Origin of the sequence: Bradyrhizobium sp. CCBAU 11357, from assembly GCF_028128865.1 — a bacterium.
Lineage (GTDB): Bacteria > Pseudomonadota > Alphaproteobacteria > Rhizobiales > Xanthobacteraceae > Bradyrhizobium.
Genome location: NZ_LBJW01000113.1, coordinates 113,896 through 171,566, shown reverse-complemented (window position 1 = coordinate 171,566; position 57,671 = coordinate 113,896). Strand labels below are relative to the sequence as shown.

The following is a 57,671-nucleotide window of genomic DNA, read 5'->3' as shown; positions in this document are numbered from 1 at the left end:
CGCCAGCCCCGTCAGCTTTTCCGGCCGGGCGGCATTGGGGCCATGCGGGAAGTAGTGCTGCCCGATCGCTTCGGCGAGGCTGAGCAGATCCTGCTCCAACGCGAACAGCGTCTTGACCTCGAGCTTCTCGGCCTCCGCGGTCGCGAGCATCGCCTGCATCGCCACTGCGAGACGCTGTGGCTTCTCGATCAGGCCGTGCTCCTTCAGGCTCGGCAGCGCGGCAATGTGCTCGTTCAGCGTCGTCACCTGAAACGCCACCGAACGCGGATTGTAGCCGTCGAGCACCGCGAGGTCGCGCACCGGGGCCAGGATCGGCGCCAGCAGATAGCGCGAGCGGTAGGTGATCTGGCAATCCACCAGAGTCAGCAGGATGTCGAGATCCTCGTCGCCAGCCTCGTCATAGGCGAACTGGCGGGTGAAGCGCGTGGTGTTGATGGCGCGCTCGACGCGGCGGCCGATGTCGAGGAATCGCCAGCCGGCGGCGCGGTTCATGTTCTCCTGCGCAAGGCCTGCGAAGCTCGCCAGCTCCTGCAAGGTCAGCTCGGCCGCGCTCAGCACGCTGTCGTCGTCCTCCACCTCGATGGCGAGGCGCTCGGCCATCTCGGTGATCACCTGCCAGGCATCGGGCGACAGCCGCTCGCGCAAGGAAGTCGCGGTGCGCTGCGCCGCGCGCACCAGCGACAGGGCCGAGCCGAAACGCTCCGCGCTCTGCAGCGCTTCGGCGACGATGCGCCCCGCGGCCGTCCGCGAGGTTTGCGAGACCGCGCCCCAGGCCACCAGCAGGCGCTGGATGCGTTCGGCCGATTGCGCCGAGGCCGCCGTGCCCTTGTTGGGCCCGCTCGGCGAACCAAGCGCGCGCACCAGGCGCAGCGTTGCCTCGGCGCGCTCGAGATAGCGCCCGAGCCAGAACAGATTGTCGGCGGCGCGGCTCGGCAGCACGCCGGCGATGCGGCGGATGCGCACCTTGTCGGTCGCGGGCAGAAGCGTCGCGGTCGCGACCTGCTTGTTGGAGACGACCCAGACGTCGGCGGCGCGCGCGCCGTCGCCCATCGACACCGCGCGCGCGTCCGGCTGCTCGGCGATCCGGCAGAAGCCGCCGGGCATGATGGCCCAGCCGTCGGGCGTGGCGGCGGCAAACACGCGCAGCACGAAGGGGCGCGGCGTGATCTGGCCCTGCTCCCACACCGGCATGGTGGAGAGCCGCACCACCTCCTGGCCGACATAATCCATGCCGCGCGCGCTGATCGCATCGATCAGGCGCTGCCGTCCGCCCGCGTCGAGCTCACTCGCGAGCACCGGGCCGAGCGAGTCGAAGCCGGGAACGCCGCGGCGATAGGCGCCTTCGATCGCGACTTCGTCGAGCCGCGCCAGCACCTCGTCGCGCGCCAAGCGCTGGCCGCACCACCAGGTCGCGATGTGCGGCATCTTCAGGTCTTCGCCGAGCAGGCGGCGGCTCAGCGCCGGCAGGAAGCCGAGCAGCGCCCGCGCCTCCAAGACGCCCGAGCCCGGCATGTTGGCGACGACGACGCCGTCCTTGCGCAAGACGTCGATCAGGCCGGGCACCCCGAGCCGCGAGGAGGCATCGAGCTCGAGCGGATCGAGCGAGTTGGAATCGACCCGGCGCAAGAGCACATCCAGCCGCTTCAGGCCGGCCACGGTGCGGATGTGGACGCGGCTGTCGCTGACGGCGAGGTCGTCGCCCTCGACCAGCAGGAAACCGAGATAGCGCGCCAGCGTCGCGTGCTCGAAATAGGTCTCGCTGAAGCTGCCGGGGGTGAGCACGCCGATGCGCGGCTCGTCGCGATCGGCGCGCGCGCGAAGACTGTCGCGGAACGCCTCGAAGAACGGCGCGACACGTGGCACGTTCATCGACTTGTAGAGATCGGAGAAGGCGCGCGAGAGCACCAGGCGGTTCTCCAGCGCGTAGCCCGCGCCCGACGGCGCCTGGGTGCGGTCGCCGAGCACCCACCAGCGGCCGTCGGGCCCGCGGCCGACATCGGCGGCATAGATCGAGAGATAGCGTCCGCCCGGCGGTGGCACGCCGCAGACCGGACGGAGATATTCGGGACTGCCGGCGATCGCCGCGGCCGGCAGCGCGCCTTCCGCCACGAGGCGCCCCTCGCCATAGATGTCGCGCAGCACACGCTCGAGCAGCTCGGCGCGCTGGGTGATGCCGGCGCAAAGCTGCTGCCAGTCGGCTTCATCGATCAAAAGCGGCAGATGGCTGAGCGACCAGGGCCGGTCGGCGCTGTCGCCGGGCGCGCGGTAGGTGACGCCGGCCTCGCGCAAGTGACGGTCGGCCATGCCGAAGCGCCGCTCGATCTCGTCGGGCGCCAGCGCGCCGAAGGCGTCGAAGAAGCGGCTCCAGACCGCGCGCGGGGTGCCGTCCGGGCTCAAGAACTCGTCGGGGATACCCGGCAGCCGGCTATAGTCGCGGACCCATTGCGCGAGGCGGCGCTGGCCTTCACGTTGACCTTGCGCCTTTCCCGCCTTGTCGTCCTGCTCGGCTGCGCCCTCGGCCATGCGCCTCTCCCTGCCCCACCATCATACTCATTGCAGGAGCGGGGTTCGCAAGTCGAGGGTCAGCGGAAACTCATTTGTGCGTTCCTCGGGCGGCGGCTGCATCGGACCCGGGGTGTGGCCGTGGTCCTGGAAGCGCGCCAGCCGCCGCGCCTCGGCCTCGTAGGTGTTGACCGGCTTGGTGTCGTAATTGCGCCCACCGGGATGGGCGACGTGGTAGACGCAGCCGCCGAGCGAGCGGCCGTTCCAGGTGTCGATCAGGTCAAAGGTCAGCGGCGCGTGGACGGGGATGGTCGGGTGCAGGCCGGACGCCGGCTGCCAGGCCTTGAAGCGGACGGCGGCCACAGCCTCGCCGGAGCGGCCGGTCGGGGTCATCGGCAGGCGGCGCCCGTTGCAGGTGACGACGTGGCGGCCCTCGACGAAGCCTTCGGCCTTGACCTGGAGCCGCTCGACCGAGGAGTCGACATAGCGCACGGTGCCGCCGGCCGAGCCCTCCTCGCCGAGCACGTGCCAGGGCTCCAGCGCCTGGCGCAGCTCCAGCGTCACGCCGCCATGATGGATGCGGCCGAAAGCGGGGAAGCGGAATTCGAGCTGGGCCAGATACCATTCCGGCTCGAACGGATAGCCCGATTGCTTGAGCTCGCCGAGCACGTCGAGAAAATCTTCCCAGATGAAATGCGGCAGCATGAAGCGGTCGTGCAGCGCGGTGCCCCAGCGCACGAACTTGCCGCTCAGCGGCTCGCGCCAGAGCTTTGCGATCAGCGCGCGGATCAGGAGCTGCTGAGCCAGCGACATGCGCGGATCCGGCGGCATTTCGAGCGCGCGGAATTCGACGAGGCCGAGCCGCCCCGTGGGCCCCTCCGGCGAATAGAGCTTGTCGATGCAGATCTCGGCGCGGTGGGTGTTGCCGGTGATGTCGACCAAGAGGTGCCGGAACAGCCGGTCCACCAGCCACAGCGGCGTCTGATAGCCGGGCGGCGGCACGTGCGAGAGCGCGATCTCGAGCTCGTAGATGCTGTCGTGGCGGGCCTCGTCGATGCGCGGCGCCTGGCTGGTCGGGCCGATGAAGAGACCGGAGAAGAAGTACGACAGCGACGGATGCCGCTGCCAGTACAAGACCAGACTCTTCAGCAGATCCGGCCGGCGCAGGAACGGCGAATCCTGCGGAGAGGAGCCGCCGACCACGACGTGATTGCCGCCACCGGTGCCGGTGTGGCGGCCGTCGACCAGGAAGCGGTTGGCGCCGAGCCGCACCTTGGCCGCATCCTCGTAGAGGCCGGTGGTGATCTCGACCGCATCGCGCCAGCTCTGCGCCGGCTGGATGTTGATCTCGATGACTCCGGGATCGGGCGTCACCTTGATCACCTCGATGCGCGGATCGAACGGCGGCGGATAGCCCTCGACATGGACCTGGAGCTGCATCTCCTCCGCGGTGGCTTCGAGCGCAGCAACCAGTTCGAGATAGTCCTCGATGCGCTCGACTGGCGGCATGAAGGCGCAGATCACGCCGTCGCGGATCTCGATCGACATCGCGGTGCGGACCGGGATCGCGGTGTTGAGCTTCTCGGGCGCTTCCCGGGGCGGCGATTTCGGGCGCGCCGGCGGCGTGAACACCGGTAGCTTGGCGCGCGCCTCCATCGGGTCCTGCTCGACGATGTAAGGATATTGATTTGGCGGCACGTAGCTGAGCGAGCCGATCGGCAGGCGCAGGCCGAGCGGTGAATCGCCAGGCATCAGGAACAGATGACTGCGCCGCAGCGGCCAGCGCTCGCTGCGCCAGCGTGGCGGCGCATTCCAGCGCTGGATCGGCAGCACGAAACCGCGTGGCGTGTTCAGGCCCTCGTCGAACACGCGCGCCATGCGGGCGCGCGCCTCGGCGTCGGACAGCTTGGAATCGGAGGGATCGACGTTGATCGGAAGCTCGGCTTCCTTCATCAGCCAATAAGCGGTGTCCTCATAGGCCGGCATGATGTAGCCGAGGTCGACGCCGAGCCGTGCCGCGGTGCCTTCCATGAAGGCCTCGGCGTCCTTGACCACGGGCTTGCGCGGATTTTCGATCTTGGCAATGAGGTCCGCATTCTTCCAGATCGGCACCCCGTCCTTGCGCCAGTACAGGCCGAAGGCCCAGCGCGGCAGGCTCTCGCCGGGATACCATTTGCCCTGGCCGTAATGCAGCAGTCCGCCCGGCGCGAAGCGCGTGCGCAGGCGGCGGATCAGATCGTCGCCGAGCGCGCGCTTGGTCGGGCCGACGGCTTCCGTGTTCCACTCGCCCGCCTCGAGATCGTCGACCGAGACGAAGGTCGGCTCGCCGCCCATGGTGAGCCGCACGTCCTCAGCGGCGAGATCGCCGTCGACCTGCTCGCCGAGGTCGTTGAGCCGCGCCCAGGATTCGTCGGAGAACGGTTTTGTGATGCGCGGCGCCTCGCGGATGCGCTTCACGCTCATGTCGAAGGAGAACTCGACCTCGGCAAAGCCGGCCCCGCCCGAGATCGGCGCCGCCGAACGGTAATGCGGCGTGGCTGCGACCGGGATGTGTCCCTCGCCTGCGAGCATGCCCGAGGTCGCGTCGAATCCGATCCAGCCTGCGCCGGGCAGATAGACCTCGGCCCAGGCGTGCAGATCGGTGAAATCGTTCTCGACTTCCGGCGGTCCCTCGATCGGATCGATGTCGGGACGGATCTGGACCAGATAGCCGGAGACGAAGCGGGCGGCGAGACCGAGATGGCGCACGGTCTGTATCAGCAACCACGCGGAATCGCGGCATGAGCCTGCGCCGGAGACAAGCGTCTCCTCCGGCGTCTGCACGCCCGGCTCCATGCGGATGATGTAGCGGACCTTCTTCTGGATTTCGCGATTGAGGTCGACCAGGAAGTTGACGGTATTCGGGGCCTCGTGCGGGATCGAATCGAGGAACTTGCCGAACAGGCGATCGGGCTTGATGGTCTCGAGATAAGGCGCGAGCTCCGTCTTCAGATCCTTGGGATAGTCGAACGGAAAGCTGTCGGCATAGGGCTCGACGAAGAAGTCGAACGGGTTGACCACGGTCATCTGCGCGGTAAAGTCGACCTCGAATTTCAGCTCGGTGGTCTTCTCCGGAAAGACGTAGCGCGCCAGCCAGTTGCCCTGCGGGTCCTGCTGCCAGTTCACGAAATGATTGGAAGGCGTGACCTTGAGCGAATAGCTCAGGATCGGCGTGCGCGTATGCGGCGCCGGCCGCAGCCGGATGGTCTGCGGGCCAAGGTCGATCGGGCGGTCGTATTTGTAGTGCGTGACGTGGTGTAGCGCGACGTAGATCGACACGGGGTGCGGTGCTCCAGCAGCTTTTTTGAGCAGAACACCTGAGGTCAGCGCGATCAAGCACTAACAACGGGCACTGGGTGCCTAGGAAGTATCCCGGCTACGCGGGCAGTATCGTAGGGTGGGCAAAGGCGCGCTCTTGCGCGCCGTGCCCACGACTTCTGTTGCGTGGGCACGGCGCAAGTGCACCTTTGCCCACCCTACGATTCTGAAGCCTCCATGGCGTCATGCCGTGCGCGGCGCGCGCCGAGCGCGACTACATCGTCGCGCCCAGCACCCAGGGCGCGAACTCGGCCCCGCCGAAATCAAAGCTCTCGCTCTTGGTCGGCTGGCCCGAGGCGGTCTTGAGGATGAGCTCGAAGATGCGCTGGCCGCATTGTTCGACGCTCTCCTCGCCTTCGAGGATGGTGCCGCAATTGACGTCCATGTCCTCTTCCATGCGCTTGTACATGGGCGTGTTGGTGGCGAGCTTGATCGACGGCGCCGGCTTGCAGCCGAATACGCTGCCGCGGCCTGTGGTGAAGCAGACGAGGTTGGCGCCGCCGGCGACCTGGCCGGTCGCCGCGACCGGGTCGTAGCCGGGCGTGTCCATGAACACGAACCCCTTCTTGGTGACGGGCTCGGCATAGCGCAGCACCTCGACGAGGTTGGTGGTGCCGGCCTTCGCCATCGCGCCGAGCGACTTCTCCAGAATGGTGGTGAGGCCGCCGGCCTTGTTGCCGGGGCTGGGATTGGCGTTCATCTCGGCGCCTTCGCGCGTCGTGTATTCGTCCCACCAGCGCATCAGATCGACCAGCTTCTCGCCGACCTCGCGGCTGACGGCGCGGCGCGTCAGCAGATGCTCGGCGCCGTAGGTCTCCGGCGTCTCCGACAGGATCACGGTGCCGCCGTGACGCACGATGAGATCGCTGGCAGCGCCAAGCGCGGGATTGGCCGACACGCCGGAATAGCCGTCCGAGCCGCCGCATTGCAGCGCCACGGTGAGCTCGCTCGCCGGCACCGTCTCGCGCTTGACCTTGTTGGCGTCAGTCAGCGCCTCGCGCACGAAGGCGATCCCGGCTTCGACCGTCTTGCGGGTGCCGCCGACCTCCTGGATGTCCATCGCGCGCAGGCGTCCGGCGAGCTTCTGCTCTTCCATCAAGCCGCCGATCTGGTTCACCTCGCAGCCGAGGCCGAGCACGATGACGTGGGAGAAATTGACGTGCCGCGCATAGCCGCCGAGCGTGCGGCGGAGCAATGCCAGCGGCTCGTTCTGCGTCATGCCGCAGCCGGTTTTGTGGGTCAGCGCGACCACGCCGTCGACGTTGGGGAAGTCGGCGAGCGGATTGTCGCCGGTAAAGGGATTCTTCTTGAAGACGTCGGCGACGAGGCTGGCGACATGCGCGCTGCAATTCACCGAGGTGAGGATGCCGATATAGTTGCGCGTGGCGACGCGGCCGTCCGGACGGCGGATGCCTTCGAAGGTCGCCGGCAGGTCGAAATTCGGCGTCGGCTTGACGTCGACGCAATAGGCATAGTCCTTCGAGAAATCACCCATGCCGCAATTCTGCACGTGCACGTGCTGGCCCGGCGCGATCGCTTGCGTGGCAAAGCCGATGATCTGACCGTAGCGCCTGATCGGCTCTCCTACCGCGATCGGCTTGATCGCGACCTTGTGGCCGGAGGGAATGCGATCGACCGTGGTCACGCCGTCGGCGACCAATGTTCCCGGCGGCAGGCTCGCGCGCGCGATCACCACGCCATCATCGGGATGCAGGCGGATGACGGGGCTGATGGTCATGGGAGTCTCCTGTATCGAAACGATCGTGCCCCGGACGCAGCGCAGCGTGAAACGGTGCGCTGCTGAGCCGGGGCCTAGTGTTGCGTCAAGTGCTTCTGGGTCCCGGCTCTGCGAAGCGGTGCTACGCACCGCATCGCGTCCGGGACACGCAAGCTTAGGCCTTGCCGCCCGAATCCTTGCGGGTCGCGTTCACCTGCATCTTGGCGTAGGTCGTCATCAGGCCGACTTCGTTGGACAACGTCACCAGCTTGAAGCCCATGTTGATGGCGCGCGCCGCGCCTTCGGCGCCGCTGCAATGGATGCCCGGGTTGAGGCCGCGCTTGCTGCATTCCTTGATAATCTTCTCGTAGATCGCGAGGATCTCGGGCTCGCTGCGGTCGAGCTTGGGCTCGAGGCCGTAGGAGAAGCCGAGATCGGACGGGCCGATATAGACGCCGTCGATGCCTTCGACGTCGAGGATCGCTTCCATGTTCTCCACCGCGGTCCGCGTCTCCATCATCGGCAGCAGCACGATCTCGTCGTTGGCCGTCTTCTGGTACGAACCCGCGGTGCCGTACATGCCGGCGCGGATCGGGCCGTTGGAGCGCACGCCCTTGGGCGGATATTTCGAATAGGAGACCAGGTTCCGGGCTTCCTGCGGCGTGTTGACCATCGGGCAAATCACGCCATAGGCGCCGCCGTCGAGCACCTTGCCGATGATGCCGGGCTCGTTCCAGGGCACGCGCACCATCGGGGTGATCGGATGCTTGTCCATGGCCTGGAAGCACTGCACCATCGAGAGATAGTCCTGCACGCCGTGCTGCATGTCGACCGTGACGCTGTCGAAGCCGCATTGCGCGATCATCTCGGCCGAGAAGCCGGAGGGTATGGCAAGCCACGCGTTGACGACGGCCTTGCCCGACTTCCAGATCTCTTTGACTTTATTCGCCACGTTGCCTTTCCTTCCCTGTTGCTCTCACTCGCCGCGGATCGGGTTGGGCCGCACTTTGAGCGAAAAAAAGCGTGAATGTCCATGGCTCTCGCCGCGCACGCACGCATATCTGGTTTCACTCCTCGGCTATTGTCTCGTCCGCGCCTCCGAGCCCCGCAAGGCTCCGTTCGAGCTCGCCGAGCATCTCCTGCAATTCGGCGAGCTTGCGTGCGCCAAAGCGCCGCGTGATCTCGGCATAGATCGCCTCCGACGTCGGCGCGACCGACGCCATCAGCTTCAGCCCTTCCTTCGAGATCGAGACCATGCTGCGGCGCTGATCGGCTTTCGCCGTCTTGCGCTCGATCAGGTTGCGGGCCTCGAGATCGCGCAGGATGCGCGACAGGCTCGGCCCGAGCAGGAACGCGGTGCGCGCGAGTTCCGTGACCTCGACCGCCTCGATCGCCGCCAGCGCCCGCAGGATGCGCCATTGCTGCTCGGTCAGGCCGTGCTCGCGCAGCGAGGGACGAAACTGCCGCATCACCGCTTCCCGGGCCCGCAGCAACGACATCGGCAGCGAACGCGAGAAATCGCGCATCGGCACCTGGCGCGCGGCCGGCGGGTGACCGTTGGCGGGATCGGCGGATTTCTTGGTCATGACGCCCTTTCAAGCCGCAAAACGTTTGCAGTGCAGCAAGTCGAATTTGTGTTTGACGCATTCACTTAACATGTTAAGTATCTCGCCGCACCACGATTTGTCAGATCACCAATGGCGCTTTCCAACGACGATATCCAGGCTTGCGCGAGGCGTCTGCACCAGGCGGAGAAAACCCGCACGCAGATCCGGCAGCTCTCGCAGGACTTCCCGGACATCAGCATCGCGGATGCCTACGCGATTCAGAAGGCCTGGATCGACGTCAAGATCGCCGAGGGGCGCGTGGTCAAAGGCCACAAGGTCGGCCTCACCTCGAAGGCGATGCAGAGCGCGCTTGGCATTGACGAGCCGGATTCCGGCGTGCTGCTCGACGATATGTTCTTCGCCGATGGCGGACTGGTGCCGACCGAGCGCTTCATCGCGACGCGCGTCGAGGCCGAGCTCGCCTTCGTCATGAGCAAGCGCCTTTCAGGTCCCGACTGCACGCTATTCGACGTGCTCAACGCCACCGACTTCGTGGTGCCGGCGCTGGAGATTTTGGATACGCGCATCGAGCGCGTCGATCCCAAGACCAAAGCGACGCGAAAGATTTTCGACACCATCGCAGACAATGCAGCGAATGCCGGCATCGTGCTCGGGGGGCGGCCGATCCGCCCGCTGGATGCGGACCTGCGCTGGATCGGTGCGCTCTGCTTCAGGAACGGCCAGCTGGAAGAGACCGGCCTTGCCGCCGGTGTGCTCAATCATCCCGCGACCGCCGTGGCGTGGCTTGCGAACAAGATCGCGCCGCTGGGGCTTGCGCTTGAGCCCGGCCAGGTCGTGCTCGCCGGATCCTTCATCCGTCCGATCGAGACCCGCAAGGGCGACACAATTCAAGCCGACTATGGCGCCTACGGCTCGGTGAGTTGCTACTTCGCTTAGACGAACAAGAAGACAGGGAGTGAAACCGCGATGCCGCATTTCACGATCGAATATTCGGCCAATCTCGATGGCCGCCTCGACATCGACACTGTGTGCGAGGTCGTGCGCAAGGCAGCCGTCGAGACCGGCATCTTCCCGCTCGGCGGCATTCGTGTCCGCGCGATCAGATGCGAGCATTATGCGATCGCGGATGCGCGCCAGGATTACGGCTTTCTCGACATGGTGCTACGCATCGGCGAGGGCCGCGACCTTCCCACGCGCCAGAAGGCCGGCGAGCATGTCTTCCAGGCGCTGTCGAAACATCTCGATCCGGTCTTCGCCGCCAGCAAGTTCGCTTTGTCGTTCGACATGCAGATCAACGACAAGGACACCAGCTGGAAGCGCAACAACATCCACGACGCCCTGAAGGCGGAGGCCGCCCATGGATAAGCCGACCCCGAAAGCCGATCTGTTCCAGGCCAACCGCGACCGCGTCGCGCCGCTCTTGAAGACGCTGCGTGCCGACGGCATCGGTCACATGATCGACGGCAAGACCGTCGCCTCGATCTCCGGCGAGACGTTCGAGACCAAATCGCCGGTCGACGGCGCCGTGCTCGCCAGCGTCGCGCGCGGCAATGCGGAGGATATCGACGCGGCGGCGACCGCGGCGGCGCTCGCGTTCAAGTCCTGGCGCGACATCGGGCCGGCGATGCGGAAGAAGCTGCTGCATCGGGTGGCCGACGCGATCGAGGACAATGCCGACGACATCGCCGTGCTCGAATGCATCGACACCGGACAGGCCTATCGCTTCATGGCCAAGGCCGCGATCCGCGCCGCCGAGAATTTCCGCTTCTTCGCCGACAAGTGTGCGGAGGCGCGCGACGGCCTCAACACGCCGAGCGACGAGCACTGGAACGTCTCCACGCGCGTGCCGATCGGTCCCGTCGGCGTGATCACGCCGTGGAACACGCCGTTCATGCTCTCGACCTGGAAGATCGCCCCTGCCCTCGCCGCCGGCTGCACCGTCGTGCACAAGCCGGCCGAATGGTCGCCGGTGACGGCCTCTATTCTGGCCAAGCTCGTCAAGGACGCCGGCGTTCCCGACGGCGTGCTCAACACGGTGCACGGCTTCGGCGAGGAAGCGGGCAAGGCGCTGACCGAGCATCCCGCCATCAAGGCGATCGGCTTCGTCGGCGAGAGCGCGACCGGGTCGGCGATCATGATGCAGGGCGCGCCGACCTTGAAGCGCGTGCATTTCGAGCTCGGCGGCAAGAACCCGGTGATCGTGTTCGACGACGCCGATCTAGACCGCGCGCTCGACGCCGTCGTGTTCATGATCTACTCGCTCAACGGCGAGCGTTGCACGTCATCCAGCCGGCTGCTGATCCAGCAGAGCATCGCGGACAAATTCGTGGAGAAGCTGACCGCGCGGGTGAAGGCGCTGAGGGTCGGCCATCCCCTCGATCCCGCCACCGAGATCGGGCCGCTGATCCACGAGCGGCATCTGGCCAAGGTGTGCTCCTATTTCGACGTCGCGCGCCAGGACGGCGCCACGATCGCGGTCGGCGGCAAGGCCTATGACGGGCCGGGCGGCGGACATTATGTAGAGCCCACCTTGGTCACCGGCGCGCACGGCAAGATGCGCGTGGCGCAGGAGGAGGTGTTCGGGCCGTTCCTCACCGTGCTGTCCTTCAAGGACGAGAAGGACGCCGTGGAGATCGCCAACGACATCCGCTATGGCCTGACAGGCTATGTCTGGACCAACGACATGGGACGCGCACTGCGCGTTGCCGACGCGCTGGAGGCCGGCATGATCTGGCTGAACTCGGAAAACGTCCGCCATCTGCCGACGCCGTTCGGCGGCATGAAGGCCTCAGGCATCGGCCGTGACGGCGGCGATTACTCGTTCGACTTCTACATGGAAACCAAGCACGTCTCGCTGGCGCGGGGCACGCACAAGATTCAGAAGCTGGGGATTTGATTGTCATTCCGGGGCGCGCGGAGCGCGAACCCGGAATCCATTCATCCACCAACTCTGCTGCGCGATGGATTCCGGGCTCGGCTCTGCGAGCCGCCCCGGAATGACAGGACCTAGGGGAAACGCCAATGCCCATACCGCAACACATCTTCGAGCCGCCGTTCAACATCATCCGCTCCAGTCACGTCGTGCTCGACGTCACCGATTTGAAGCTGAGCCGCGAGTTCTACGAGACCATTGTCGGCCTCCACGTCGAGGACGCCGACGATAACGCCGTCTACCTGCGCGCGGCCGAGGAGCACCAGCATCACTCGCTGGTGCTGCGCAAGGCAGCCGTGCCGGCTTGCGCCCGGCTCGGCTTCAAGGTCGGCAATGACAAGGATCTGAACAAGGCCGCCGCGTTCCTGTCCGAGAACGGCCTCGCCTACGCCTTCGTCGATCAGCCGTTCCAGGGCCGCACCCTGCAATTCACCGACCCCTTCGGCTTCCAGATCGAGCTCTACGCGGCGATGGAGCGGCGGCCGCATCTCCTGCGCCGCTACGACCTCTACCGAGGCTGCCACCCGCAGCGGCTCGACCATTTCAACGTCTTCGCGGCCGAGGTGCAGGACACGATGGAATTCTACGCGCGGCTCGGCTTTCGCCTCACCGAATATGCCGAGGAGGACGGTCCGAACGGGCGCATTGCCGCGGCCTGGATGCACCGCAAGGGCAACGTCCACGATTTTGCGATCACCAACGGCAAGGGTCCGCGGCTGCACCACTTCGCCTATTGGACGCCGACGGCGATGAACATCATCCATCTCTGCGACGTCATGGCCTCGCAAGGTTTTGTGAAGAACATCGAGCGTGGCCCGGGGCGTCACGGCATCTCGAATGCGTTCTTCCTCTATGTCCGCGATCCCGACGGACACCGCCTCGAGCTCTACACCAGCGATTATTTCACCGGGGATCACGACCACGAGCCGCTGCGCTGGTCGCTGCGCGATCCGCGCCGTCAGACGCTGTGGGGCGCCCCTGCCCCGCGTTCCTGGTTCGAGAAGGGCTCGCCTTTTACGGGCCAGGCCGTGCGCGAGCCGAAATTCGTGGCCGATGTGCTGGTGGCGGACTGATGAAGCTGCCTCGTCTCGCCACCTATTCCGTCAAGGGTGATGTCAGCTATGGCGCCGTCCTGGAGGGCGGCATCGTCGATCTCTCCGCACGCTATGCCAAGACCTATCCGACGCTGCGCGAGGTGATCGCCGCGGGCAAGCTCATCAGCTTTGCCGAAGAGGCCGCAGGCCGCACGCCGGTTCACGCGCTCACTGAGATCACCTGGCTGCCGCCGGTACCGGCGCCAGAGAAGATCATCTGCATCGGCGTCAACTATCCCGACCGCAACGCCGAGTACAAGGACGGGCAAGAGGCGCCGAAATATCCGAGCATGTTCATGCGCTCGCCCCGCTCCTTCGTCGGCCACGACACGCCGCTGGTGCGCCCGCGTGCCTCCGCGCAGCTCGACTATGAAGGCGAGATCGTGCTGGTGATCGGCAAGCAGGGCCGGCACATTCCGGAAAGCGCCGCGCTCGACCACATCGCCGCGCTCACGCTCTGCAACGAGGGCTCGGTGCGCGACTGGCTGCGCCACGCCAAGTTCAACGTCACGCAGGGCAAGAATTTCGATTCCAGCGGCAGCCTCGGGCCGTGGCTGCTGCCCTACACGCGGGAATCGCAGATCGCCGACATCCGCCTCACCACGCATGTCAACGGTGAGCTCAGGCAGGACGACCGTACCAGCCGGCTGATGTTTTCGTTCCGCTACCTCATCAGCTATATCTCGACCTTCGCAACGCTCGTTCCCGGCGACATGATCGTCACGGGGACGCCGACCGGCGCGGGCGCGCGGTTCGATCCGCCGCGCTATCTGAAGCCCGGCGACGTCGTCGAGGTCGAGGCCGAGGGGATCGGACGCTTGCGCAACGGCGTCGTCGACGAGGCCTGACCAACAACCGAAATGGAAGTGCCAAAATGACCACCCTCACCGGCGGCGAAGCGATCGTAAGCGGGCTTGTCGCCCACGGCGTCGACACCGTGTTCGGCCTGCCCGGCGCGCAGGTCTACGGCCTGTTCGACGCCTTCCATCAGGCGCAGCTCAAGGTGATCGGCGCACGGCACGAGCAGGCCTGCGGCTACATGGCGTTCGGCTATGCGCGCGCCAGCGGCCGGCCCGGCGTGTTCAGCGTCGTGCCCGGCCCGGGCGTGCTCAATGCCAGCGCGGCGCTGCTCACTGCCTATGGCTGCAACGAGCCGGTGCTGTGCGTCACCGGCCAGGTGCCGACGCAATTCCTCGGCAAGGGCCGCGGCCATCTCCATGAGATGCCGGACCAGCTCGCGACCTTGCGCACCTATGTGAAATGGGCCGACCGCATCGAATATCCCGGCAACGCGCCGACAATCGTGGCGCGCGCGTTCCAGGAGATGATGTCTGGGCGGCGCGGTCCCGCCTCGGTCGAGATGCCCTGGGACGTCTTCACCCAGCGCGCGGCAACAATGCCTGCGCAGGTGCTGGAGCCGCTGCCGGCGCCGCAGCCCGACCCTGATATGATCAAGCAGGCGGCAGCGCTGATCAAGGCGAGCAAGGCGCCGATGATCTTCGTCGGCAGCGGCGCGATCGAAGCGGGTGAGGAGATCCTCGAACTCGCCGAGATGATCGATGCGCCCGTGGTCGCCTTCCGCAGTGGCCGCGGCATCGTCTCCAATGCGCACGAGCTCGGGCTCACCATGGCCGCCGCCTACAGGCTGTGGCCGAACACCGATCTCATGATCGGCATTGGCACGCGGCTGGAGCTGCCGACCATGTCGCGCTGGCCATATCGGCCCGCTGGCCTGAAGAGCATCCGCATCGACATCGATCCGGTCGAGATGCGGCGGTTCTCGTCCGACACCGCGATCGTCGCCGATGCCAAGGCCGCCACCCGCGAGCTCGCCGCCGCCGTGCGCAAGGCCGGCTACAGCAAGACCTCCGGACGGCGCGGCGCGATCCGCGAGGCCACCGCGGCAGCGCAAGCCGAGATCCAGCGCATCCAGCCGCAGATGGCCTATCTCAAGATCCTGCGCGAGGTGCTGCCGGCGGACGCGATCGTCACCGACGAACTGTCGCAAGTCGGCTTCGCCTCCTGGTACGGCTTTCCGATCTACCAGCCGCGCACCTTCATCACCTCGGGCTACCAGGGCACGCTCGGCTCGGGCTTTCCGACTGCGCTCGGCGCCAAGGTCGCCAATCCCGACAAACCGGTCGTCGCCATCACCGGGGACGGCGGCTTCATGTTCGGCGTGCAGGAGCTTGCCACCGCCGTGCAGTTCAACATCGGCGTGGTGACGCTGGTGTTCAACAACAACGCCTATGGCAATGTCCGCCGCGACCAGCGCGAACGCTTCGACGGCCGCGTCGTGGCCTCCGACCTCGCCAATCCGGATTTCGTCAAGCTCGCGGAGTCCTTTGGCGTCGCCGCCGCGCGCGTCACCGCGCCGGAGCAGTTCAAGGCGGCGATGGAGAAAGCGCTCGGCCACGGCGGGCCGGTGCTGATTTCCGTCGAGGTGCCCAGGGATTCCGAAGTCAGCCCCTGGGCCTTCATTCACCCGCCGAAGCCGTAGACTGTCATTCCGGGGCGCGTGTAGCGCGAGCCCGGAATCCATAACCACGATCGGGAGTATGGATTCCGGGCCTGCGCCTTACGGCGCATCCCGGAATGACAAGGTCAGCGCGTCCTGCGAAAAGTCAGATTGATCCGCTTCCTTCCCAGCAGCGGATGCTCGCCGTCGGCGAGCGGCGCGACGCCGTGGTAGGCGAGCCTGCTGGCCCCGCCCCAGACCACCGCGTCGCCATGGACGAGCCGGAAGCGGCGCGGCTTGTCGCTGCGCGCGAGGCCGCCGAACAGGAAGGTCGCGGGCAGGCCGAGCGAGACCGAGACGATCGGTGCGGAATAATCCAGCTCGTCCTTGTCCTGATGCAGCGACAGCCGCGTGCCCGGCTCGTAGCAATTGACGAGGCAGGCATCGGGGCCAAAACGTTCAAAGCCGCCCTGCTCCGCGGCGCGGCGGGCGAGATCGGCGAACAGCGGCGGCATCGCCGGCCATGGGGCAGCGGTGCGCGGATCGATGGGGTCGTAGCGATAGCCGGTGTGATCGGTGATCCAGCCGCGCTCGCCGCAATTGGTCATCGCCACCGACATCTGATGGCCGCCGGGCGTCGTCATCCGTCGGAACGGCGACTGCGCCACGATGGCGCGCACGGCGTCGATCAGCCCGCTCTCGATCGGCTTGACGAAGCCGCGCAGCAGCACGGCGCCGTCGGCGATCGCCTCGCGCGGCGGCTGCGCCTCGGCGACGCTGTCGAACAAATCACCCGTCAATCCAGCGCTCATTTGGCCTCGTGGAAGATCACACCCAGCGTGTGGCGCTGGCCGGACCTGATCCGGCTGACGCCGTGGCGGAGATTAACGCGGTAGGTGCCGCGTGTCCCCTGCACCGGGCGATGATGCACAGCGAAGGCGACCGCATCGCCCTGCGCCAGCGGCACCACTTCGGCCCGCGACTGCATGCGTGGGCGCTGCTCGGTCAGCACGAACTCGCCGCCGGTGAAATCGCGTCCGGGCTCGGAGAGCAGAATCGCGACCTGGAGCGGGAACACGTGCTCGCCATAGAGGTCCTGGTGCAGACAATTGTAGTCGCCGGCCTCATATTGCAGCAGCAGCGGCGTCGGCCGCGCCTGCCCGGCGTCGTGGCAGCGTTTCAGGAACGCCGCATGCGAGGCGGGATAACGGATGTCGATCCCCATCGCCCCGTTCCAGCGATTGGCGACGGCTTGGAGATGCGCGTAGAGCGCGGGGCGGAGCTGCGCGATCAGATCGGGCAGCGGATAGGAAAAGTACTTGTACTCGCCGCGGCCAAAGCCGTGGCGGCCCATGACGATGCGGCTGCGGAAGTGCGCATCGTCCGGGTAGAGCGCGGCGATGGCGCGGCATTGGTCCGGCGTCAGCAGGTTCTTCAGGACGGCGCAGCCCTGGGAATCGAGCTCGGCGGTGATTTGGGGCCAGTCGAGGGCATCGACGTGGGCGACGAGGTCGGCGGATGGCTTCTGGGGCGATTTGCGTGCTGTTGCTGTCATGGCTGCGACCTTCGCAAAGCAGACTCGCCCTCCGCCACCCGATTTCCGATGACTATCTCCCCGTCATTGCGAGCGAAGCGAAGCAATCCAGAATCTCTACGCGGAGACAGTCTGGATTGCTTCGTCGCAAGGGCTCCTCGCAATGACGGAGGAGAGAGTCGCGCTCGCAATGACGGTGAGGAGAGAACTCAGCCCCGCACCGGCAGCGTCGTCACGTCATACCCGTGCCGGATCGTCCGCTTCAGCACGGGATCCTCCAGCTCGAAGTCGAAACGGTCGGCGGGGCGGATGCCGCCCTTGGCGGCGAAGGTGCCGCCGAACATGGCGCTGCCGTCGGGGAACTTGCCACCGCCAAAGCCGCGCGCGATGAGGTCAGCGACCGGCAGCATCGCATCCAGCGTGCCCTCCTGGTAGAGTACACGCTCGCCCTTGATGGTGGCGTAGGAACGCAGGATCATCTTGTCCCAATGGCCGATCACGTCCTCGAGCTCCCAGAGCGTCGAGGCGATCGGCTTGTCGCACATCTGCTTGGAGACCGTGACGCTGTAGGCCTCGACCTTGCGGTCGGTGTGATCGGAGCCGCAGCCGACGAAGATGCGGCCCTGCCAGCCGATCAGCACGAACTCGACCTCGCCGGAGGAATCGCCACCGGTGCATTCGATGCTGTCTTCCTGGGTCAACCGCCGCGCCGAGGCGCGGTAGTAGATCGGCGTCGAGGCCGGGCGGGCGATGCCCATCTCCTCCAGCTCGGCGATGTGCTTGTCGCGCGCGACCGTGTCGCGGCCGGTCCAGCCGGCGATGACCAGCTGGTCGATCGCCAGCGTCAGCGGCGTGGTGGCGTCCTTGGCGTCGATGGTGAAAGTCAGGTCAAACACGAATGACGGCCTCCATGCCGGCGGCAAGTTCGAAAATGCGATGGTCCGAGCCGCCTGCGCCCGCCAGCATCAGGCCGACGGGAACGTCGCCCTCGCGATGACAGGGCAGCGAGATGGCGCAACCGTCGATCAGGTTGATCAGGCTGCAATTGCGCAAGGCGCGGATGTTCTCGCGGGTGAAGGCCTGATCGTCGGCGAGGTCGGCGATCTTCGGCGGTGTGTTGGGCGTCGTCGGCAGCACCAGGGCATCATAGGGCGCCATGCGCGCGTTGACGCGCGCGATCAGCGAGCGGCGTTCGTTGAGCAGGTCGATGTAGTCGGCTGCGCTCTGCGCCTCGCCGCGCATGATGCGCACGGCGACCCTGGGATCGTAGACGTCGCCCTTGGCCGTGATGAGATAGCGGTGCCAGGCATAGCTCTCGGAGGCCGCGAAGCCGCCCTTGGCATTCATCGGGCCGACGTCGTGGAACTCCGCCATCTCGATCCGCTCGATGATGGCGCCGTGATCGGCGAGCGTCTTCAGCGCGCGTTCGAAGGTCTCGGAGACCGCCGCGTCGAGATCGTCGAGCGCGATCGTGGTGGGCACCGCGAGCCGCATGCCCCTCACGGGCCGCGGCTTCAGCGCGACGATGGGCTCGCTCGCGAGCACGGCATCGAGTATGGCACAGCAGCTGACCGATCGCGCCAGCGGCCCGATGCTGTCGAGCGAGAACGACAGCGGCACCGCGCCGTCCAGCGGCACGCGGCGCTGCGTCGGCTTGTAGCCGACGATGCCGTTATAGGCGGCCGGAATGCGGCAGGAGCCGCCGGTGTCGGTGCCGAGCGCGCCATGCGCCATGCCGTCGAGCACGGACACCGCGGCGCCCGAGGAGGAGCCGCCGGGCACATGGCCCACGGCCCGGTTCCAGGCGCCTTTCGGCGTGCCGTAATGCGGATTGATGCCGATGCCGGAATAGGCGAACTCGGTCATGTTCGTGCGCCCGATCAGCACGAAGCCGGCCTTGCGCAGCCGCGCGACCGCCGCCGCATCGTGCTCCGCCGGATCGGAATCGTCGAGCGCACGGGAGCCGGCGCGCGTGGTCTGCCCCTTGATGTCGAAGAGATCCTTGATCGAGATGGGAATCCCGGCATAGGGCGACGGCGCCGCCTTGGCCTTGCGCAAGGCATCCATCGCATCGGCGGCCGCAAGCGCGGCGTCCTTGTCGACATGGATGAAGGCGCGCTGGCCCTCGCCGGCGGGGTCGGCGATCCTGGCGAGGCAGGCCTCGACCAACTTGCGGGAGGTGGTGCGGCCGCTTTCGAGGTCTTCGGCGAGCTGCGCCAGTGTCGGAAAATCGGGCATGTCTGTCTCACGGAATATTCGCGCGCAATCTATAGCGCTGGCTCAGCTCGACACAAGCATTGTGCGCATGATGGCATGCATGCGCATTGCTGGACCGTTGACGCGCCATGGTCGATTGTCGCATCAAGTTCGAAACCGGCGGGCGCGAGGCCTGTCGCTCGGGAGACTCTTGGGAGGAGCCGCCAACATGGCCGAACCGCAGCGCGCGCGACCGAAACCGACGCCGGAAACCCAGCATTTCTGGGATGGCACCAAGGCCGGCGAATTGCGCCTGCAGCGCTGCGATGCCTGCGCCCACGTCTATTTCCCGCCGCGCCCGTTCTGCCCCTCCTGCGCCTCGCGCAAGGTCAGCATCTTCAAGGCGAGCGGCAAGGGCTTTCTCTACAGCTACGTGATCAACCACCGGCCCGCCGCGCCCGGCTTCACGCCGCCTTACGCCATCGCGGTGGTCGAGCTCGACGAAGGCCCGCGGATGATGAGCAACATCATCGACTGCCCGCAGACGCCTGAGGCGCTCGCGCTCGACATGAAGCTCGAGGTCGCGTTCCAGGAGCTCGACGACAAGATCACCCTTCCCGTCTTCCGTCCGGCGAAGGGGTAGACCATGCGCAAGAACCAGGTTGCCGTCGTCGGCGCAGCCGAGACCACCGAGCTCGGTGTCATCCCCAACGCCTCGCAGCTCCAGCTGCATGCGGACGCCGCGCTCAACGCCATTGCCGACGCCGGGCTGAAGCTCTCCGACATCGACGGCTTTGCCACCGCGGTCGAAACGCCGCAGCAGGTCTGCCATTATCTCGGCATCAAGCCGACCTGGGTGGACGGCACCTCGGTCGGCGGCTGCTCCTTCATGCTGCATGTCCGGCACGCGGCGGCGGCGATCGAGGCGGGTCTCTGCAAGACGGTGCTGATCACCCACGCCGAGAGCGGCAAGTCGATGATCGGCAAATTGCCGCGCTCGACGCCGGCCGACAGCCTCAACGGCCAGTTCGAGGCGCCCTACGGCGTCTACGGCCCGCCCAGCATGTTCCCGATCCCCGTGCTGCGCTTCATGAAGACCTACGGCATTACCCACGAGCAATTGGCTTCAGTGGCGGTGGTGCAGCGGGAATGGGCGGCGAAGAATCCGCGGGCGATGATGAAGGATCCGATCACGGTCACTGACGTCCTCAACTCGCGCATGATCGCCTATCCGTTCCGGCTGCTGCAGTGCTGCCTCGTCACCGACGGCGGCGGCGCGCTGATCCTGACCTCGGCCGACCGCGCCAGGGATTTTCCGCGGAAGCCGGTCTACATCATGGGCACCGGCGAGAGCGTCGAGACGCCGATGGTCAGCCAGATGGAGACGTTCAACTCCTCGCGTGCGTTCAAGACGGCGGGGCCGCTGGCCTTCAAGGAGGCCGGCATCGCGCACGGGGACGTCGATCATCTCATGATCTACGACGCATTCGCGCATCTGCCGCTGTTCGGCCTCGGCGATCTCGGCTTCATGCCGTACGAAGAAACCGGCCAATTCATCGCCGACGGCAACACGCGGCCTGGGGCCAAGCTGCCGCTCAACACCAACGGCGGCGGATTGAGCTACATGCATTCGGGCATGTACGGCATGTACGCGCTGCAGGAGAGTGTCCGCCAGATGCGCGGGATCGCGCCGGCGCAGGTGCCGAACGCGAAGATTTCGGTGTGCCACGGCGTCGGCGGCATGTTCGCCGCGAGCGGCACGATCGTGTTCACGAACGAGAGGTAGTTGCTGTCATTCCGGGGCGGCGCGAAGCGACGAGCCCGGAATCCATCGTGCAGCGAGCGAGGCGGAGAAATGGATTCCGGGCTCGCGCCAAGTGGCGCGCCCCGGAATGACGGCGGAATTTAAGGCGAATAGCGGAGAACCCACATGAGCAAATCACTGCAAGACAAGGTCATCATCGTCACTGGCGCAGGGCGCGGCATCGGGCGCGACATTGCGCTCTTGTGCGCGGCCGAGGGCGCCAAGGTCGTCGTCAACGATCCCGGCGGAGCTGCCGACGGCGCGGGCGCGAACGCGGCGCCCGCCGAGGAGGTGGTCGAGGAGATCAAGAAGCGCGGCGGCACGGCGGTCGCCAATTTCGAGAGCGTTGCGGAAGCTATTCCCGCCAGCAAGATCGTGAAGACCGCGACCGATCATTTCGGCCGGCTCGACGGCGTCGTCAACAATGCCGGCATCTTGCGCGACATGATCTTCCACAAGATGAGCGTGGAAGCCTTCGAGGCCGTCATCAAGGTGCATCTGATGGGCTCGTTCTACGTCAGCCACGCCGCGGCGCGCATCTTCCGCGAGCAGGAATCGGGCTCGTTCGTGCACTTCACCTCGACCTCGGGCCTGATCGGCAATTTCGGCCAAGCCAACTACGCGGCGGCCAAGCTCGGCATCGTCGGGCTGTCGAAGTCGATCGCGCTCGACATGGGCCGCTTCAACGTCCGCTCCAATTGCGTCTCGCCGTTCGCCTGGACGCGCATGATCGGCACCATCCCGACCGAGACCGACGCGGAGAAGGCGCGCGTCGAGAAAATCAAGCAGATGGGCCCGGAGAAGATCGCCCCGCTCTGCGGCTATCTGCTCGGCGATTCCGCCAAGGACGTCACCGGCCAGATCTTCGGCGTGCGCATGAACGAGATCTTCCTGTTCAGCCAGAACCGCCCGATCCGCTCGGTGCAGCGGAGCGAAGGCTGGACGCCGCAGTCGATTGCGGAACACGGCATGCCGGCGCTGAAGGGCTCGTTCTACAAGCTCGACCGCTCCGCCGACATCTTCACTTGGGATCCGGTGTAACCGATCCCTGCCTTTGCTGCATCGCGATCTCCGGTTGTCCAGCCGGAGATCGCCCGCTTTACGCCCGATTGCGGGCGGATGGTTTGCTCCCAATAAAAAAATCGGGAGGCAACCATGACCAAAACCACTGACCATTCCCGCAAATAGCAGCGAGCCCTCTCTCGCGCGCCGCACGCTGTTGAAGGGCGCTGCCGCCGCAGTCGCGGCGACGGGCGTCACCATGAACGGAGCCTTGAACGGAGCCTTGGCGGCTTCCGTCGCGCCCCTTGGCCAGACCGGCGCACCGACGAGATCGACGGCGCCGCTGCCGCTCGGACCATTGCCGGGCAGCCGCTACCCCGACTCTCATCTGGAATCGGCCAAGAAGGGACCGCCGACTTTCGGTCCTTCCGGCTTTCCGGCCTTCGCCGGCACCATGGCGGTCGAGCGTGTCGCAACCGGCTTCCGCTGGGCCGAGGGGCCCGTCTATTTCGCAGCCGGCCGATACGTGCTGTTCAGCGACATTCCGAACAACCGCATCATGCGTTTCTGCGAGGACGACGGTCACCTCAGCGTCTATCGCCAGCCCTCGATGAACTCGAACGGCAACACGATCGATCGCGAGGGACGCCTGATCACCTGCGAGCACAGCGGCCGGCGTGTGACGCGGACCGAGCTCGACGGCTCGATCACGATCATTGCCGACAAATACAACGGCAAGCGGCTGAACTCCCCGAACGATGCGGTGGTGACTGCCGATGGTGCGATCTGGTTCACCGATCCCGCCTACGGCATCGGCGGTTTCTATGAGGGGATCAAGGCCGAGCCCGAGCAGGACAAGAAGAACGTCTACCGCGTCGATCCGAAGTCCGGAGAGGTCAAGGTCGTGGTCGACGATTTTGTCGAGCCCAACGGGCTTGCCATCTCACCCGACGAGAAGAAGCTCTACGTCTGCGACACCGGGTTCACCGACGGGCCGGACAATCCTTCGCATATCCGCGTGTTCGACCTCGACGTCGCGGCAGGCAAGGTCTCCAACAGCAAGGTCTTTGCAGACATGCCGAAGCCCGGCATCACCGATGGCGTTCGCTGTGACACCGAGGGGCGGGTCTGGTGCTCGGTTGGCTGGGGCGATCCGAACGAAGACGGCGTGCGCTGCTATACGTCCTCGGGCGAACTGCTCGGCAAGATCCACATTCCCGAGACCGTGGCAAACCTGTGCTTCGGCGGCCAGCAGCGCAACAGGCTCTATATTTGCGGATCGACCTCGCTTTATGCCGTCTACACCAGCGTGCAGGGCGCGATGAAGCCGTGAGTTGGTGACGTCGAGGTTCCGGGTTCGCCCTTCGGGCGCCCCGGAACGACGTTGCAGCTACCCGGTATTCCGCAACCCCGCCGAGATGCCGTTGATCGTCAGCTGGATCCCGCGCAGCACCTGCTCGTCAGGGTTCTGCGCGCGGTGCTCTCTCAAGAGCTCAACCTGCACGTGGTTGAGCGGATCGAGATAGGGGAAGCGGTGGCGCACGGAGCGCTCCAAGAGCGGGTTGCCCTGGAGCAGCCGGTCCTGGCCCATGATGTCGAGCAGCGTTTCGATGCAGGAATGCCATTCGCGGCGGATGCGGCCAAAAATCTTTTCGCGCAAGGCCTCGTCCGGCACGAGCTCGGCATAGCGCGAGGCGATCGCGATCGAGCTCTTAGCCAGCACCATGTCCATGTTCGACAGCAGCATGCGGAAGAACGGCCATTCCTTGTAGAGCTCTTTCAGGAACGGCATGCCCTGCTCTGGATGCTCCGCGATCCACTGCTCGACCGCGCTGCCGAAACCGTACCATCCCGGCAGCATCAGGCGGCATTGCGCCCAGGAGAACACCCAGGGAATGGCGCGCAGATCCTCGATCGCGCGGGTCTTCTTGCGCGAGGCCGGACGGCTGCCGATGTTGAGCGTGGCGATCTCGTTGATGACGGTGGACGACCAGAAGTAATCGACGAAGCCTTCGGTCTCGTAGACGAGGCCGCGATAGGCCTTGAAGGCGAGATTCGAGAGTTCGTCCATCGCGGTCAGATATTCGCGGCGCGGCGCGCTCTGGCGCGGATGCAGGAGACTCGCCTCCAGCGTCGCGGCGGCGAGAATTTCCAGATTGTTGCGGCCGACCTCGGCGTTGGAATATTTCGACGAGATGATCTCGCCCTGCTCGGTGATGCGGATCTGGCCGTTCACCGCGCCGCCGGGCTGGGCGACGATGGCGTCATAGCTCGGCCCGCCCCCGCGCCCGACAGAGCCGCCGCGGCCGTGGAACAGGCGCAAGCGCACGTGATGGCGCTCGAACACCTCGACGAGGCCGATCTCGGCCTTGTAGAGCTCCCAGCCCGAGGTGACGAACCCGCCGTCCTTGTTCGAGTCGGAATAGCCGAGCATGACCTCCTGCACGCTGCCGCGGCTGTCGACGAGGCGGCGATAATCGTGCAGCGACAGCATGCGATCCATGATGCTGCTCGAGGCCTGCAGGTCCTCGATGGTCTCGAACAGCGGCACGATGTTGATGGCGCTGCGCCCGGAAGGATGGACGAGGCCGACCTCCTTCAAGAGCACGGCGACCTCGAGCATGTCGGACATGCCCTTGCACATCGAGATGATGCATTGGGGAATGGCGTCCGAGCCGAACTTCGCATGCGCTTCCGCGGCGGCATGGAACACGTTGAGCTCGCCCATGGTCTCGTCGCTGTATTTGACGAAAGGAGAGACCAGCGCGCGCGTCGAGCGCAACTCGTTCGTCAGCAGCGAGATGCGGGCCTCCTCGCCGAGCGCGAGATAGGACATGCCGGGGTTGGCGGCGTCGATCAGCTCGGCGATGGTGCGCTCGTGCACCGCCGAGTTCTGACGGATGTCGAGCCGGGCAAGATGGAAGCCGAAGCAGTCCACCGCGCGGCGCAACAGCCGCAGCCGGCCGCGGGCGATGACGCGGGCATTGTTGGAAATCAGCGAGCGGTGCAGCACGTCGAGATCGGCCTGCAACTCCCTGACGCTCTCGTAAGGCGCCGCCTTGCCGACCGGCCGGCGCGTGATCTCGACTTCGAGCTTTTCAGCCGTCGCGGTGAGCCGGGCATAGATGCCTGAGACCGCGAGGCGATAGGGCTCCCCGCTCCGATGCGGCGAGGTGTCCGGCGAGCGCTCCGCCAAATTGCGCAGCTCCTCCGAGACGTCGGCGAGATGGGCTGCGATCGACAGCTCGGCGCCGAGCACGTGCAGCTCGTTCAGATAGAACTGCATCACCCGGCTCGACTGCAGCCGCAGCGTGCCGCGCATCACGTCGGCGGTGACGAAGGGGTTGCCATCGCGATCGCCGCCGATCCAGCTGCCCATCCGCAGGAACGAGGCAAGCTCGCTCGCGGCCGCCTCGCCGCCCTCCTCAAGCCGGTCCTCCAGCACGTTGACGAGGCGCGGCACCTCGCGCAGGAAGGTGTAGTCGTAGAACGACAGGCCGTTGGCGACCTCGTCCAGCACGGTGAGCTTGGTCCGGCGCAAGAGATTGGTCTGCCACAGCGTCAGCACCTCGCGGCGCAGCTGCTCGTCGCCGGCATCGGCCTCCTCCGCGGTCATGGCGACACGCTCGCGGCGATCGAGCAGGGCTGCGATCTCCATCTCGCGGTCCATGGTGCTCTTGCGGCGGACCTCGGTCGGGTGCGCGGTCAGCACCGGGCTGACCAGCGCGGTCTTGAAGAAGCTGCGGAGCTGATCGGGACCGATGCCCGCCGCCTTGGCGTGCGCCAGCGTTTCCGCCAGCACGCCGGAGCCGCCGTTCTTTGCGGCGCTGCGCGCACGCATCTGGCGGATGTTGTTCTGGTCCTCGGCGATGTTGGCAAGATGCGAGAAATAGCTGAAGGCACGGACGATCCGCACCGTCTCGGAGGTCGACATGCTGTCGAGGATCTGCTCGAGCTCGCGGCGGGCGAGCCGGTCCTCGTCGCGGTGGAACCGGATCGAGGTCTGGCGGATGCGCTCGACCAGGTCGAACAATTCGGCGCCCTCCTGGTCGCGCACGGTGTCGCCGAGAATGCGCCCGAGCAGGCGGATGTCGTCCCGCAGCCGGGCATCGGCCTCCATGGCCTGAACATCCTCAGGGCGGTTGGGGCGAAGCTCAGTGGCGTCGGATGGTACGGTCTGGAGGGACATGGCTCGCTCCCCTGCTCGCGCCCTTGGCGGCCCGGTCCGGCGGAGTGTGCGATATTTTTCTGCCGCAGTGCAAGATGAAGTTGGGGGCGGCGCGGCGGGGCGAAGATTTCTTGTCCCGGACGCGCTGCAACGCCCCTTAGCGTTGCAGCGCGTCCGGGACCGAGGAGCGACAGAGCACATGTGCCGCGACATGGGCCCCGGCTCTGCAGCGCATCGCTGAACCGGACGATGCTTCGCATCGCCGGGGGAGCGCTGCGCTGCGTCCGGGGCACGAGAATGACCGGCCTTGTCAACAAACATGCCTTCGCGGTCTCGCAGTGCTCGGGACATCCCGGCGAAGCGAAACTGATCATGTTTCATCATCAGATGAGCAGATGATGGGTTTCGCTTCGCCCTACCCATCCTACGTGTTCTGCGCCTTCACCCTATGCCGGCACGATCACCTTGCCGATCGGCCAGAGCGCGATGCCGGCGAGCTTCAGGTGGGCCCAGGCGAAGGGGATGCCGATGATGGTGATGGCGAGCGCCAGTGCGGTCAACAAGTGGCCGAGCGCCAGCCACCAGCCGGCCAGAACGAACCAGATGATATTGCCGATCACCCCGAGCGGGCCGGTGCCGATATCGCTCATGCCGGTGACGTCATAGCGATTGACCGCCCGCGAGCCGAACGGCAGCAGCGTGTAGACGGCGATGTTGAACGCCGCCCGCGCCCAGGGCAGGCCGATGATGGTGATGGCCATGATGACCGCAGCGATCACCCAGCCGAACGCCATCCAGGCGCCGCCGATGAGGATCCAGAGGATGTTGAGGAGAATGGATACGGGAGCCATGGGATTTAGGAGCCTCGAGATTATATCCACGTGGAGCAGGCTGGCATATATAGGCGCGATCTCCGGAATCAAAGACCGTGGCGACGACTGCGTTCGGCTCGCAGTGACGTGCCGACGAATCCAACATCCGCGATCCCTCGCAAAATCTCCTTCGCACCGAGACAAAGCGTCAGCGCGGCGACGCCAACCGCGGCAAGTCCCGAGATGAGAATGGAATTCGGGCAGAATATGACAAGAAACAGGTCGAGCGGAATGTATCCAATTGGCATGTGCGGCCAGCAAGCAAATGCCAACGCCCAGCCGCACAACAGCACTGCAGCAGCGTTCGCTCCGGCCAGGGCCGGCACGACGACCGCGAGCCCCTTTTTCATAGAGAGCGCGAGATCGACCATCTTCACGACGGCACAGCATGCGACCACGATGACGACCAGCAGCCCCCATGCGGAAGCGGCGGTAGCGATGCTCTGAGCCGGACCGCTCCAGACCCACAGCGCGATGACGCAGGCTAGCAGGGTCAGGTTAACCTTGACGATCTCGGGAAACTTGCAACGAAGCGTCCAGGCATTCGCTTTTTCGACAAGGTCGAGCAATGCGCAAGTGATCAATCCGGCTGCAAAACCGCCGAGATGAACGCCCCAGTCGACCCTCGAACTGCCGAACGCGAACGCAATGTTCAATCCGATGTTTATAGCGAAGAAGTCGAACCCGACGTCGAGCTTGCCGAGTATCCACAGGCAGAGCAGCGCGCCGAGGATGCCCGACGTGGCGCCGGACGCCCCGACTGTCAAATAAGGCGTGGAATGGATGCCGTTGCCGATGACGGCACCGAACACCATCGCGCAAAGGTAGATGATAAGAAAATAGGCTGGCCCGACTCGCCGCTCGAGATGCGCCCCCCACAGCACCAGGCACAACATGTTCATGGTGAGGTGGACGAAATCAACGTGCAAGAAGCCATACGCGACGAGGCGCAAGTATTCGTGCCGCGCGATTGCGGCCGCATACATGCCGCCGGACCGATACAGCAACTCCGCCGGCGCCGACGTGCCGCCCGCCAGGATGAAGCAGAAACCCGACGCGAGGACAGTGACCGTCATCAGCACGTAGACGGCGGCATGGGGGACTTCGAAGAAACCAGGACTGGCACGGTACGAGGGCATGGATGATCGCAGCGGGGTTGGCGTGGGTACGCCAATCTAGCCGAGCCGATCGATGATTGCTACTCCAGCGCGTACCAGGAAGTCTCGGCTACCGCTCATCGATCTTCGGCTCGCGCTTCTCTATGAAGACCTTCATGGTTGATCGCGGTCGGCGATGACGCGGCGCTGCGGCCGTTGCCGTCGCGCTCCTTGCGCAGGTCGAGCCCGATGCAGGACGTAAGCGAAATTGGTGGGCACGCTTCCGCTTTGCCCACCCTACGATATCGTCAGATCTTCCGGCCCGCCTGCTCCCAATAGGGATCGCGCAGGCGGCGCTTGAAGATTTTTCCGGAATCTTCGCGCGGCAGGCCGCTGCGGATCTCGATGTGCTTGGGCACCTTGTAGTCGGCCAGATGCGCCTTCAGCGCGGCGCGGACATCGGAGGCAGCGAGCGCGATCCCGGGTTGCGGCTCCACCACCGCCATCAGCGCTTCGCCGAACTCGGCGTCGGGGATGCCGAACACGGCGCAATCATGCACGCCTGATACGGCGTGCAGCACGGATTCGATCTCGGCCGGATAGATGTTGACGCCACCCGATATCACCATGTCGCGCTTGCGGTCGCAGATGAAGACGTAGCCGTCATCGTCGATATAGCCGACGTCGCCGGAGGTGATGAAGCCGTCGCGGTCGATCTCGGCGCGCTTCTCCGGCTTGTTGTGATAGGTGAAGTCGGCCATCTCGGCCATGCGGGAATAGATCTCGCCGATTTCGCCGACGCCGAGCACGCGGCCGTCCTCGCCGATGAAGCGCAGCTCGGCGCCGGGCGAGATCTTGCCGACGGTGCCGGGCTTCTTCAGCGCATCCTCGGAGGTCGCGAAGGTCACGGCGCTGGATTCGGTCGAGCCGTAGAATTCGTAGATCACCGGCCCCCACCAATCGATCATGGCACGCTTGACGTCGGCCGGGCATGGCGCGGCGGCATGGATGACGTGGCGGAGCGAGGAGACGTCGTACTTTTTGCGCACCGCCTCCGGCAGCTTCATCAGGCGGATGAACATGGTCGGCACCATGAAGATGGTGTCGATCTCAAAGCGCTCGATCGCCTGCAGGAATTCCTCCGCTTCGAAGCGCGGCATCAGCACCAGCACCCCGCCGAGTTTTCCGGCGCGGATGCCGAACGAGTTCGGCGCGGAATGATAGAGCGGGCCCGGCAGGATTGCGCGGGCGCCGGGCTTCAGCCCGTAGATCATCGCGCGCATGCGCTCGCCGGCGGCCTGCTGATCCGGCGTCGGCGCCTTGCGGCGGACGCCCTTGGGATGGCCGGTCGTGCCCGACGTGTAGATCATGTTCATGGGCTGCGGCACGATCGGACCGTCATAGGGCGGATGTTGCGCGAGCCAGGCTTCGAAGTCGATCGCGAAGCTCGGCGTCGTCAGATGATCCGGATCGATCTTGTAGTTGGAGCGGATTTCGGGCGGCGTCGGCACGCTGAGCACGGTGACGCCACGCGGGATCGCATAGCGCAAACCATGCAGCATGTCGGCATGGGCGATCAGGACTGCGGTGCCGGAATCCCTCAGGATGTAGGTGATCTCCTCCGGCTTGAAGTGCCAATTGATCGGCACGCCATAGGCGCCCAGCCGCATCGCGGCGTAGGCAGCTTCCAGGAAGGCGATGTCGTTGCGCATCAGCATGCAGACGCTATCGCCTTGGCGGACGCCGATTTTGGCAAGGCCGCTCGCGATGCGGTCGGCGCGGTCAGCGACCTCGGCGTGGGAACGGCGCCGCTCGCCGGAGACGATGCCGAGGAAGTGGGACGTTTCGTTCATTTGTTGTTTTTCTTTGTTGGGGTTTGTGTCGTCATTCCGGGGCGATGCGCAGCATCGAACCCGGAATCCATTTCACAGCGGACGATGCGGCTCGATGGATTCCGGGCCTGCGCCTACGGCGCATCCCGGAATGACAGGAGGCTAATCCACATACTTCGGCGCGCGCTTCTCCAGGTTGGCGCGCACCGCCTCGGTCTGGTTCGGGCTGCCGATCAGCTTCTGCTGCTCGACGGATTCGGCGAGCAGCGCCGGGCCCGGATCGACCGAAAGATTATTCAGCATCCGCTTGACGGCGCGGATCGCATCGGGGCTTTTTCCTGCGATCTCGCGCGCGACGTCCAGCGCCGCAGCACGCGGATCGTCGCAGATGCGCGTGGCGAGGCCGTAAGCCATCGCCTCCTGCGCGGAGAAGATGCGCCCGGTGTAGGTGAGATCGCGCAGGATGTCGTCGCGCACCAGCGAGGCCAGGATCGGCGTGCCTGCCATGTCGGGCACGAGGCCCCATTTGATCTCCATGATCGACATCCGCGCATCCGGGCTGAGAAAGCGCATGTCGGCGCCGAGCGAGAGCTGGAAGCCGCCACCGAAGGCGACGCCGTGCACGGCGGCGATCACGGGCATCGGAAGCTGGCGCCAGCCCCACACCGCCTGTTGCGCAAAATTGGCCTTGCCATAGGTGCGCACCGTGAGATCGCGATTTTCGCCACCCGGAATTCCGTTGCCGCCCTTCTCCTTCATGGCGGCAAAACGCCCCATGTCCAGCCCGGCGCAGAAGGCGCGGCCTTCGCCCGAGAGCACGACGGCGCGCACGCCTTTTTCCTTCGAAAGCCGATCGGTTGCGGCGACCAGGGCCTCGAACATGGGCTGATCCAGCGCGTTCATCTTGTCGGCGCGCACCAGGCGCACGTCGGCGACGCCTTCCGAGATCGAGATCGAGACGCGATCTTCCATGGATCAATTCTCCCCTGTTCTTGTTCGGTGCCGCTTTACAGGACGACGGCGGCCGGATTTAGTCAATCGACCAATTAACGGACAATCCCTACGGGGGAAACACCCATGTTCAAGGAAAATCTTCTGGCCGGCCGGCGCATCCTCGTGACCGGCGGCGGCACCGGTCTCGGCAAATCGATGGCGGAACGATTCCTGCAGCTCGGCGCCGAGGTGCACATTTGCGGCCGGCGCAAGATCGTCTGCGACGAAACCGCGACCGAGCTGATGGATCGCTACGGCGGCCGCGTCACCAGCCACGCCGTCGATATCCGCAACGCGCTCGCGGTCGAGGAGATGATCGAGACCATCTTCCGCGATGGTCCCCTCACCGATCTCATCAACAACGCGGCCGGCAATTTCATCTCGCGCACCGAGGAGCTCTCGCCGCGCGGCTTCGATGCGGTCGCCAACATCGTCATGCACGGCACGTTCTACGTGACACATGCGGTCGGCAAGCGCTGGATCGACTTGAAGCAGCCCGGCAACGTCGTCTCGATCACCACGACCTGGGTGCGCAACGGCTCGCCCTACGTGGTGCCGTCGGCAATGAGCAAGTCGGCGATCCACGCCATGACGATGTCGCTTGCCACCGAATGGGGACGACACGGCATCCGCCTCAACACCATCGCCCCGGGCGAGATCCCGACCGAGGGCATGAGCAAGCGCATCAAGCCGGGCGACGAGGCCGGCGCGCGCACCAAGGCGATGAACCCGATGGGCCGCGTCGGCACCATGGAGGAACTGCAGAACGTTGCCGTGTTCCTGATCTCCGGCGGCTGCGATTGGATCAACGGCGAGACCATCGCCATGGACGGCGCCCAGGCGCTGGCCATGGGCGGCAACTTCTACCAGCTCCGCGACTGGAGCGACGACGATTGGAAAACGGCGCGCGAGAGCATCATGGCGCAGAACGAGAAGGACCGCGCGAAGCGGGGATGATGCTTTCTCGTGCCCCGCACGCAGCGCAGCGCTTCCCCGGCGATGCGAAGCATCGTCCGGAGCGACGTGGTGCGCTGCAGAGCCGGGGCCCATCTCTCTTCGCACAAAGTAGCCTGCTGGGTCCCGGCTCTGCAGCGCATCACTACGTGCTGCGCAGCGTCCGGGACACGAACCGCGGCTGATGTTGTCCCATCTTGTCTTCACCCGCGGATGACGCCACACTCCCCGGTATAAAAACAAAACTCCACGGGAGAAACATGTCCGCTTCACCGAAACTGGCGAACCTCGCCGACATGGTGCGCGAGCGTGCGAAGAGCCGCGGCAGCGCCATCGCCTACGAGTTCGAAGGCCGCACCACCAGCTTCGCCGAGTTCGACATCAAGACCAACAAGGTCGCCAACGCGCTCCTGGCAATGGGCGTGACGAAGGGCGACCGCATCGCCTATCTCGGCAAGAACAGCGACATCTATTTCGAGCTCTTGATGGGTGCGATGAAGGCTCGCGTGGTGATGGCGCCGGTGAACTGGCGGCTCGCGGGGCCCGAGGTCGCCTTCATCGTTTCGGATTGCAAGGCGCCGGTTTTGTTCGTCGGGCCCGAATTCATCACACAGGTGCGCCAGATCAGGGACCAGATACCGGGCGTGCGCACCATCATCACCACCGAGGGCGGCGCGCCGGAATGGCCAGATTTCACGGCGTGGCGCGATGCGCAGCGCGGCGACGATCCCAAGGTGCCGATCGCGACCCGCGACATCGCGATCCAGCTCTACACGTCGGGCACCACGGGCAAGCCGAAGGGCGCAATGCTGAGCCACGCGAACTTCCTCAACCTGGTGCAGACCGGCAACGCCGAGGACAAGCCGGAATGGAACCGATGGTCGACCGACGACGTCTCGCTGGTTGCGATGCCGATCTTCCACATCGGCGGCTCCGGATGGGGCGTGATGGGTCTCTATCACGGCGCTCGCGGCGTGATCGCGCGCGAGTTCGATCCGACCAAGGTTCTGGATTTCTTCGAGCAGTCGGGCATCACAAAGCTGTTCATGGTACCGGCGGCGATGCAATTCGTGGTGCGGCAGCCCCGCGCCAGGACGGTCGACTTCTCGCGACTGAAATACATGCTGTACGGCGCCTCGCCGATTCCCGCAGCACTGCTGAAGGAATGCATCGAAGTCTTCAAATGCGGCTTCGTGCAGATGTACGGCATGACCGAGACGACAGGCACCATCGTCGCGCTGCCGCCGGAGGATCACGTCGAAGGGCTGGAGCGGATGCGATCGGCCGGCAAGGCGCTGCCGGGCGTCGAGGTCGCGATTCTGGATCCGGACGGCAAACCGCTGCCGCCGCGCCAGGTCGGCGAGATCGCAACGCGCTCAGGCTCCAACATGGCGGGCTATTGGAATCTGCCGGAAGCCACCGCCGCGACGCTGCGCGGCGACGGCTGGCTGCGCACCGGCGATGCCGGCTACATGGATGAGGACGGCTATCTCTACATCCACGACCGCATCAAGGACATGATCATCTCGGGCGGCGAGAACATCTATCCGGCCGAGGTCGAGAGCGCGCTATGCGACCATCCCGACGTCGCGGAAGCCGCCGTGATCGGCGTGCCCGACGACAAATGGGGCGAGGCGGTGAAGGCGGTCGTGGTGATGAAGCCCGGAAAGGAGGCGACCGCCACCGACATCATCAACTTCACCCGCACGCGCATCGCCGGCTACAAGACGCCGAAGAGCGTGGAGTTCCTGCCGGCGCTGCCGAGGAATCCGTCAGGCAAGATCCTGCGACGGCAGCTGCGCGAGCCGTATTGGGCGGGGAAGGATCGACGTGTGAATTGATCGCGAAATGGCGAAGCAATCCACAGCACCACCGCGGTGACATTTCTGGATTGCTTCGCTTCGCTCGCAATGACGGTGTGGAGACAGTGCGCCTCTCTCCCCGTCATTGCGAGGAGCTCGCGACAAAATTGCGTAGCAATTTTGCGCTGATGCGACGAAGCAATCCAGAGTGCCTCCACAAGAAGCGGTACCGTAGGGTGGGCAAAGGCGCAAAGCGCCGTGCCCACGATTCTTCATTTGCAAGAAGAACGGTGGGCACGCTCCGCTTTGCCCACCCTACGATAGCGGTGCATGCCTCAATGCTTGCCCGGTCCCATATAGCCGAACAAGAACCCCGCCACTTTCCGCATCTGGATCTCCTCGCTGCCCTCGGTGATTCGATAACGGCGGTGATGGCGATAGATGTGCTCGAACGGCTTGTGGCGTGAATAGCCCATGCCGCCATGGACCTGCATGGCGCGGTCGGCGGATTCGCAAGCGAGGCGGTTTGCCCAGTAATTGCACATGGAGACGCGGTCGGACAGCGTGCGCTCGATCTGCTCCTCGTTGAGCTGGTCCATCTCCCAGGCGGTCTTGCGGATCAAGAGGCGCAGCATCTCGGCTTGCGTGGCGAGCTCGACCAGCGGGAACTGGATCGCCTGGTTCTCGGCAAGCGCCTTACCGAACGGCTTTCGCTCGCGTGCATACTTCACGCTCTCATTGATGCAGAAGACGGCGGCGCCGAGCGAGCTCGCGGCCTGACGGATGCGGTTCTGGTGCACGAAGCATTGCGCCAATGAGAGTCCACGGCCGACCTCGCCGAACAAGGCATCCTCCGGCACGAAGACGTCGGTGAAGCTGACGCGGGGATGGTCGGTCGGCATGTTGAAGGTCCACATGTACTCCTCGACCTTCACGCCGGGACTTTTGGCCGGCACCAGAAAGCAAGTGATGCCGCGGGCGTCGCCGTCATTGCCACTGGTGCGCGCGAACAGCGCGCAGTGCGTGGCGACATGCATGCCCGTGGTCCACATCTTCTCGCCGTTGATGATCCAGCCCTTGACGTTGTCGCGCGTCGCGGGCACGGCGCGCGTCTCCATGTGGGTTGCGTCCGAGCCGTGATGCGGCTCGGTCAGGCCGAAGGTGATGCGGTACTTGCCCCTGATCGAGCCGTCGATCATCGCCTTCTGGTCGTCGCGGCCGTAGCGGTCGAGCATGGTGACGACGGGAAAGTTGCCGACGATGGAGTGCTCGTTCTGCAGGTCGTTGTGCAGGCCGAGACCCTTTGCGGCGAAGTGCTCGCGGATCACGGCCATCCAGAGATTGGAGCCGTCCTTGCCGCCATATTGCTTCGGCACCGGAAAGCGCAGATGCCCGGCAGCGTCGGCGAGATCCTTGGCCTTGCGCAGGAGCGCCTCCCATTCGTGGCGCGGCAGACCGCCAGTCTCGAAATCGGTGCGCGCCCATTCGCGGCGGTGGTCGAAGAAGCGGATGTTGTCGTCGGCTTGTTCGAGCGGCTTGATCTCGCGCTCGATGAAACGGTCGAGCTCTCCGAGATAGGCGACGAGATCGGCAGGCAATGAGAAATCCACAGGTTCTCTCCCGGATTGATTTTATCGTTTTGCGTTAAGGCGCTAGGCGCATTCTTTCTTGGCACGATTAAGGTGAGAAGAGCGCGTGCAAGTCAAGCAAGCCGAGACGTGACGATGGCGCAAGGCGCACCAGCGCAATTCGATGGTGCTCAGACGCACCCGCACGGTAGTATGGCGCCAATATTCCTTCGAAAGAAAATCCGGGAGCGCGCGATGGAGCTGAAATTCTCAAAGGTGGAACGCAAGGGGCCGATCACGATCGTGACGCTGTCGCGCCCCGAGGTCTACAACGCGCTGCACACCGACGCGCATTTCGAATTGCAAAAAGTATTCGACGATTTCTCCGGAGATCCCGAACAGTGGATCGCGGTCGTCACCGGCGCCGGCGACAAGGCGTTCTGCGCCGGCAATGATTTGAAGTGGCAGGCGGCGGGAGGAAAGCGCGGCTGGGACAAGGGCGGCTTTGCCGGCCTCACCTCACGCTTCGACTGCGACAAGCCGATCATCGCCGCCGTGAACGGCGTCGCCATGGGCGGCGGCTTCGAGATCGCGCTGGCCTGCGACCTCATCATCGCCGCGGAGAACGCAACCTTCGCCCTGCCCGAGCCGCGCGTTGGACTAGCCGCACTCGCCGGCGGCCTGCACCGCCTGCCGCGCCAGATCGGGCTGAAGCGCGCCATGGGCATGATCCTCACCGCGCGCCATGTCAGCGCCAAGGAAGGTTTCGAACTCGGCTTCGTCAACGAGGTGGTGCCGCAGGGCGAGGCGCTGACGGCTGCGCTGCGCTGGGCGGAGATGATCGCCAAGAACTCGCCGATGTCGATCCGCGCCTCGAAGCAGGCGATCCAGAAGGGGCTCGGTGTGTCGCTGGAGCAGGCCATCGCGGAGCAGCGCGACTATCCGGCCGTGCAGGCGATGGTCGCCTCGCAGGATTACATCGAGGGTCCGAAGGCGTTTTCCGAGAAGCGACCGCCGAAATGGGTGGGGAAGTGACCGCGCTCTGCGCGGTCATTCCGGGGCGCGCCCCGCTTGGGCGCGAACCCGGAATCCATCGAGGGTCCGAGGCGGTGGATGAATGGATTCCGGGCTCGTCGCTTCGCGACGCCCCGGAATGACGACTTGAGAGAACCGCGCGCCTGTTTCAACACTGTCATTGCGAGCGCAGCGAAGCAATCCAGACTGCCTCCGCGGAGACCATTCTGGATTGCTTCGTCGCTGCGCTCCTCGCAATGACGGAGAGAGACCTACTTGCCTCTCCCCAGCTCCCGCTTGTAGGACGCATAGTTCGGCTGATCGACCGCGAGCTTGTCCATCGTGGTTGCCCACAGATGCTCGGTGAGGCCGGGGGTTGCCAGATCGACCTCGCCCCTGGCGATGCGATCGGCGAGCGCGCGGTTGAGCTCCATGACCGAGCCGTCGATGCCGAGCAGCGCGCGCAGGCGCTCCACCTCCTCCGCGTCGCTCCCCGCCTCCCGCGTCAGCTGCCGCGTCACGAGGTCGAGGATGTTGATGGCGACGCGCAGCTTGAAGGCCTGGTGGCCGGAGATCAGCGGCGTGATGTCGTTGCGGAGGAAATCGGCGACTGACTTGGTCAGCTCGATCGGGGTCGGCTCGTCCTGCATGTGTCAGCTCCCGCGCGGCGCCAAGAGGCGCAACAGATCGATCTCGGTCTCGCTGGCGCGGCGGCCGATCATGGCGCGCTCCATGGAATGGTCGGGCCCCTCGCGAAAGCGCTGCATCATGCCGCCGCACATGATGCCCCAGCGCAGCGTGCCCATCACTTCCCAGAATTTGACGCGTTCGGGGTCGACCTTGCGGCCCGCAGCCTCGTAACCGGCGAACAGCTCCTCGCGCGAGCCAAAGCCGCCGACGGGCTTGTCGATCTCGCCAAAACGCCACGAGTTGACGCAGACCCAGCCGAGATCCTCCATGGGGTCGCCGAGATGGGCGAGCTCCCAATCGAGCACCGCGCGGACGCCGTCGGCGCCGATGATGAGATTGCCGTTGCGGAAATCGCCATGCACCAGCGTGGTCTCGGCCGAGGGACCGGGATCGTGGTCGCGCAGCCAGCGCAGCCCCAGCTCGAACACAGGCTTGGGCCAGTTCAGGCTGCGATAGTCGCGCTCGAACTCGGCGATCTCCTGGGTCGCGCCCCTGCTGCGCAGCTGAGGCAATTTGTCGTGCGGCAGCCGATGGAGACCTGCGAGAATTCCGCCGATCTGCCGCGCCAGAATGGGGCGCGCCGCCGCGTACTCCTCATCGCGAAGAATCTTGCGCGCGATCGTCTCGCCCTCGACCCGCTGCATGATAAAGCCGGTGCCGAGATCGTCTTCCGGCGTGAGCACATGCATCACGCGCGGCGACGGCACGCCGGCTTCATAAGCAAGCTGCATCAGCTGCGCTTCAGCCGCGAGGCCCGCAGCGCGCGTCGGCGCCGCGCCATAGCCTTTTGGCGAGCGGCGCAGGATGGCGCCGATCGGCCCGTTGGGATGCCTGATGTCGAAGCGCCAAGTTTCCTGGCTGGCGCCGCCGGACAGTTTTGCCGCAGAGGTGACGCCGGTCGCCCCTTCGCACCAGCGCTGGACGCTGCGTGAAAGCGCCGCCTCGATCATTTGCCCTTGAACTGCGCGGGCCGCTTCTCGAGGAAGGCGCCGACGCCCTCGCGGAAATCCTCGGTGTCGCCGGCCCGGAGCTGGCACTGGAATTCCAGATTGAGCTGATCCTCGAAGGAATTCTCTGGGCTGTCCCAATAGAGCTTGCGGATCAGGGACAGCGCCACGGTCGGCCCGCTGGCGAGATCGCGCGCCAGCTTCATCGCCTCCTCCATCAGCACGACGTCATCGTACACGCGGTTGACGAGGCCCCATTCCAGCGCCTTCTCGGCCGGCAGCCGCTCGCCCATCAGCGACAATTCGATCGAGCGCGCGCGCCCGACGAGCCGCGGCAACAGCCAGGTCGAGCCGCAATCCGGCACGAGCCCGATGCGGCGGAAGGCCTGCAGGAAATAGGACGAGCGCGCGCACAAAATCATGTCGCCGAGCAGCGCGAAGCTCATGCCGGCGCCGGCGGCGGGGCCGTTGACCGCGGTGATGATCGGGCAATGCAGATTGCGGATGCGGCGCAGGAAGGGATGAAAGCCGGTCTCCAGCGTCAGGCCGGCCTTGGTCTTCTTCGACTGGTTGTTGCGGCCCTGCAGATTAGCGCCGGTGCAGAACGCGCGCCCTGCGCCGGTCAGCACCACGCAGCGCACCTCGCCCTTCTTCTCCTCGATCGTATCGAGCGCTTCGGCAAGGCCCCCCAGCATGTCCACGGAGACCGCGTTCATCACCTCCTGATGGTCGAGCTTGAGGATCGCGACCGAGCCATCGAAGTCGAGCGTGACGTGTTTGAACTGCATGGTTTCCTCGTCAGTTGCGGCCCGCGTCAGTTTCGCAGACCGGAATTTGGTTTTGCCGGGGCGCATATTTGATTTTTGGCGCGGTCTTGTCCATGGTGATCGGAGCATAGCAAGCAATCTTGTGCGCAGCGGCTGATGGGCCGCAGACCAAGAAACAGGAAACGCGCCATGAACCTCTTCGACCTCTCCGGCCGCGTGGCCGTGATCACCGGTGGCAATGGCGGCATCGGTCTCGGCATCGCGCAGGCGCTCGCGGGCCAGGGTTGCAACGTCTCGATCTGGGGCCGCAATGCTGACAAGAACAAGGCCGCTGCCGCGAGCATGGCGGGCCTCTCGGGCAAGGTCGACAGCCGCGTCTGCGACGTCAGCGACCGGGCCTCGGTCGATGCCGCGATGAAGGCGACGCTCGACACCTTCGGCCGGGTCGATGGCTGCTTCGCCAATGCCGGCATCGGCGGCGGCGGCCGGCGCGCCTTCATCGAGCGCACCGAGGAGGAATGGCGCACGATGTTCGCGACCAATCTCGACGGCGTGTTCCACGCCTTCCAGGCCGCGGCGAAGCACATGACGGATCGCGCCAATGCCGGCGATCCCTTCGGCCGGCTGGTTGCGACTTCGAGCCTCGCCTCGATCTTCGGCACCGCGCGCAACGAGCATTATGCCGCGACCAAGGCCGCCATCAACGCGCTGGTGCGCGCGCTCGGCGTCGAGCTGGCGCGCCACGGCGTCACCGCCAATGCGATCCTGCCCGGCTGGATCAAGAGCGACATGACATCAGGTCTCATGGCCAACGACAAGTTCGTCGCCAACGTGATGCCGCGGATTCCGATGCGGCGGTTCGGCGAGGCGTCGGATTTCGGCGGCATCGCGGTGTATCTGATGAGCAAGGCGTCGTCGTATCACACCGCGGACACGTTCGTGATCGACGGCGGCTATACCGCGTTTTGATTTTTCGTAGGGTGGCCAAAGGCGCTCTTGCGCCGTGCCCACCATCAGCATTTTTTCGAATGTCGTGGTGGGCACGCTGCGCTTTGCCCACCCTACGGCTTCTCGTTTGTGAGCGCAGAGGGGAATGGGCAAATGTTCTCGCACGTGATGATCGGCACCAACGATCTCGACAAGGCCAAGACGTTCTACGACAAGCTGCTCGGCACGCTCGAGGTGCGGCCGGCCAGGGTCGACGGCCATCGCATCTTCTACATCACCAAGACCGGCGTGTTCTCGGTGTCGAAGCCGATCAACGGCGAACCGGCGACATGCGCGAATGGCGCCACGATCGGCTTTGCCGCCAATTCGCCGGAACAGGTCGATGCGTGGCACGCGGCGGGCGTCGCAGCCGGCGGCAAGCCGATCGAGGATCCGCCCGGCATCCGGGAGGGCTCCGGGGTGAAGCTCTATCTCGCCTATCTGCGCGACCTCGACGGTAACAAGATCTGCGCGATGCATCGGATGCCGGCGTGAGGCCGACCGATCTCTCCTCGTCATTGCGAGGAGCTTTTGCGACGAAGCAATCCAGACTGCCGCCGCGGTAAGATTCTGGATTGCTTCGCTACGCTCGCAATGACGGAGTCCTGGGCTCGGACGGCGCTCCAGCCCAGCGCGCCTCCCCCATTCAAACAACATTTCAAACGCTCCTCGCGATATTCCATCGCATGGCATGGCCTCGCGCGTGAAAATGCGCGCTCGCACTTTGCCGGCGCTGCGACTATTCTTGCGCTCAACACAATTCTAGCGATCCCGGGAGGACCAATGACAAAACACACCTACATTCCGCGCACCACCAACTACACGCTCAATCCCGGCGACGAGCTCAACGATCTCAGGATGTCGGACCAGGTCCGGCCGCTCTACGATCACGTCAAGAAGTTCATCCGCGACACCGTCGAGCCGATGTCGATCGAGTTCGCCAAGGCCGGCGAAAGCAAGGAAGATCGCTGGAGCTTTACGCCGAAGCAGCTCGAGGTTCTGGAGAAAGCCAAGAACAAGGCCAAGCAGGAAGGCCTCTGGAACTTCTTCCTGCCCGATGACGAGACCGGCCAGGGCCTGAAGAACCTCGACTACGCCTATATCGCCGCCGAGCTCGGCAAGAGCCCGCTGGCGTCCGAGACCATGAACTGCTCGGCGCCCGACACCGGCAACATGGAGGTGCTGGAGCGCGTCGGCACCAAGGAGCAGAAGGAGACGTGGCTGAAGCCGCTGCTCAACGGCGAGATCCGCTCGGCCTATGTCATGACCGAGCCGAACGTCGCCTCCTCCGACGCCAAGAACATCTCGACCACCGCCAAGCTCGTTGGCGACGAATGGGTGATCAACGGCGAGAAGTATTACATCTCCGGTCTCGGCGATCCCCGCTGCAAGATCCTCATCGTGATGGTGAAGACCAATCCGGACGCGGCGCCGAGCAAGCAGCAGTCGCAGATCCTGGTGCCGCGCGACACGCCCGGCGTCGAGGTGCTCGGTCCCATGTACGTGTTCGGCCAGGACCACGCCCCCCGCGGCCACATGCATATGCGCTTCAACAATGTGCGGGTGCCGAAGGAGAACATCCTGCTCGGCGAAGGCCGCGGCTTCGAGATCTCGCAGCTCCGGCTCGGACCGGGGCGCATCCATCACTGCATGCGCACCATCGGCAAGGCCGAGAAGGCGCTCGACCTGATGGTGCAGCGGGGCCTGACCCGCGAGGCCTTCGGCAAGAAGATCGCCCATCTCGGCGGCAACATGCAGATCATCGCGCAAGCGCGCTGCGAGATCGAGGCGATGCGGCTGATGGTGCTGAAGGCCGCCAAGGCCATGGACGTGCTCGGCAACAAGGAGGCCCGCGTCTGGGTCTCCATGGTCAAGGCCATGGTACCCGAGCGCGCCTGCAGGATCATCGATCAGGCGATCCAGATGCACGGCGCCACCGGCATCTCGCACTGGACCCCGCTTGCCGAGATGTACCAGGACGTGCGGCACCTGCGCTTCGCCGACGGTCCGGACGAGGTGCACTGGATGGTGGTGGGCCGCCACGAGCTGAGCATGGCGTGACTTCCGAGATGCGTAGGGTGGGCAAAGGCGCGCTCTTCGCGCGCTGTGCCCACCAATGCGGCCTACGAGAGAGGTGGTGGGCACGCTTACGCTTTGCCCACCCTACGAGACCTCTACAAGATTTCGATCGAATTCGGCCTCTCCCTGCAAGCGGGGAGAGTTGAAGAAGAAAGCGCCTACGTCGCGGGCACGAGCTTGTCCTGCGTCTTGGTCTCGAAATCGGACGCATCGTGGCGCTCGTGGAGCTGGCTGGCAGGATCGCCGGAGACGCGGTTGACCATGCGGCCGCGCTTGACGGCCGGACGCTTGGCGATCTGGTCGGTCCAGCGCTGCACGTTCTTGTAGTCCTGCACCGACAAGAATTCGCCGGCGCCATAGACCAGGCCCTTGGCGAGCGCGCCGTACCAGGGCCACACCGCGATGTCGGCGATCGTGTAGTCCTTGCCCGCGAGATATTCGTTGTCGGCGAGACGCCGGTCGAGCACATCGAGCTGGCGCTTGGTCTCCATCGCGAAACGGTCGATGGCGTATTCGATCTTGGTCGGCGCGTAGGCGTAGAAATGGCCGAAGCCGCCGCCGAGATAGGGCGCGCTGCCCATTTGCCAGAACAGCCAGGACATCGCCTCGGTGCGGGTCTTGATGTCCTTCGGCAGGAAGGCGCCGAACTTCTCGGCGAGGTAGAACAGGATCGAGCCTGACTCGAACACCCGGATCGGCTCCGGGCCGGAGCGATCCATGAGCGCGGGGATCTTGGAATTCGGATTGATGTCGACGAAGCCGCTGCCGAACTGGTCGCCGTTGCCGATCCTGATCAGCCAGGCGTCGTATTCGGCGCCCTTGTGGCCCAGCGCCAGGAGCTCCTCCAGCATCACGGTGACCTTCACCCCGTTCGGCGTCGCCAGCGAGTAGAGCTGAAGGGGATGCTTGCCGACCGGCAGCTCCTTGTCGTGGGTGGGGCCGGCGATCGGCCGGTTGATGTTGGCGAATTGACCGCCGTTCTCCTTGTTCCAGGTCCAGACTTTGGGCGGCACGTAGGGGGCGTCGGTCATGCGGGGCTCCAGCAAAAAAGATGCGCCTGCATTAATTAGCCCGCGAATGCCGAATGACAAGGCCTCTAAGACGCATTGCCGGGCGGGGCATCTCACCGTTTTGTCATGGCAAGCTCCCTCCCGTCATTCCGGGGCGCCCGGAGGGCGAACCCGGAATCCATCGGTCGCCAGGAATGCTCCGAGGAATGGATTCCGGGTTCTCGCTGACGCGAGCCCCGGAATGACGGCGTCCCCTGGGACGCCGATCGAGCGCGACGTCTCCGCACAAGATGCGCGGCCGAATCCGGCATGTCATCGATCGGCTCGCGTCACTTTGCTTTGCCAGCGAAAGCAACGAGAATGCGAAGCCTGCCGCCGGGAGAGAGCCATGAAATCGCCGATCTGCGACATGCTGGGGATCGATTTCCCGCTGCTCGCCTTCAGCCATTGCCGCGACGTCGTTGCCGCCGTCAGCCGCGCCGGCGGGTTTGGTGTATTGGGGGCGACGGTGCATACGCCGGATACGCTCGAACGTGAGCTGAAGTGGATCGACGATCACGTCGACGGCAAGCCCTACGGCATCGACGTGCTGATCCCGGAAAACATCTCGACCGCCGGCGAGAAGGACGTCACCTGGAAGAGCCTGGAAGCGCGGGTGCCGCAGGAGCATCGCAACTACACGCGCGAGCTCCTGAAGAAGTACGACATCGAGCTGACCGCTACTGAAGTTGCGGACAATCAGCCGCAGCCGTTCGACGGCAAGACCGCGCTTCAGCTGCTCGAGGTCTCCTTCGATCATCCGATCCGCCTGATCGCCAACGCGCTGGGCGTGCCGCCGAAGGCGATGATCGAGATGGGCAAGAAGCACGGCGTGCCGGTTGCCGCGCTGGTCGGCGCCAAGGAGCACGCGCTGCGCCAGGTCGCGGCCGGCGTCGACATTCTCGTGGTGCAGGGCACCGAGGCCGGCGGCCATTGCGGCGAGGTCTCGACCATGGTGCTGGTGCCGGAGGTGATCAAGGCGATCAAGCCCATTCGCGACGTGCCGGTGCTGGCGGCCGGCGGCATCATGACGGGACGGCAGATGGCGGCCTGCATGGCGATGGGCGCGGCCGGCGCCTGGACCGGCTCGGTGTGGCTTGCGACCGTGGAGGCCGAGACCACGGAGATCTTTCGCGAGAAGATGATCGCGGCCTCCTCGCGCGATGCGGTGCGCTCGAAGGGCCGCACCGGCAAGCCGGCGCGGCAGCTCCGCTCGGTCTGGACCGATGCCTGGGACCGCGCGCCCGACAGCCCGGGCGCGCTGCCGATGCCGCTGCAAAGCATCATCAGCCGCGACGCCTTCCATTCGATCGACCGGGCCGCCGCAAGCGGCAACGCGAGGGCGCGCGATCTCGTCAGCTATTTCGTCGGCCAGGGCGTCGGCCTGATCGACAGCGTGAAATCGGCGGGTGCCGTGGTACAGGAGTTCAAGCAAGATTTCGCCGAAGCCGTCGAGCACATGAATGCGCTGGTGGCGGAGTAGTCACGACCTCGTCATTGCGAGGGCAGCGAAGCAATCCAGACTGCCTCCGCGGAAATATCCTGGATTGCTTCGCTGCGCTCGCAATGACGAAACAGACATCGTGAATTGAAGCATGACAGATAAGAACAAGAATCCCGAAGACCGCATTCCCGTCATCGTCGGCATCGGCGAGATCGTCGACCGCCCGAAGGAGATCACCGACGGTCTCGAGCCGCTCGACCTGCTCGAACAGGCGTTGCGGCGCGCCGAACAGGACGCCGGTGCAAAGCTGCTCGGCCAGGTGCAATCGCTCGACGTCGTCAATTTCCTGAGCTGGCGCTATCGCGATCCGGAGCAGCTTTTGGCGCAACGCCTCGGCATCTCGCCGGCGCATTGCTATTACGGCCCGGTCGGTGGCGAGAGCCCGATCCGCTACATCCACGAGGCGGCCAAGCGTATCGCGCGCGGCGAGTGCAGCGTCGCGGCGGTGTGCGGCGCGGAGGCGCAATCGACCGCGACCAAGGCGGAGCGCGCCGGCATCAAGCTGCCGTGGACGCCGTTCGCCCATGACGTCGAGGAGCCCAAGCGCGGCGCGGCGTTCCAGAAGCCCTTGGCAGTGAAGCTCGGCGTGTTTCGCCCTGTGACCGTCTATCCGTTCTACGAAGCGGCCTCCTCGGCGCATTGGGGCCAGACGCCGCGCGAGGCGATGGCGGAATCAGGCACGCTGTGGTCGCGCTATTCGGAAGCCGCCGCGCAAAACCCCAATGCCTGGCTGAAGCGGCGCTACGCGCCCGAGGAGATCACGACGCCGACCGCGGACAACCGCCTGATCGCCTGGCCCTATAACAAACTGATGGTGGCCAACCCCAGCGTCAACATGGGCGGCGCGCTGCTGCTCACCAGTCTTGCCAAGGCGCGGGCGGCCGGGGTCGCCGAGGACAAACTGGTCTACCCGCTCGGCGGTGCTTCGGCGGAAGAGCCGCGCGACTATCTGCTGCGCGACCAGTTTTACGAGAGCCACCCGCAGAACGCCGTGCTCAAGAGCGTGATGAACCTGGCCGGCGGCGGCAACAAGTTCGACGCGATCGAGCTCTACAGCTGCTTCCCCTGCGTGCCCAAGATGGCGCGGCGGACGCTGGGCTTGGGACCCGACGTGCAGCCGACCGTGACCGGCGGCCTCACCTTCTTCGGCGCGCCGCTCAACACCTACATGACGCATGCGGCCTGTGCGATGGTGCGGCGTGTGCGCGACGGCGCCAGGCTCGGCCTGCTCTACGGCCAGGGCGGCTTCGTCACCAAGCACCACGCGCTGGTGGTGTCGAAGACGCCGCCGCGCGAGGCGCTGGCGCAGGAGACGAGCGTGCAGGACGAGGCCGATCGCAACAAGCGCGCGGTGCCGGAGTTCGTGACCGAGGCTTCGGGCAAGGGCAAGGTCGAAAGCTTTACCGTGCTTTACGGCCGCGGCGACGACGTCGAGCACGGCGTCGTGATGCTGCGGACAGAGGACGATCGCCGCACGCTGGCGCGGATTCCGGCAAGCGATGGCGCGACGCTGGCGCATCTGCTCGACATGGACCGCACCCCGGTCGGCTCGCTCGGCGAGATCGCTATGGCAGAAGATGGCGTGCCGGAGTGGCGCGCGGCGTGATCTCGTAGGGTGGGCAAAGCGAAGCGTGCCCACGACCTTCGTGTGATCCGGAAAGAATGGTGGGCACGGCGCAAGAGCGCCTTTGCCCACCCTACGAGATCTCAGCCCTTCGGCGCCTGTTTTTCCGACGCGGTCGAGACTCAGGCAGCGCGGACGCTCGTCAGGAACCTGCCGACCTCGGTCTTCAGCCGGTTCGAATCGTTCGACAGCATCTGCGCCGCGGACAGCACCTGCGATGACGCCGTGCCGGTCTCGGTCGCGCCGCGCTGCACGTCGGTGATGTTGGACGAAACCTGCTGGGTTCCCTGCGCCGCCTGCTGCACGTTGCGGGCAATCTCCTGCGTCGCGGCACCCTGCTCTTCCACCGCAGCCGCGATGGCGGACGAGATCTCCGACAGGCGCTCGATGGTCGAGGAGATCTCCTTGATCGCACCGACCGAATCATTGGTCGCCGTCTGGATGCCGGAAATCTGCTGGCCGATCTCGCCGGTCGCCTTCGCGGTCTGCTCGGCGAGCGCCTTCACCTCGGAGGCGACGACGGCAAAGCCGCGGCCGGCTTCGCCTGCGCGTGCTGCCTCGATGGTGGCGTTCAGCGCCAGCAGGTTGGTCTGGCCGGCGATGGTGTTGATCAGCTCGACGACGTCGCCGATGCGCGCGGCAGCCTTGGACAATTCGCTGACGCGCTCGGTGGTGGCACGGGCCTGACCGACGGCATCGCCGGCCATCCGCGCGGATTCCTGCACCTGACGGCTGATCTCGCCGACCGACGAAGCCATCTCCTCGGTCGCCGAGGCCACCGATTGCACGTTGGTCGAGGCTTCCTCCGAGGCGCCGGCAACCGTGGTCGCCAGCCGCTGCGAGCGGTCGGCGGTCGCGGTCAGCGTCGAGGCGGAAGCCTCTAACTGGGTCGAGGCCGACGACACGGTCTGCACGATCTCGCCGATCATGGTCTCGAATTCGCGGGTGATGTTGTCGACGCGGCGACCGCGCTCGATCTTGGCTTCCGCATCGGCCGCGGCGGCTTCGTCGGCGGCCTTCTTGGCGATCAGCGCCTCCTTGAAGATCTGGAGCACGTCGGCCATGGCACCGATCTCGGTCTTCTCGCCCCGGTGCGGGACTTCGGCGGAGAGGTCCCCCTTGCCCAGCGCCTGCATCGGCAGTGTGATGGAGTTGATGCCGCTGGAGACGTCGCGGACGAGATAGAAGCCGACGCCGATGCCGATGACGACGGCAGCGCCGAGCATGATCGAAACCAGCAGGAACGCATGATAGTAGCTGTCGGCCGCGTCGCTGGCGGCCTGGTCACCGCCTTTGGTGTTGAGATCGATGTCCTTCTGCAGGACCTCGTCGGACTTCAGCCCGATCTTGTTGACCGTCTTGGTGTTGAGCTCATGGGACCCATGCGGAACCTTGCCGAACTCCATGCGCGACAGTTCCATGACGTCCTGGGCGCCCTTTTGGTACTCGGCCCACAGCTTCGACCACTCCGCATAGAGCGCCCGCTCTTCCGGCGAGGTGATCATCGGCTCGTACTTCTTTCGAGCCTTGGCCAGCATCTCGGTGACGGTCGCGGCGGTCTGTTCCGTCGCCAGCTTGTCATCTAGCGTCTCGGACAACATGTGCTCGCGGACCACGTTGCGATAGGTGATGACGGCGGCCCGGATCTCGCCCAGCACCCGCACGCTCGGCATCCAGCTCGTCGTGATGTCGACCGTGTTGGCGTTCATCGACCGCATCTTCATGACGGCGAGCAGGCCCATGCCGGCCATCGCGACCAGCAGGAACGCCACGACACTGATGATCTTGGCGCGGATGGAAATGGTGGCGAGCATAATAGAAGTCTCTTTGTGCTGGCGGCGGTGCCGCGCCCGGAAGTTCTACGAATCAACCAAAGGGAGCAGCACCGACATCCGACAGCAGAGCACCCGTGCAGGTGTCAGCAACGACTCCGTGCGAGTTACGGAGCCCGAAACAAGTGAACAGGCAGCTAAAAATGCCCTGCGTTCAGCGCATGAGCCTAAGCGCATCCGTGAAGAACTCTGCGCCGCCGAAATTTCCGGACTTCAGGGCGAGCAACATGTCGCCAGCTTCCGAGCCGACCGCGCGCAGGACCGGAACTCCCGCAGCGATTTCCACTCCTACGAGAAATCCGGGAATCCTCAACCGATCGACCACGGCGCCGGATGTCTCGCCACCGGCGACGACCAGGCGCCGGACGCCGGCCTGAACCAAGCCCTCGGCGATATCGGCCATGGCCTGCTCGATGGCGTGGCCCGCGGCATCGCGGCCATGGCGCGCCTGCACGGCGGCAACGGCTTCCGGCGTCGCGCTCGAAGCGATCAGCACCGGACCTTCCGCAAGCCGCGGCCTTGCCCAGTCCAGCGCGCGCTGCGCTTCGCCGGCGTCCGCGACGATCTGCTCGGGATCGAGATGGAGCACCGGCATGATGCGCTCGGCGACGGCAATCTGCTGAAGCGTCGCCTGCGAGCAACTGCCGGCAAGGCATGCAGCCGATCCGCCGACCGCAGCGCCGGTTTCGCTGCTCGGCGGCGCCGACTTCACCTTGCCCGTCGACACCAGCGCGCGCGCAAGCCCGAGGCCCATGCCCGATGCGCCGACCGACAGAAGGTGTTCGGCGGCGACGAGACCGATGGTTTCGAGGTCGCGGTCGAATACGGCATCGATGATCGCGACACCGATGCCCTTGGCGGCGAGCTCGGCCAGCCGTGCCCGCACCGCCTCCGCGCCGCGCGTGACGGGGGCGAGATCGACGAGGCCAACCTGCGTCCTGCTCTGGCGCGCCAGCACGCGCACCAGGTTGGAATCATGCATCGGGTTGAGCGGATGGTCCTTCAGCGGGCTCTCGTTCAGCGGCACGGCGCCGACGAACAAATTGCCCTGATAGACGGTGCGCCCGGTCTCCGGAAAGGCCGGCGTCACCAGTACGGCTCCCTCGCCGCAATCGGCACGCAGCGCGTCCATGACGGGGCCGATATTGCCGGCATCGGTGGAATCGAAGGTCGAGCAGATCTTGAACAGCACGTGACGCGCGCCGCGACTGCGCAGCCATTTGTCCGCTGCGCGCGAGCGCGACACGGCAAGGCCGGCCTCGATCGAGCGGCTCTTCAAGGACACCACGACGGCATCGACCTCGGGCAGCGCCAGATCGTCGGCAGGTATGCCGATGGTCTGGACGGTGCGCAGGCCCGCGCGGGTCAGCGTGTTGGCGAGATCGGAAGCGCCGGTGTAGTCGTCGGCGATGCAGCCCAATGCAAGTGTCACGGCTTCACTCCCGCATAGGGCTTGAACCAGGCGAGGCCATCGGTGGTCTTGCCGCGTGGATTGTATTCGCAGCCGACGAAGCCGGCATAGCCGAGCCGGTCGAGCTCATCGAACAGGAACGGATAGTTCAGCTCCTCGCCGTCCGGTTCGTTGCGCGAGGGAATGCTGGCGATCTGGATGTGGCCGATGATCGGCATCATCTCGCGCAGCCGCATGGTGACGTCGCCATGGATGATCTGGCAGTGATAGATGTCGAACTGAAGTTTCAGGTTCGCAAGCCTCAGTTCCTGGATCAGATCCCGCGCGAAGCCGAAATCGTTGAGGAAGTAGCCGGGCACGTTGCGGGCATTGATCGGCTCGATCACGACGTCGATGCCGTGCGGCGCGAAGAATTCCGCAGCCCAGGCCACCGATTTGTAGAAGACCTCGATCGCGGCGCGCTCGCTGCGGTTGGCGATGCCGGCCATCAGGTGCAGGCGCTTGACGCCGGTCGCCTTGGCATAAGGCAGTGCCCTCTCCAGGCTCGCCTTGAGATCGGAGAAGCGTGATGGCAGCGCGGCAAAGCCCTTCTCACCGGCGTTCCAGTCGCCCGGCGGCAGGTTGAACAGCGCCTGGGTCAGGCCGTTGCGCTTGAGCCGCTCGCCGACGGCCTCGGCGGGATGCTCGTAGGGAAACAGGAACTCGACCGCGGTGAAGCCCGCTTGCGCAGCGGCGTCGAAGCGGTCGAGGAACGACACCTCGGTGAACATCATCGAGAGATTGGCGGCGAAACGGGGCATTGGAGATCCTCTTACTTGTCGCCGGGCAGCTTGACGCCGGTGACCTGCGCATACATCCGCGCCACCGATGCGTCATCGTCACGGCCCATGCCGGCAGCCGACGTCATCAGGAACATCTGGAGCGCGGCGGCGGAGACCGGCACCGGGAATCGGGCGCTGCGCGCCATGTCCTGGATGATGCCGAGATCCTTGACGAAGATCTCCACCGCGCTGCGCGGCGTGTAGTCGCCGTCGAGCACGTGCGGCATGCGGTTCTCGAACATCCATGAATTGCCGGCTGAGGCGGTGATCACCTCGTAGACCTTGCGGATGTCGAGGCCCTGCTTGGCCGCGAACGCCATCGCTTCGCTGGCGGCGGCGATGTGAACGCCGGCGAGCAGCTGATTGATCATCTTGAACGCAGCGCCCTGCCCGGCGGCATCGCCGAGCTCGTAGAGCTTGGCAGCCATGGCATCGAGCGCCGGCCGCGCTTTGGCAAAGGCGGCCGGGCTGCCGGAGGCAAGAATCGTCAATTCGCCTTGCGCGGCGCGCTGTGCTCCGCCGGAGATCGGCGCATCCAGATAATGCCGGCCGGTCGCCTCCAGCTGCGTGGCCAGGCGCCGCGCCACATCCGGGTCCATGGTCGCCGAGGAGACGAAGACGCTGTCCTTCGGCATGGTCTCGGCGGCGCCATCCTTGCCGAACAGGATCGCCTCGGTCTGCGCGGCATTGACGACGACGCTGACGACGATATCGGCGTCCTTGGCCGCTTCGGCCGGCGTCTTGGCTCCCGCGCCGCCGTCCTTCACGAGGCGCGCGACGGCATCCGCCGAGACGTCGCAGCCGGTCACGGCGTGGCCGGCGCGCTTGAGCGAGGTCGCCATGCCAAATCCCATCGAACCGAGCCCGACGACGGCGATACGCTGACTTTGTGACGTGGAGGCGGACATATGCAACTGACCCTTGCGAACGTTTCCCGGATGGCCGCCCTTTTGCGGCAGCTTGGCAACCGAATAACACGGCTTGGCCGCGCTGCCAAAGCGTGAGACAAGCAGGCATGACGGCCATGAGAACCGAAACGAGCAACGAAACAAGGCTGCGCGAGGAGATTTGCCGCTTCGGACGATCCCTGTTCGAGCGCGGGCTGACGCCGGGCTCCTCCGGCAATATCAGCGTCAAGCTGGACGACGGAGGCTGGCTGGTGACGCCGACCAACGCCTCGCTCGGTTTTCTCGATCCCGCAAAACTGTCACGGATGGATAGCGGGAGCCGGCTGGTCTCGGGCGATGCGCCGACCAAGGAAGTTCCGCTGCACACGGCCCTCTACGATACGCGCGGAAGCGCGCGGGCCATCGTGCATCTGCACTCCACGCATTCGGTCGCGCTCTCGATGCTCCCCGAGATCGACCCGCGCGCCGCGCTGCCGCCGATGACGGCCTATTACCTGATGAAATGCGGCGCCACCGCACTCGTGCCCTATTACCGCCCCGGCGATCCCGCGGTCGCGGATGCGATCAAGGGGCTGGCGGGGAAATATTCATCCGTGCTGCTCGCCAATCACGGTCCGGTCGTTGCCGGCGACACGCTGGAAGCCGCCGTGTTCGCCACGGAGGAGTTGGAAGAGACGGCGAAGCTGTACCTGCTGCTGCGCGGGATGAACCCGCGGTATCTGTCGCCGGAGCAGGTGAAGGATCTGGTGAAGGTGTTCGGGGTGACGCTGCCGGAGCATGGGCACTAGGCCCTGCCCTATCCTCGTCATTGCGAGCGCAGCGAAGCAATCCAGAGTCCCTCCGCGGAAACACTCTGGATTGCTTCGCTGCGCTCGCAATGACGGAGATTGTGGCGGCACCTGTAGCCCGCATGAGCGCAGCGACATGCGGTAAGGCCTACCCCGGATATCGCTTCGCTCATCCGGGCCACGGCGGCTGCGAATGCGGCGGCAGTCCAGCTACAGCCCCAGATACGCCTTCCGCACGTCAGGGTTGCCCTTAATCTCCGCGGACCGCCCCTGCATCAGCACGCGGCCGGTCTGCAGGATGTAGGCGCGGTCGGCGATCTCCAGGCACTCGGCCATGCGCTGCTCGACGATCAGCACCGTCATGCCGGCGTCGCGGATGCGCTTCACCGCCTGGAAGATCTCGTCCACCAGTTTCGGCATGATTCCTTGCGAGGGCTCGTCCAGCATCAACAGCCGCGGTCGCGTCATCAGGGCGCGGCCGATCGCGAGCATCTGCTGCTCGCCGCCAGAGAGCGTCTCGGCGCGCTGCTCCAAACGCTCCTGAAGGCGCGGAAACAGGTTGAAGACGAGATCGAGCGGCCCTTCGCGGTCCGCCTCGCCGCGGTAGAGATAGCTGCCGAGACGCAGATTGTCGCGCACCGACAGGCGCGGGAACAGGCGGCGGTTTTCCGGCACATAGGCGATGCCGGTGGCCGTGATGTGATGCTGCGCCATGCCGTCGAGGCGCTTGCCGTCGAACGTCACCGTGCCCGAACGCGGGCGTTCGGCACCGGCGATGGATTTGAGCAACGTCGACTTGCCCGCGCCGTTGGCGCCGGCAACGCAGACGATCTCGCCCTTCTCCACCTCGATCGAGACCGCGGAGATCGCGACCAGGCCCTGATAGGCGGTGGTGACTTCACGCACCGACAGCATGACGATCTCCCAGATATGCCTTGATCACCTTGGGATCGCGCACGACGTCGGCGGGCTTGCCCTCGACCAGCACCTTGCCGAGATCGAGCACGATGGCGCGGTCGACCAGCGGCATCACGATCTCCATGACGTGCTCGACCATCAGCACGGTGATGCCGGCATCGCGCACCTTGCGCACCAGGGCAACGCCGGTCTGCGCCTCGGTCGGCGTCAGGCCAGTGAGGCACTCGTCGAGCAGCAGCAGCTTCGGTTCGGTCGCGAGCGCCCGTGCGACTTCGAGGCGGCGCTTCTCGGCCGGCACGAGGTCGCTGGCGAGCACGTCGGCGCGCGCGGCGAGCCCGGTGAATTCCAGCACCTCATGCGCCTTGCGCCGCGCCTCACGCATCACGGTGTTGCGCACGAGAGCGCCGACGATGACGTTGTCGATGACCGTCATCGTCTCGAAGCTCTTGACCACCTGGAAGGTGCGCCCGATCCCGCGCTGGCAGCGCGCGGCCGCCGGCAGAGTGGTGACGTCCTCGCCGTCGAAGATGATCGAGCCCTGGGTTGGCGGCAACACGCCGGCGATCAGATTGAACAACGTCGACTTTCCAGCGCCGTTCGGGCCGATCAGGCCGACGATCTCGCCGCGGCCGACCGAGATCGAGACGTCGCTGTTGGCGATCAGGCCTCCGAAGCGCTGCCAGACGCCGCGGGTTTCGAGCAGCGCGGTCATCGCGTGGCCTCCTTGCGCCGGCGCGAGAACAGGCCGACCAGCCCTTCCGGCCGCGCGAGCGCGATCAGGATGATCAGCGCGCCGTAGACGATGAGGTCGACGCCGCGGCCGGAGCCGCCGATATAGGAGCGCGTCAACTCGGTGATCGGGATCAGGATGACGGCGCCAAGCAGCGGTCCCCACAGCGTGCCGATGCCGCCAAGCACTGCCGGCAGCGCCATCAAGAGCGAGAACTGGAAGCCCATGACGCTTCCGGGATCGATGTAGGAAACGAACTGCGCATAGAAGCTGCCGCCAACCGCGACCAGGAAGGCGGAGACCGCCGCCGCGCCCATCTTCGAATTGAACACGACGACGCCGAGGCTCTCGGCCGCCTGCGGGTTGTCTTTCACCGCGCGCCACCAATAGCCCCATTTGGAATCTTCCAGCCACCAGGTGACGAACCAGGCGACGCAGGCGAGCACCAGCGCGAAGTAGAAGTATGGCAGTTTCGAGCGCGTGAACTGGAATTTCAGCCAGCTGTCGCCCCGCACGGGAATGTCGATGCCGAGGGCCGCACCGGCCCAGTCCCAGTTCTGGATCAGCAGCAATCCGATCTCGGCGATCACGATGGTGGCGATCGCAAAGTAGTGGCCGCCGAGGCGGAAGCAGGGATAGCCCAGCGCCATCGCGATTGCGGCGGAGATCAACCCGCCGCCGATCATGCCGAACCACGGCAGCACGCCGAACTTGGTGAACAGCAGCGCGGTGGTGTAGGCACCGAGCCCGAAATACAGCGCGTGTCCGAGCGATATCTGCCCGCAATAGCCGGACAAGATGTTCCAGCTCTGCGACAACGCCGCGTACATCAGCGTCAGCACCATGATGTTCTGGACGTAGACGTCCTTGACGAACAGCGGCACGATCGCGGCGACGGCCGCAAGTCCGGCGGCGGTAATGAGGTCGCGGCGGCGCCGCGCGACGAATTGCTTGTCCATCACATCGACCCGAACAGGCCACGCGGCCGAATGAACACGACGAGCAGATAGACCGCGTAAATGCCGACCGACTTCAGCGATGGCGGCAGGATCAACGCGGTGGTGGCTTCGACCAGGCCGACGACGATGCCGCCGGCGAAGGCGCCGAACACGCTGCCAAAGCCGCCGAGCGCGACTGTGACATAGGCGATCAGCGCAAAGGATGCGCCGACGTCGGGATAGATGTAGAAGAAGGTCGCCATGATGGCGCCGGCAAGCCCGACCAGCGCACCGCCGAGGCCCCAGCCGAGCGCGAACACGCGGTTCTTGTCGATGCCGACGAGGGCCACCGCGCCGGGATCTTCACGGGTCGCTTCCAGCGCGCGGCCGAAATCGGTGCGGTTGATGAACAGATAGAGCCCGCCGAACGCGGCGATCGCGACCAGCGCGCCGAACAGCTGCGGCTGCGGCAGGTAAATCCCGGCGAGCGATACCGTCTTGCCGCCGAGCCATGAGTTGGGAACGCTGCGGTAGTCGGCAGTGAAGAACAGCTGCGCGAGGCCCCGCATCACGATGGCGAGGCCGAAGGTGGCGAAGATCTGCACCATGCCGACATTGGCCTTGGCACGCATCGCAAACCGCACGATCAGGAGATAGACCGCCGCCCCCAGGACAAACAGGGCGGCGGCGGCCAGCGGCGCCGACAGCAGTGGATCGATGGCGAAGAACGCGAACAGGAAGAATGTCACGTACATCGCCAGCATCAGGAATTCGCCATGGGCGAAGTTGACGACGTCCATCAGGCCAAAGATCAAGGCCAGGCCGACGGCGATCAGTCCGTAAAGCAGCCCCATCAGCAGGCCGCTCGCAAGACTCTGGATAATCGTTTCAGCTGTCACGTCGCTCGTCCCCCGCCCGCAACCTGATCGCTTACTTCATCGGCCAGACTGCATCGGCCACCGCCGCCTGCGACGGGAAGATGGTGACGAACTTGCCGCCGACATATTGCAGCAGGACCGGATCGGCATCGTTGTTCTGGCCCATCTCGTCGAACTTGACGCGCTTCCAGGGCATGATGGTCTGCTCGCCCGGCATCTCGGTCGCGGCCAGCGCGTCACGGATCTTCTCGCCCTCGGTCGATTTGGCACGGTTGATGGCGTCCGCCATGATGATCATCGCCATGAACTGCCGCGACGTGTTGTCGTTGAGGTCCTTGCCCGACTTCGCCTTGAACAGGTCGTTGATCTTGCCGACCATCGGCCGCTTGGCGGCGAGATCGAGCGAGAAGCTGCCGCGGGTGATCGCGCCCTCGAGCTTGTCGCCGACCGCGTCGTAGAGCGCTTTCTCGGAGAAGCCGGCCGCCTGGGCCACGATCGCGTTCGGCTTGTACCCGAGTTCGGCCATGGTCTTGACCAGCAGGATGCCGTCGGTGGTGTAGCTCGACGGCATCAGCACGTCGGCATTGGCAGCCTTGAGCTGCTGCACCTCGGCCGACAGCGACGGCGAGTTGGCGCGGTACTTGATGTCGGCGACAATCTTGTAGCCGCGCTCGTTGGCAAGCTTGGTCTGGGCGTTGGCGGAGTCGGTGCCGAAGATGGTATCTTCGTGGAACAGCGCCAGCGTGTTGGCCTTGGCGCCCTTCTTCTTCATCGCATCGAGGAAGTCGAACATTCCGGCCGAGAACATCTCGTCATGCGGCGAGGCGCGGAAATAATACTTCAGACCGCGGCGATGCAGGCTCGGCGAGGAGTTGTCCGCCGAGATGAACGGGGTCTGGTAGCGTTCGCAGATCTGGCTGATCGTGACCGCGACCGCGCTCTGATAGGAGCCGAGGATGGCGCAGACCTTTTCCTGCGTGATCAGCCGTTCGGCTTCGGCGCGCCCCTTCTGCGGATCGCCCTGGGTGTCGGCATAGACAATACGGATCTTGGCACCGCCGAGACCGGGCAAACCTACGCCCTTTGCCAGCGGAAGATCGAAATCCTGGTCGTTATTGATGATGTCGATCGCAGTCTCGAAAGCACGCTGCGCATCGACACCCACCTGCGCGCCGGAGCCCGACAGGGGATAGGTTGCGCCAATCACCACTTCAGACGTTTGCGCGCGCGCAGCTAATGGCAGCAGCGCAGCGGCGGCGGTGGCTCCGAGCAGTACGTCGCGGCGAGTCATCGTCATTGGCTAAAGTCCCCTGTTGTCCGAATTTTTGCGCGTATCGAATGAAGCGATTGGCAAAGAGCGTAAAGCCCGAAGAAACAGCAAACGCTGCCTACTAAATCACGGCCATGGTCTTGTTCTTCAGATCCGTCACCAGCATCAGGCCGGGCGAATGCGTGATCGCGAACGGCAGCTTGGCGGCGTTGATAACCGATTGCGGCGTCACGCCGCAGGCCCAGAATACCGGAATCTCGTCTTCGGCAACAGGTACGGGATCGCCGTAGTCGGGCTTGGCAATATCCTTGATGCCGATCAGATGCGGATGGCCGAGATGCACGGGCGCACCGTGCACGGCGGGATAGCGCGAGGTGATCTGCACCGCGCGGATCGCGTCGGCCGGCTTGAACGGGCGCATCGACACCACCATGGGGCCGGCGAACGGACCGGCCTCGCCGCAGGCGATGTTGGTGCGGTACATCGGCACGCGCACGTTCTTCTCGATGTGGCGGATCGGCATGCCCTCCTCGAGCAGCGCCTCCTCGAATGAGAACGAGCAGCCGAGCACGAAGGTAACGAGGTCGTCGCGCCAGTAGCTCTTCACGTCGGTCGGCTCGTCCACGACCTCGCCGTCGCGCCAGACACGGTAGCGTGGCACGTCGGTGCGGATGTCGAGGTCGGTGCCGAGCGAGGGGATGTAAGGGCTGCCGACGTCGGACATGCCGATGATCGGGCACGGCTTGGGATTGAGCTGGCAGAAGCGGTGAAAGGCGCCGGCATATTCCGCCGGCAGGATCGCCAGGTTGCCCTGGACACATCCGGGGGCGACGCCAGCGGTGGAGGCAACCAGCCCCTCTCGGTAGGCGAGCCGGGCCTTGCGGCTCGGGAGGGTGTCGGGTGTTTCAGTTTGCTGCGCTGCCACCAAAACAGTCATGTGATCGACCTGCCTATAAACTCGACAAAGACAAACCAACACCAAGCGTGCTATAAAGTCTAATCGTCGTTTCTAATCAATCTCGATAAATATGATTTATCGATCGGGAAAATCCTTCCAATGCTGGAC

50 protein-coding genes (3 of these 50 cut by a window edge) are annotated in these 57,671 nt (G+C 65.4%); 20 read left to right on the top strand and 30 right to left on the bottom strand.

The features are described 5' to 3' along the window. Window position 1 carries a 1-nt sliver of a transglutaminase family protein gene (locus tag XI05_RS36695; protein WP_271510835.1) on the bottom strand. The gene continues 878 nt to the left of window position 1, outside the view, so just 1 of its 879 coding nucleotides falls inside the window; the start codon is cut by the window's left edge — 1 of its three bases falls inside, at window position 1; its stop codon lies beyond the left edge, outside the window. After that, a protein-coding gene (locus tag XI05_RS36690) for a circularly permuted type 2 ATP-grasp protein (protein ID WP_271510833.1) crosses the window boundary here: on the bottom strand, window positions 1–2,523 show its 5' portion. It extends 3 nt beyond the left edge of the window; only the first 2,523 of its 2,526 coding nucleotides appear in the window; the start codon lies at window positions 2,521–2,523; the stop codon falls past the left edge of the window. Before XI05_RS36690 ends, XI05_RS36695 begins: the two co-directional genes overlap by 4 nt. A gap of 27 nt (window positions 2,524–2,550) precedes the next feature. Continuing rightward, the gene (locus XI05_RS36685; protein ID WP_271510831.1) at window positions 2,551–5,820 is read right to left on the bottom strand and encodes a transglutaminase family protein; all 3,270 of its coding nucleotides are present in this window, start codon (window positions 5,818–5,820) and stop codon (window positions 2,551–2,553) included. A 253-nt stretch (window positions 5,821–6,073) separates the two neighbouring features. Then, window positions 6,074–7,597: a UxaA family hydrolase gene (locus XI05_RS36680; RefSeq protein WP_271510829.1), complete on the bottom strand. Its 1,524-nt coding sequence runs from the start codon at window positions 7,595–7,597 to the stop codon at window positions 6,074–6,076. A gap of 154 nt (window positions 7,598–7,751) precedes the next feature. Then, complete coding sequence (locus XI05_RS36675) at window positions 7,752–8,528, bottom strand: HpcH/HpaI aldolase family protein (RefSeq protein WP_212259742.1); 777 nt, start codon at window positions 8,526–8,528, stop codon at window positions 7,752–7,754. A 115-nt stretch (window positions 8,529–8,643) separates the two neighbouring features. Further along, window positions 8,644–9,162 (bottom strand): homoprotocatechuate degradation operon regulator HpaR, encoded by a 519-nt coding sequence (gene hpaR / locus XI05_RS36670; protein ID WP_172784100.1) that lies wholly within the window; start codon window positions 9,160–9,162, stop codon window positions 8,644–8,646. A 111-nt stretch (window positions 9,163–9,273) separates the two neighbouring features. Here hpaR and hpaH point away from each other — a divergent pair, with 111 nt between their 5' ends. The 6 genes from hpaH (at window position 9,274) to XI05_RS36640 (ending at window position 15,670) form a co-directional block, all read left to right on the top strand. Then, window positions 9,274–10,080, top strand: coding sequence for a 2-oxo-hept-4-ene-1,7-dioate hydratase (gene hpaH / locus XI05_RS36665; RefSeq protein WP_271510827.1), 807 nt, complete (start codon window positions 9,274–9,276; stop codon window positions 10,078–10,080). 30 nt (window positions 10,081–10,110) lie between these two features. Continuing rightward, a complete protein-coding gene (locus XI05_RS36660) occupies window positions 10,111–10,509 on the top strand; it encodes a 5-carboxymethyl-2-hydroxymuconate Delta-isomerase (RefSeq protein WP_271510825.1) in 399 nt (132 codons plus the stop codon). Further along, window positions 10,502–12,040 carry a 5-carboxymethyl-2-hydroxymuconate semialdehyde dehydrogenase gene (gene hpaE, locus XI05_RS36655; protein WP_271510824.1) on the top strand — a complete coding sequence of 513 codons (1,539 nt, stop codon included), beginning with the start codon at window positions 10,502–10,504 and terminating at the stop codon, window positions 12,038–12,040. Before XI05_RS36660 ends, hpaE begins: the two co-directional genes overlap by 8 nt. 125 nt (window positions 12,041–12,165) lie before the next feature. After that, the gene (gene hpaD, locus XI05_RS36650) at window positions 12,166–13,149 is read left to right on the top strand and encodes a 3,4-dihydroxyphenylacetate 2,3-dioxygenase (RefSeq protein ID WP_271510821.1); all 984 of its coding nucleotides are present in this window, start codon (window positions 12,166–12,168) and stop codon (window positions 13,147–13,149) included. Beyond that, a complete protein-coding gene (locus XI05_RS36645) occupies window positions 13,149–14,018 on the top strand; it encodes a fumarylacetoacetate hydrolase family protein (RefSeq protein ID WP_271510820.1) in 870 nt (289 codons plus the stop codon). The genes hpaD and XI05_RS36645 overlap by 1 nt, the downstream gene beginning before the upstream one ends. A gap of 26 nt (window positions 14,019–14,044) precedes the next feature. Continuing rightward, window positions 14,045–15,670 (top strand): thiamine pyrophosphate-dependent enzyme, encoded by a 1,626-nt coding sequence (locus tag XI05_RS36640; RefSeq protein ID WP_271510818.1) that lies wholly within the window; start codon window positions 14,045–14,047, stop codon window positions 15,668–15,670. A 104-nt stretch (window positions 15,671–15,774) separates the two neighbouring features. On the opposite strand, the gene alkB is transcribed toward XI05_RS36640, so the two are convergent. The 4 genes from alkB to XI05_RS36620 form a co-directional block, all read right to left on the bottom strand. Continuing rightward, window positions 15,775–16,428 carry a DNA oxidative demethylase AlkB gene (gene alkB, locus XI05_RS36635; RefSeq protein WP_271511924.1) on the bottom strand — a complete coding sequence of 218 codons (654 nt, stop codon included), beginning with the start codon at window positions 16,426–16,428 and terminating at the stop codon, window positions 15,775–15,777. 8 nt (window positions 16,429–16,436) lie between these two features. Then, window positions 16,437–17,183: a 2OG-Fe(II) oxygenase gene (locus XI05_RS36630; protein ID WP_271510816.1), complete on the bottom strand. Its 747-nt coding sequence runs from the start codon at window positions 17,181–17,183 to the stop codon at window positions 16,437–16,439. 188 nt (window positions 17,184–17,371) lie between these two features. Then, complete coding sequence (locus tag XI05_RS36625) at window positions 17,372–18,058, bottom strand: DUF2848 domain-containing protein (RefSeq protein WP_271510814.1); 687 nt, start codon at window positions 18,056–18,058, stop codon at window positions 17,372–17,374. Beyond that, window positions 18,051–19,400, bottom strand: coding sequence for an amidase (locus XI05_RS36620; protein WP_271510811.1), 1,350 nt, complete (start codon window positions 19,398–19,400; stop codon window positions 18,051–18,053). Before XI05_RS36620 ends, XI05_RS36625 begins: the two co-directional genes overlap by 8 nt. A 187-nt stretch (window positions 19,401–19,587) precedes the next feature. Here XI05_RS36620 and XI05_RS36615 point away from each other — a divergent pair, with 187 nt between their 5' ends. From XI05_RS36615 to XI05_RS36600, 4 genes are all read left to right on the top strand, one after another. Further along, on the top strand, window positions 19,588–20,001 hold the full coding sequence (locus tag XI05_RS36615) for a Zn-ribbon domain-containing OB-fold protein (protein WP_271510810.1): 414 nt from the start codon (window positions 19,588–19,590) through the stop codon (window positions 19,999–20,001). 3 nt (window positions 20,002–20,004) lie between these two features. Continuing rightward, on the top strand, window positions 20,005–21,144 hold the full coding sequence (locus tag XI05_RS36610) for a thiolase C-terminal domain-containing protein (protein WP_260375471.1): 1,140 nt from the start codon (window positions 20,005–20,007) through the stop codon (window positions 21,142–21,144). 144 nt (window positions 21,145–21,288) lie between these two features. After that, complete coding sequence (locus tag XI05_RS36605; protein WP_271510809.1) at window positions 21,289–22,203, top strand: SDR family NAD(P)-dependent oxidoreductase; 915 nt, start codon at window positions 21,289–21,291, stop codon at window positions 22,201–22,203. A 415-nt stretch (window positions 22,204–22,618) separates the two neighbouring features. Then, entirely contained in the window at window positions 22,619–23,497 is an 879-nt protein-coding gene (locus tag XI05_RS36600) for an SMP-30/gluconolactonase/LRE family protein (protein ID WP_271511922.1), read from the top strand. A 57-nt stretch (window positions 23,498–23,554) separates the two neighbouring features. On the opposite strand, the gene ppc is transcribed toward XI05_RS36600, so the two are convergent. The 5 genes from ppc to XI05_RS36575 form a co-directional block, all read right to left on the bottom strand. Continuing rightward, the gene (gene ppc / locus XI05_RS36595) at window positions 23,555–26,353 is read right to left on the bottom strand and encodes a phosphoenolpyruvate carboxylase (RefSeq protein WP_271510807.1); all 2,799 of its coding nucleotides are present in this window, start codon (window positions 26,351–26,353) and stop codon (window positions 23,555–23,557) included. Between the two features lie 425 nt (window positions 26,354–26,778). Beyond that, on the bottom strand, window positions 26,779–27,183 hold the full coding sequence (locus XI05_RS36590) for a YccF domain-containing protein (RefSeq protein WP_271510805.1): 405 nt from the start codon (window positions 27,181–27,183) through the stop codon (window positions 26,779–26,781). A 68-nt stretch (window positions 27,184–27,251) separates the two neighbouring features. After that, a complete protein-coding gene (locus XI05_RS36585) occupies window positions 27,252–28,343 on the bottom strand; it encodes a rhomboid family intramembrane serine protease (RefSeq protein WP_271510803.1) in 1,092 nt (363 codons plus the stop codon). Window positions 28,344–28,609: 266 nt separating this feature from the next. Further along, a complete protein-coding gene (locus XI05_RS36580) occupies window positions 28,610–30,154 on the bottom strand; it encodes an acyl-CoA synthetase (RefSeq protein ID WP_271510801.1) in 1,545 nt (514 codons plus the stop codon). A 141-nt stretch (window positions 30,155–30,295) separates the two neighbouring features. Then, window positions 30,296–31,105 (bottom strand): crotonase/enoyl-CoA hydratase family protein, encoded by an 810-nt coding sequence (locus tag XI05_RS36575; protein ID WP_271510800.1) that lies wholly within the window; start codon window positions 31,103–31,105, stop codon window positions 30,296–30,298. Window positions 31,106–31,210: 105 nt separating this feature from the next. On the opposite strand from XI05_RS36575, the gene XI05_RS36570 reads away from it, so the two are divergent. Beyond that, a complete protein-coding gene (locus tag XI05_RS36570; RefSeq protein ID WP_271510798.1) occupies window positions 31,211–32,083 on the top strand; it encodes an SDR family oxidoreductase in 873 nt (290 codons plus the stop codon). A gap of 257 nt (window positions 32,084–32,340) precedes the next feature. Further along, on the top strand, window positions 32,341–33,921 hold the full coding sequence (locus XI05_RS36565) for a fatty acid--CoA ligase (RefSeq protein WP_271510796.1): 1,581 nt from the start codon (window positions 32,341–32,343) through the stop codon (window positions 33,919–33,921). Window positions 33,922–34,217: 296 nt separating this feature from the next. On the opposite strand, the gene XI05_RS36560 is transcribed toward XI05_RS36565, so the two are convergent. Beyond that, window positions 34,218–35,492, bottom strand: a complete 1,275-nt coding sequence (locus XI05_RS36560; RefSeq protein WP_271510795.1) for an acyl-CoA dehydrogenase family protein — start codon at window positions 35,490–35,492, stop codon at window positions 34,218–34,220. Window positions 35,493–35,705: 213 nt separating this feature from the next. Between XI05_RS36560 and XI05_RS36555 the strand changes: the two genes are divergently transcribed. Continuing rightward, on the top strand, window positions 35,706–36,485 hold the full coding sequence (locus tag XI05_RS36555) for an enoyl-CoA hydratase-related protein (RefSeq protein WP_271510793.1): 780 nt from the start codon (window positions 35,706–35,708) through the stop codon (window positions 36,483–36,485). A 251-nt stretch (window positions 36,486–36,736) separates the two neighbouring features. Here the strand turns inward: XI05_RS36555 and XI05_RS36550 are convergent, their stop codons facing one another. Genes XI05_RS36550 through XI05_RS36540 form a run of 3 tightly spaced genes read right to left on the bottom strand, consistent with a single transcriptional unit; the run spans window position 36,737 to window position 38,889 of the window. Continuing rightward, on the bottom strand, window positions 36,737–37,114 hold the full coding sequence (locus XI05_RS36550) for a DUF6285 domain-containing protein (protein WP_271510791.1): 378 nt from the start codon (window positions 37,112–37,114) through the stop codon (window positions 36,737–36,739). A 3-nt stretch (window positions 37,115–37,117) separates the two neighbouring features. Next, a complete protein-coding gene (locus XI05_RS36545) occupies window positions 37,118–38,104 on the bottom strand; it encodes a phosphotransferase family protein (RefSeq protein WP_271510790.1) in 987 nt (328 codons plus the stop codon). Then, complete coding sequence (locus XI05_RS36540; protein ID WP_271510788.1) at window positions 38,101–38,889, bottom strand: enoyl-CoA hydratase/isomerase; 789 nt, start codon at window positions 38,887–38,889, stop codon at window positions 38,101–38,103. The genes XI05_RS36545 and XI05_RS36540 overlap by 4 nt, the downstream gene beginning before the upstream one ends. Before the next feature lie 168 nt (window positions 38,890–39,057). Between XI05_RS36540 and XI05_RS36535 the strand changes: the two genes are divergently transcribed. The 3 genes from XI05_RS36535 (at window position 39,058) to XI05_RS36525 (ending at window position 41,916) form a co-directional block, all read left to right on the top strand. Then, a complete protein-coding gene (locus XI05_RS36535) occupies window positions 39,058–39,837 on the top strand; it encodes an SDR family NAD(P)-dependent oxidoreductase (protein ID WP_271510786.1) in 780 nt (259 codons plus the stop codon). 132 nt (window positions 39,838–39,969) lie between these two features. Further along, on the top strand, window positions 39,970–40,350 hold the full coding sequence (locus XI05_RS36530; RefSeq protein WP_271510784.1) for a VOC family protein: 381 nt from the start codon (window positions 39,970–39,972) through the stop codon (window positions 40,348–40,350). Window positions 40,351–40,638: 288 nt separating this feature from the next. Next, window positions 40,639–41,916: an acyl-CoA dehydrogenase family protein gene (locus tag XI05_RS36525; protein WP_172784073.1), complete on the top strand. Its 1,278-nt coding sequence runs from the start codon at window positions 40,639–40,641 to the stop codon at window positions 41,914–41,916. Window positions 41,917–42,092: 176 nt separating this feature from the next. Here XI05_RS36525 and yghU read toward each other — a convergent pair whose 3' ends face one another. Further along, entirely contained in the window at window positions 42,093–42,965 is an 873-nt protein-coding gene (gene yghU / locus XI05_RS36520; RefSeq protein WP_172784072.1) for a glutathione-dependent disulfide-bond oxidoreductase, read from the bottom strand. Between the two features lie 367 nt (window positions 42,966–43,332). On the opposite strand from yghU, the gene XI05_RS36515 reads away from it, so the two are divergent. Then, the gene (locus tag XI05_RS36515) at window positions 43,333–44,466 is read left to right on the top strand and encodes a nitronate monooxygenase (RefSeq protein ID WP_271510782.1); all 1,134 of its coding nucleotides are present in this window, start codon (window positions 43,333–43,335) and stop codon (window positions 44,464–44,466) included. A 112-nt stretch (window positions 44,467–44,578) separates the two neighbouring features. After that, a complete protein-coding gene (locus tag XI05_RS36510; RefSeq protein WP_271510780.1) occupies window positions 44,579–46,093 on the top strand; it encodes an acetyl-CoA acetyltransferase in 1,515 nt (504 codons plus the stop codon). A gap of 140 nt (window positions 46,094–46,233) precedes the next feature. On the opposite strand, the gene XI05_RS36505 is transcribed toward XI05_RS36510, so the two are convergent. From XI05_RS36505 to ltnD, 4 genes are all read right to left on the bottom strand, one after another. Further along, window positions 46,234–47,925 carry a methyl-accepting chemotaxis protein gene (locus XI05_RS36505; protein ID WP_271510778.1) on the bottom strand — a complete coding sequence of 564 codons (1,692 nt, stop codon included), beginning with the start codon at window positions 47,923–47,925 and terminating at the stop codon, window positions 46,234–46,236. Window positions 47,926–48,097: 172 nt separating this feature from the next. Further along, window positions 48,098–49,375, bottom strand: coding sequence for a 3-oxo-tetronate kinase (gene otnK, locus XI05_RS36500; protein ID WP_271510776.1), 1,278 nt, complete (start codon window positions 49,373–49,375; stop codon window positions 48,098–48,100). Further along, a complete protein-coding gene (otnI, locus tag XI05_RS36495; RefSeq protein ID WP_271510775.1) occupies window positions 49,372–50,154 on the bottom strand; it encodes a 2-oxo-tetronate isomerase in 783 nt (260 codons plus the stop codon). Before otnI ends, otnK begins: the two co-directional genes overlap by 4 nt. 11 nt (window positions 50,155–50,165) lie before the next feature. Continuing rightward, window positions 50,166–51,083: an L-threonate dehydrogenase gene (gene ltnD / locus XI05_RS36490; protein ID WP_271510774.1), complete on the bottom strand. Its 918-nt coding sequence runs from the start codon at window positions 51,081–51,083 to the stop codon at window positions 50,166–50,168. A gap of 107 nt (window positions 51,084–51,190) precedes the next feature. Between ltnD and otnC the strand changes: the two genes are divergently transcribed. After that, entirely contained in the window at window positions 51,191–51,871 is a 681-nt protein-coding gene (gene otnC / locus XI05_RS36485) for a 3-oxo-tetronate 4-phosphate decarboxylase (protein ID WP_271510773.1), read from the top strand. 210 nt (window positions 51,872–52,081) lie between these two features. Here otnC and XI05_RS36480 read toward each other — a convergent pair whose 3' ends face one another. The 6 genes from XI05_RS36480 to XI05_RS36455 form a co-directional block, all read right to left on the bottom strand. After that, window positions 52,082–52,786, bottom strand: coding sequence for an ABC transporter ATP-binding protein (locus XI05_RS36480; RefSeq protein WP_260382821.1), 705 nt, complete (start codon window positions 52,784–52,786; stop codon window positions 52,082–52,084). Continuing rightward, window positions 52,770–53,501: an ABC transporter ATP-binding protein gene (locus tag XI05_RS36475; RefSeq protein WP_172784062.1), complete on the bottom strand. Its 732-nt coding sequence runs from the start codon at window positions 53,499–53,501 to the stop codon at window positions 52,770–52,772. Before XI05_RS36475 ends, XI05_RS36480 begins: the two co-directional genes overlap by 17 nt. Beyond that, on the bottom strand, window positions 53,498–54,478 hold the full coding sequence (locus XI05_RS36470; protein ID WP_271510772.1) for a branched-chain amino acid ABC transporter permease: 981 nt from the start codon (window positions 54,476–54,478) through the stop codon (window positions 53,498–53,500). The genes XI05_RS36475 and XI05_RS36470 overlap by 4 nt, the downstream gene beginning before the upstream one ends. Further along, complete coding sequence (locus tag XI05_RS36465) at window positions 54,478–55,356, bottom strand: branched-chain amino acid ABC transporter permease (RefSeq protein ID WP_271510771.1); 879 nt, start codon at window positions 55,354–55,356, stop codon at window positions 54,478–54,480. Before XI05_RS36465 ends, XI05_RS36470 begins: the two co-directional genes overlap by 1 nt. Window positions 55,357–55,387: 31 nt before the next feature. Continuing rightward, the gene (locus tag XI05_RS36460) at window positions 55,388–56,632 is read right to left on the bottom strand and encodes an ABC transporter substrate-binding protein (protein ID WP_271510769.1); all 1,245 of its coding nucleotides are present in this window, start codon (window positions 56,630–56,632) and stop codon (window positions 55,388–55,390) included. A 94-nt stretch (window positions 56,633–56,726) separates the two neighbouring features. Next, entirely contained in the window at window positions 56,727–57,542 is an 816-nt protein-coding gene (locus XI05_RS36455) for a putative hydro-lyase (RefSeq protein WP_172784059.1), read from the bottom strand. A 120-nt stretch (window positions 57,543–57,662) separates the two neighbouring features. Between XI05_RS36455 and XI05_RS36450 the strand changes: the two genes are divergently transcribed. Beyond that, a protein-coding gene (locus XI05_RS36450; RefSeq protein ID WP_271510767.1) for a LysR family transcriptional regulator crosses the window boundary here: on the top strand, window positions 57,663–57,671 show its 5' portion. The gene runs 909 nt beyond the window's last position; the window shows 9 of its 918 coding nt (coding positions 1–9); its start codon is at window positions 57,663–57,665; its stop codon lies beyond the right edge, outside the window.

Coding starts and splice junctions, on each gene's coding strand:
- XI05_RS36680 (WP_271510829.1), bottom strand. CDS start 7,597: ATGACCATCAGCCCCGTCATCCGCCTGCATCCCGATGATGGCGTGGTG.
- hpaR (WP_172784100.1), bottom strand. CDS start 9,162: ATGACCAAGAAATCCGCCGATCCCGCCAACGGTCACCCGCCGGCCGCG.
- hpaH (WP_271510827.1), top strand. CDS start 9,274: ATGGCGCTTTCCAACGACGATATCCAGGCTTGCGCGAGGCGTCTGCAC.
- XI05_RS36660 (WP_271510825.1), top strand. CDS start 10,111: ATGCCGCATTTCACGATCGAATATTCGGCCAATCTCGATGGCCGCCTC.
- hpaE (WP_271510824.1), top strand. CDS start 10,502: ATGGATAAGCCGACCCCGAAAGCCGATCTGTTCCAGGCCAACCGCGAC.
- hpaD (WP_271510821.1), top strand. CDS start 12,166: ATGCCCATACCGCAACACATCTTCGAGCCGCCGTTCAACATCATCCGC.
- XI05_RS36645 (WP_271510820.1), top strand. CDS start 13,149: ATGAAGCTGCCTCGTCTCGCCACCTATTCCGTCAAGGGTGATGTCAGC.
- XI05_RS36640 (WP_271510818.1), top strand. CDS start 14,045: ATGACCACCCTCACCGGCGGCGAAGCGATCGTAAGCGGGCTTGTCGCC.
- XI05_RS36630 (WP_271510816.1), bottom strand. CDS start 17,183: ATGACAGCAACAGCACGCAAATCGCCCCAGAAGCCATCCGCCGACCTC.
- XI05_RS36620 (WP_271510811.1), bottom strand. CDS start 19,400: ATGCCCGATTTTCCGACACTGGCGCAGCTCGCCGAAGACCTCGAAAGC.
- XI05_RS36615 (WP_271510810.1), top strand. CDS start 19,588: ATGGCCGAACCGCAGCGCGCGCGACCGAAACCGACGCCGGAAACCCAG.
- XI05_RS36610 (WP_260375471.1), top strand. CDS start 20,005: ATGCGCAAGAACCAGGTTGCCGTCGTCGGCGCAGCCGAGACCACCGAG.
- XI05_RS36605 (WP_271510809.1), top strand. CDS start 21,289: ATGAGCAAATCACTGCAAGACAAGGTCATCATCGTCACTGGCGCAGGG.
- XI05_RS36600 (WP_271511922.1), top strand. CDS start 22,619: ATGGCGGTCGAGCGTGTCGCAACCGGCTTCCGCTGGGCCGAGGGGCCC.
- ppc (WP_271510807.1), bottom strand. CDS start 26,353: ATGTCCCTCCAGACCGTACCATCCGACGCCACTGAGCTTCGCCCCAAC.
- XI05_RS36590 (WP_271510805.1), bottom strand. CDS start 27,183: ATGGCTCCCGTATCCATTCTCCTCAACATCCTCTGGATCCTCATCGGC.
- XI05_RS36585 (WP_271510803.1), bottom strand. CDS start 28,343: ATGCCCTCGTACCGTGCCAGTCCTGGTTTCTTCGAAGTCCCCCATGCC.
- XI05_RS36580 (WP_271510801.1), bottom strand. CDS start 30,154: ATGAACGAAACGTCCCACTTCCTCGGCATCGTCTCCGGCGAGCGGCGC.
- XI05_RS36575 (WP_271510800.1), bottom strand. CDS start 31,105: ATGGAAGATCGCGTCTCGATCTCGATCTCGGAAGGCGTCGCCGACGTG.
- XI05_RS36570 (WP_271510798.1), top strand. CDS start 31,211: ATGTTCAAGGAAAATCTTCTGGCCGGCCGGCGCATCCTCGTGACCGGC.
- XI05_RS36565 (WP_271510796.1), top strand. CDS start 32,341: ATGTCCGCTTCACCGAAACTGGCGAACCTCGCCGACATGGTGCGCGAG.
- XI05_RS36555 (WP_271510793.1), top strand. CDS start 35,706: ATGGAGCTGAAATTCTCAAAGGTGGAACGCAAGGGGCCGATCACGATC.
- XI05_RS36550 (WP_271510791.1), bottom strand. CDS start 37,114: ATGCAGGACGAGCCGACCCCGATCGAGCTGACCAAGTCAGTCGCCGAT.
- XI05_RS36545 (WP_271510790.1), bottom strand. CDS start 38,104: ATGATCGAGGCGGCGCTTTCACGCAGCGTCCAGCGCTGGTGCGAAGGG.
- XI05_RS36540 (WP_271510788.1), bottom strand. CDS start 38,889: ATGCAGTTCAAACACGTCACGCTCGACTTCGATGGCTCGGTCGCGATC.
- XI05_RS36535 (WP_271510786.1), top strand. CDS start 39,058: ATGAACCTCTTCGACCTCTCCGGCCGCGTGGCCGTGATCACCGGTGGC.
- XI05_RS36530 (WP_271510784.1), top strand. CDS start 39,970: ATGTTCTCGCACGTGATGATCGGCACCAACGATCTCGACAAGGCCAAG.
- XI05_RS36525 (WP_172784073.1), top strand. CDS start 40,639: ATGACAAAACACACCTACATTCCGCGCACCACCAACTACACGCTCAAT.
- yghU (WP_172784072.1), bottom strand. CDS start 42,965: ATGACCGACGCCCCCTACGTGCCGCCCAAAGTCTGGACCTGGAACAAG.
- XI05_RS36515 (WP_271510782.1), top strand. CDS start 43,333: ATGAAATCGCCGATCTGCGACATGCTGGGGATCGATTTCCCGCTGCTC.
- XI05_RS36510 (WP_271510780.1), top strand. CDS start 44,579: ATGACAGATAAGAACAAGAATCCCGAAGACCGCATTCCCGTCATCGTC.
- XI05_RS36505 (WP_271510778.1), bottom strand. CDS start 47,925: ATGCTCGCCACCATTTCCATCCGCGCCAAGATCATCAGTGTCGTGGCG.
- otnI (WP_271510775.1), bottom strand. CDS start 50,154: ATGCCCCGTTTCGCCGCCAATCTCTCGATGATGTTCACCGAGGTGTCG.
- ltnD (WP_271510774.1), bottom strand. CDS start 51,083: ATGTCCGCCTCCACGTCACAAAGTCAGCGTATCGCCGTCGTCGGGCTC.
- otnC (WP_271510773.1), top strand. CDS start 51,191: ATGACGGCCATGAGAACCGAAACGAGCAACGAAACAAGGCTGCGCGAG.
- XI05_RS36480 (WP_260382821.1), bottom strand. CDS start 52,786: ATGCTGTCGGTGCGTGAAGTCACCACCGCCTATCAGGGCCTGGTCGCG.
- XI05_RS36475 (WP_172784062.1), bottom strand. CDS start 53,501: ATGACCGCGCTGCTCGAAACCCGCGGCGTCTGGCAGCGCTTCGGAGGC.
- XI05_RS36470 (WP_271510772.1), bottom strand. CDS start 54,478: ATGGACAAGCAATTCGTCGCGCGGCGCCGCCGCGACCTCATTACCGCC.
- XI05_RS36460 (WP_271510769.1), bottom strand. CDS start 56,632: ATGACGATGACTCGCCGCGACGTACTGCTCGGAGCCACCGCCGCCGCT.
- XI05_RS36455 (WP_172784059.1), bottom strand. CDS start 57,542: ATGACTGTTTTGGTGGCAGCGCAGCAAACTGAAACACCCGACACCCTC.